Genomic DNA, 57,671 nt, shown 5'->3' on the forward strand with positions numbered 1-57,671 from the left:
CAGGTGCTGGCGAAGCCCGGGAGCATCAAGCCGCACACGAAGTTCGAGGCGAGCGTGTACATCCTGTCGAAGGAAGAGGGTGGGCGTCACAGCGCGTTCTTCGGCGGGTACCGTCCTCAGTTCTACTTCCGGACGACGGACGTGACGGGCGTGGTGGAACTTCCGGAGGGCGTGGAGATGGTGATGCCCGGGGACAACATCACGTTCACGGTGGAACTGATCAAGCCCGTGGCGATGGAGGAGGGCCTGCGCTTCGCGATCCGCGAGGGCGGCCGGACCGTCGGCGCCGGCGTCGTCGCCAAGGTCACGGTCTAAACGACAGCTGTTCAGGAAGGGGGAGCGGCCACGGCCGCTCCCCCTTCTTCGTTCTGCCCGAACCGTCGTCACAGGGGCGCGAAGGGTGAGGACTGGCGGGCACTGAAGAGCCGCTCGTGGTACTGGCTGGCCTGACTGTCGGTCATGCCGCTCACGAAGTCGCACACGAGCCGGGCGCGTTCCGCCTCGCTTGCCGCGAGGTGCAGCTGCCTGCGCGTGTCGTCGGGCAGGATCGCGGCGCGGATGTCGTCGAGGTCGTGGCTGGCGGCGTCCATCAGCACGCCGAACAGGTCCGTGACGATCCGGACGGCCTGCCGGGCGTACACGCCGGTCCGCTGATCGCGCAGGATCAGTTCCTGCGTGATGCCTTTCAGCACGGCGCACTCCAGTTGCAGGGCGGACGGGGCGAGGAGCGTGAACGCGAAGGCGCTGCCGGGATCGTGGTGTGGGGCGGGCTTGATGCGGGTGGCGGTCACGAAGTGCCGCACGTAACCGCCCATCACTTCGCGCACGCGGGCCGTGCCGGGCGTGAGGCTGTACCCGTCGTCGAGGCGGCGCGTCAGGTCGCCGAGGACGGCCTGCACGGTCGCCTCGTCGAGGCTGCTTGCGCCGGGCAGGTGGGCGGCGCTGCGGCGCACGCGCTGCGTGACGCGCCACACGACTTCCGGCGTCACGAGCGAGCGGTGGTTCAGCAGCCGTGCCGACAGGCCGTCCTCCAGGTCGTGCAGGCTGTACGCGATGTCGTCTGCCCAGTCCATCACCTGGCAGATGATGCTGCGCGGGGGCGGGGTGTCGTTGACGGGTGTCCGGTCGGGCGTGCCCGGCTGGCCGTACAGCCAGCCCGCGTCGTCGTGGGCGTCGTCGGCGTACAGGGCGGGGTGGCCGTCCTTGCCGCCGGGGTACTTCAGGATGCCCTGCAGGGTGGCGCGCGTGACGTTCACGCCGGGGTGGCGGGTGGTGAGCGGTTCGAGGCGCGTCAGGATCCGGTACGTCTGCGCGTTGCCTTCGAAGCCCACGCCGAGCTCGGCGGCGTAGGGGGCCATGCAGGTGTTCAGGGCCTCCTCGCCGTTGTGCCCGAAGGGCGGGTGGCCGAGGTCGTGCGCGAGCGCGGCCGCCTCGGCGAGACTGCCGGGCAGGCCGTGGTTGCTGGCGATGGCGCGCGCGATCTGCGCGACCTCCATGGCGTGCGTGACGCGCGTGCGCAGGTACCCGCTCCACCCGGCCGCGAAGATCTGACTCTTGCCCTGCAGCCTGCGGAACGCGCCGCTGTGGATGATGCGCGCCCGGTCGCGTTCGTAAGGGTCGCGCAGGTCCCCTTCCGCGCCGCTGCTCTCGCTGGGGTACCGCCGGGCCGTGTGCAGGGGAGAGAACCAGTCGAAGGGAACGGCGCCTGTCATGGCAGCCAGGGTAGCAGCGGCGCGGAGGGACCGGTACGCTGGCGTCATGGCGAAAAGGATGCGGAACCTCAGCCCGAACCTCCAGGCGTTCATCGCCGCGCAGCCGATCTTCTTCGTGGGGACGGCCGCAGCGGACGGTCACGTCAACGTGTCGCCCAAGGGCATGGACAGCCTGCGGGTGCTGGGGCCGGACCGGGTGGCGTGGCTCAACGTGACCGGCAGCGGCAACGAGACGGCCGCGCACCTGCTGCGCTCGCCGCGCATGACCCTGATGTTCTGCGCCTTCGAGGGACCGCCGCTGATCCTGCGGCTGTACGGCGAGGCCCGCACGGTACAGCCGGGAGCCCCCGACTGGAGTGACCTGCTCTCCCTCTTCTCGCCGCTGCCTGGGGCCAGGCAGGTGTACGTGCTGGAGGTGGAACTCGTGCAGACCTCCTGCGGCATGGCGGTGCCGCTCATGGAGCACGTGGCCGACCGCAGCGACCTGAACGACTGGGCCACGGCGAAAACACCGGCGGAACTGAGCGCCTACCGGCAGGGGAAGAACCGCGTCAGCCTGGACGGCTGGCCGACGGCCCTCCCCGAACCCTGAGCCGGTGGGCAGCCGGGGCGGCGCCGCGAGCGGCAGAAGGCCAGGGTCCTCCCGGCGCGCCGAAAGTTGACCGCAGTCACCACGACTGGCATACTGTACAAGTTGCCCGCCGGAAGGTGGGCTTTTCACCAGCCTTCACGGCGCGGCCGGGCCTACCCGGCGTGACCGCTGCGGGACTGGGAGTCCGGGGGGCCTGCTGTGCGTTGCAGCGGGCGTCTGGACGAAAGGAGAACTTATGGCGAAGGACGGCCCACGTATCATCGTGAAGATGGAAAGCACCGCTGGAACGGGCTTCTACTACACCACCACCAAGAACCGCCGCAACACCCAGGCCAAGCTGGAGCTGCGCAAGTACGACCCGGTGGCCAAGAAGCACGTCGCCTTCAAGGAAAAGAAGATCTGATCCTGCCGCTGGCGTGACCTTCGCGCTGGCCTGAGCGGACAGAACTTCACCAGAGAGGCAACCATGAACGGCTTAGTTCAGTACTTCAAAGACGCCCGCGCCGAGCTGGGACGCGTCACCTGGCCCACCCGGGAGCAGATTCTCGAAGGCACCCAGGCGGTGCTGGTCTTCGTGATCGCGCTGTCCGTGGTGGTCTACCTCTACGACCTCATCTTCGACCAGTTCGTCAAGGTGGTGCTGCCGTGAGCATCGAATGGTACGCGGTGCACACCTACGTCGGCCAGGAGAAGATGGTCGAGAAGAACCTCAAGGAGCGCGCCTCCAAGATGGGCATGTGGTACACCAAGATCTATCAGGTGCTGCAGCCCAGCGAGACCGCCACCGAGCTTCAGGACGGCGGCAAGAAGGTCACGGTGGAGCGCCTGCTGTTCCCTGGGTACGTCTTCGTGCAGATGGACATCGAGGACGACGACGCGCCCGGCGAGCTGGGCGAGTCCTGGGAAGCCGTTCGCGGCACGCCCGGCGTGACCGGCTTCGTGGGCACCAGCACCCGCCCCGTCCCGCTCTCGCAGGACGAGGTGGACCGCCTGCTGCGCTCGGTGGGCGTCATGCAGGCCGCCGAGGTCGCTCCGGTCGCGCGCGTCAGCGTGAACTTCAAGGAAGGCGACCTCGTGCGCGTCACGGCCGGTCCCTTCGCGGACTTCAGCGGCGTGGTCAGCGAGGTCAACATCCCGCAGTCGAAGGTCAAGGTGCTCGTCAGCATCTTCGGCCGTGAGACGCCCGTCGAACTGGACTTCTCGCAGGTTCAGAAAGGCTGACGCCGCTCCGGGCCTCACGGTCCGGCACGTCCGCCTGAGCGGGCCGCGGGGCCGTTCGCGCCCCCTAGCCAAACGGCCCCACGGCCCCTACAATAGAAAAGTTGCCGCGTTCGCGGCGCTTAGCGACAGCACCCCGCCCACGCACGCTGTGCCCCGCACGCTGCGGGCAGGGGGAGCTAAGGAGGATCAATGAAGAAAGTCACTGGTATCGTGAAGCTGCAGCTTCCCGCAGGCAAGGCCACCCCGGCTCCCCCGGTCGGTCCGGCGCTCGGTCAGTACGGCGCGAACATCATGGAGTTCACCAAGGCGTTCAACGCCCTGACGGCCGACAAGGGTGACGCGATCATCCCGGTCGAGATCACCATATTCGCCGACCGCAGCTTCACCTTCATCACCAAGACCCCCCCCATGAGCTACCTGATCCGCAAGGCCAGTGGCATCGCCAAGGGCAGCCCGACCCCCCACAAGGCCAAGGTCGGCAGCCTGAACTGGGACCAGGTCCTGGAAATCGCCAAGACCAAGATGCCCGACCTCAACGCGGGCAGCCTGGAGGCCGCCGCGAACACGGTGGCCGGAACTGCCCGCAGCATGGGCGTCACCGTCACCGGAGGGCCCCAGTAATGGCTAAGCACGGCAAGCGCTACACCGCCCTGGTCGGCAAGGTCGACCGCAACAAGATGTACACCATCGATGAGGCCGCGGCCCTCGTGAAGGACATCGCCACCGCCAAGTTCGACGAGACCGTCGAAGTGCACTTCCGCCTCGGCATCGACCCCCGCAAGAGCGACCAGAACGTTCGCGGGACCGTCGCGCTGCCTCACGGCACCGGCCGCACCGTGCGCGTCGCCGTGATCGCCAAGGGCGAGAAGCTGCAGGAAGCCGAAGGGGCCGGCGCTGACGTGTACGGCGCCGAGGAACTCATCGACCGCATCGCGGGCGGCTTCATGGACTTCGACACCGTCGTCGCCACGCCCGACATGATGGCGCAGGTCGGCCAGAAGCTCGCGCGTCTCCTCGGGCCGCGCGGCCTGCTCCCCAACCCCAAGAGCGGCACCGTCGGTCTGGACGTCGCGGGCATCGTGAAGGGCCTCAAGGCCGGACGCATCGAGTTCCGCAACGACAAGACCGGTGTGGTCCACGCGCCCATCGGCAAGGCCTCCTTCGACCCGGCGAACCTCTCCGCGAACTACCAGGCGCTCATCACGGCCCTCGAAGCCGCGAAGCCCGGCAGTGCCAAGGGCGTCTACCTCAGGAGCGCCTTCCTGACGAGCACCATGGGGCCGAGCATTCCCCTGACGCTCGCCACCACGGCCTGATCCACCGTCCGGGCCTCCGGGTCCGGACCTGCCCCACGGCACCCCGGTGCGCTTGTGCACCTTTTCAATCGGCGAGTAGTTCGGCAACGAAGACAGCGGGAACCTCACGGTTTAAACCACCCATCCCGCCGAGCTGTCCAGCCTGAGCGCACTGAGTACCCACTCTGCACTGACTGTTTGGACAATCCATCAAGGAGGTTCACCTCATGGCGAACCCGCGTAACAAAACCACCCTGGCTGCGCTCGACAAGGGCCTGGAGAATATCGAGACGTTCTTCGTCGTCGATTACCAGGGCCTGACGGCCGGTCAGCTCAGCGCGCTGCGCAAGCAGATCCGCGAGAAGGGCGGCCAGCTCATCGTGGCCAAGAACACCCTGATCCGGCGCGCGCTGGGCGAGGGCCGCGACTTCAGCGACGCCCTCAAGGGACCGAGCGCCCTCGTGGTGGCCCAGGGCGACCTGGCCGCCGTGGCGAAGGTCCTCTCGGACGCCGCCAAGGCCAACGACAAGGGCATCCCGGCCATGAAGGCCGGCTACGTCGAAGGCAAGCGCGTCGACCTGAGCGTCGTCGAGCGCATCAGCAGCCTCGGGACCCGCGACCAGCTGTACGCCGAACTCGTCGGCGTGCTCGGCGCGCACCAGAGCAACTTCGTGGGCATCCTGGAAGCCTACAAGGCCAAGCTCGAAGAGACCGCCGCGGCCTGAACGGCGAGCGCTCACCACGCGTGAGCGGTCCCTTCACCTGAATTTCCCGAACCTCAATTCCGGACCCGCACGGGTTCACTGACAAGGAGTCCCACCATGGCTTTCAACAAAGAGCAGTTCCTCGAAGACCTCGCCACCATCAACCTCCTCGAACTGGCCGACCTGATCGACGCCATCAAGGAGAAGTTCAACGTCACGGCCGCCGTCGCCGTCGCCGGCCCCGCCGCTGCGGGCGCTGCCGCCGTTGAAGAGAAGACCGAGTTCGACGTCGTCCTCGTCGACGCGGGCGCCAGCAAGATCAACGTCATCAAGGAGCTCCGCGCCATCACCGGCCTGGGCCTCAAGGAAGCGAAGGACCTGTCCGAGAAGGGCGGCGCCATCAAGGAAGGCGTCAGCAAGGACGAGGCCGAGAAGGTCAAGGCCCAGCTGGAAGCCGCTGGCGCCAAGGTCGAACTGAAGTAATCCTGACGGCGTGACCCGTTCACGCCTCAGAAGTTCAGTACCGGGAGTGCAACCCCCCGACGCCCACGAGGTGTCGGGGGGTTCCTGTTGCCGCGCCTGGAAGCTGCGCCTGCGTGTGCCCGGTCGCTCTTCACGTGGCCTTGACAGAACGCGGGCTGACCATCATACTTGGGAATGGTCAGCCAAGATGGGCTGGCGTGGAACAGCCAGCGTTGAGACGAGTTTTTCTTTGATCTGGAGTGTAACACATTCTGCTTGACCGCCCCACAACCTGACGTGCAGTTCATGGAAGCAGAGGCCACCGCCCTGGTTCCACCTTCGTCTTGTTCGCGACTGGCCATGATGGGCCCGGAAGCCAATCTGGACGCTGGAATACCCCGGGGAAGCCGCCGCCAGGCCGCCCGACCCCCACAGCAAGTAGAGCAGCAGAACAAGAGAGGTGTGCATGAAACCACGTATCGAACGCTTCGGAGAGATCGCCGAAGTTATCCCGCTTCCTGACCTGACCGAGATTCAGGTCACGTCCTTCGACACCTTCCTGCAGGAAGGCACGCCCATCGACCGCCGCGACAACGCGGGCCTCGAAAGCGCCTTCCGCGAGATCTTCCCGATCGACGAGACCGAGAAGGGCCGCAGCACCGGCCTCGTGCTCGACTACCTCGAGTACCGCCTCGGCGAGCCCGAATACACCCCCGAAGAGTGCCGCGAGAAGGACCTCACCTACGACGCGCCCCTCTACGCCAAACTGCAGCTGATCCACAAGGACAGCGGCCTGATCAAGGAAGACCAGGTGTTCCTGGGCGACCTGCCGCTCATGACCAAGGACGGCAGCTTCGTCATCAACGGCGCGGACCGCGTGGTCATCTCCCAGATCCACCGCAGCCCCGGCGTGTACTTCACGAGCAGCTACAAGGGCGTGCGCAAGATGTACACGGCCGCCATCATCCCCATGCCCAAGCGCGGCCCGTGGATCGAGCTGGAACTGAACTCCGGCGTGCTGGAAATGAAGGTCAACAAGCGCAAGTTCCCGGTCAGCATGCTGCTGCGCGTCCTCGGCTACGACGACGCGAGCATCCGCGCGCTCCTCACCGAGTTCGACACCGAGACGGAACTCCCCGAGGACAAGACCGCAGGCATGGGACCCGACGAGGCCCTGCTGCGCCTCTTCACGGTCCTGCGTCCCGGCGACCCGCCCAAGCGCGACAAGGCCATCCAGTACCTCTTCGGTCTGCTCGCCGACCCCAAACGCTACGACCTCGGTGAACCCGGCCGCTTCAAGATGAACACGAAGCTCGGCACGACCCGCCAGGACCGCACCCTGCTGACCTTCCAGGACGGCAAGTTCGCGGACGCGGGCCTGATCGACACCATCCGCTACCTGCTCGCGCTCATCCAGGGCCTCGACACCCTGAACGTGCAGAACGTGGACGAGGACGGCGTCATCACCGACACCTCCGTCCCCGTCGCGGAAGACGACATCGACCACCTCGGCAACCGCCGCGTGCGCACCGTGGGCGAACTGCTCGCCGACCAGCTGCGCGTGGGCCTGGGCCGCATGGCGCGCGGTGTCCGTGAACGCATGCTGCTCGGCAACCCCGACGCCGCCACCCCCACCAAGCTCGTGAACAACCGCCCCATCGTGGCGGCCATGCGCGAATTCTTCGGGCGCAGCCAGCTCTCGCAGTTCAAGGACCAGACCAACCCCCTCTCGGACCTGCGCCACAAGCGCCGCATCTCCGCGCTCGGGCCGGGCGGTCTGACCCGCGAACGCGCCGGCTTCGACGTGCGCGACGTGCACCGCACGCACTACGGCCGCATCTGCCCGATCGAGACGCCCGAAGGCGCCAACATCGGCCTGATCAGCAGTCTGTCCAGCTACGCCAAGGTCAACCCGCTCGGCTTCATCATGGCGCCCTACCGCCGGGTCGAGGGCGGCAAGGTCAGCGACGACGTCGTGTACATGACGGCCGACATCGAGGACCGCTACGCGATCGCGCAGGCGAACAGCCTCCTGAACGACGACGGCACCTTCGCCGACGAACGCGTCCTCGCCCGCCGCAAGGGCGACCCGACCTACCACGAGCCCACCGACGTGGACTACATGGACGTCTCGCCCAAGCAGATCGTCTCGATCAACACCTCCCTGATCCCCTTCCTGGAGCACGACGACGCCAACCGCGCCCTCATGGGATCCAACATGCAGTCGCAGGCCGTGCCGCTCGTGCGCGCCGAGAGCCCCGCCGTGGGCACCGGCGTCGAGGAGCGCGTCATCACCGACTCCGGCACCAGCGTCGTCAGCGACGTCACGGGCCGCGTCAGCTACGTGGACGCCCGCGCCATCCAGATCACCCTCACCGAGGACGCGCCGCACGCCGGCATGGTGACCGGCAACGTCCGCACCTTCGACCTCGTGCGCTTCACGCGCAGCAACCAGGGCACCAACCTCGACCAGCACCCCATCGTGGAGTACGGCGAGGAAGTCAAGCGCGGCCAGGTCATCGCGGACGGCCCCGCCAGCGACCTCGGACGCCTCGCGCTCGGCCAGAACATCACCATCGCGATCATGCCCTTCGACGGCTTCAACTTCGAGGACGCGATCTGCATCAGCGACGGCCTGATCCGCAAGGACTTCTACACCAGCATCCACATCGAGAAAGACGAGGTGGAGGCCCGCGATACCAAACTCGGACCGGAGAAGATCACCCGCGACATCCCCGGCCTCTCGGAAGCCGCCCTGCGCGACCTCGACGAGGACGGCATCATCCGCGTCGGCGCGGAAGTCAAACCCGGCGACATCCTCGTCGGCAAGACCAGCTTCAAGGGCGAGAGCGAACCCACTCCCGAAGAGCGGTTGCTGCGCAGCATCTTCGGTGAGAAGGCCCGCGAAGTGAAGGACACCTCGCTGCGCGTGCAGTCCGGTCAGGGCGGCATCGTCGTCAAGACCGTGCGCTTCCGCCGCGGCGACGAGGGCGTGGACCTCAAGCCCGGCGTGCGCGAGATGGTGCGCGTGTACGTCGCCCAGAAACGCCAGATGCAGGTGGGCGACAAGGTCGCGAACCGCCACGGCAATAAGGGCGTCGTCTCCAAGATCCTCCCGCCCGAAGACATGCCCTACCTGGAAGACGGCACCCCCGTCGACCTCGTGTTCAACCCGCTCGGCGTCCCGTCCCGCATGAACCTCGGCCAGATCCTCGAAACGCACCTCGGTGAAGTGGCCCGCCTGACCGGCCAGAAGTTCGTGACCCCGGTCTTCGACTCCGTCACCGAGGCGACCATCAAGGAAATGCTCGAAGTCGCCGCCGCCGAACGCCTCCAGGCGCGCAAGGACGACGGCTACGAGATCGACAAGCGCGAACAGGAAGTGCTGGAACGCGCAGGCAAGACCGGCGTCGTCGCCGACCCCAAGGGCGACTACGAGACCGCCCAGATGAGCCTCGCCCGCACCGGCAAGAGCATCCTGTACGACGGACGCAGCGGCGAACCCATCAGCGGCCCCGTCGTGGTCGGCACCATGTACGTCATGAAGCTGTACCACATGGTGGAAGACAAGCTGCACGCCCGCAGCACCGGCCCGTACAGCCTCATCACCCAGCAGCCGCTCGGTGGTAAGGCGCAGTTCGGCGGACAGCGCTTCGGCGAGATGGAAGTGTGGGCGCTCGAAGCGTACGGCGCCGCGCACGTCCTGCAGGAAATGCTGACCATCAAGTCCGACGACATCGACGGCCGCGACGCCGCCTACCAGGGCATCGTCAAGGGCGACGAGGTGGCCGCCAGCACCATCCCCGAGTCCTTCAAGGTGCTCGTCAAGGAACTCCACTCGCTGGGCCTGGACGTGGAAGTGCTCGACCAGGGCGACAAGGCCGTGGACATCTTCGAAGGCATGATGCCCAAGCGCTGACCCCGGCACGCGGGCGACGCCTCCCGGCGCCGCCCCACCCCGGTCTGAACTGATTTTTCGCCTCCCACCAAGGAGTAACCGCTTTGAAAGATTTCGCCAAAGTCCGTATCGCCATCGCCAGCCCCGCCCGCATCCGCGAGTGGAGCTACGGTGAGGTCGAGAAGCCGGAAACCATCAACTACCGCACCCTGAAGCCCGAGCGCGAGGGCCTCTTCGACGAGCGCATCTTCGGGCCGACCAAGGACTACGAGTGCGCCTGCGGCAAGTACAAGCGCCAGCGCTACGAAGGCAAGGTCTGCGAACGCTGCGGCGTCGAAGTGACGAGCAGCAAGGTCCGCCGCTACCGCATGGGTCACATCGACCTCGCGACGCCCGCCGCGCACATCTGGTACGTCAAGGACACGCCCAGCAAGATCGGTACGCTCCTCGACCTGTCGGCCGCGCAGCTGGAGAAGGTGCTGTACTTCAGCAGCTTCCTCGTCACGCAGCCCCAGAACGCCCAGAAGGAAGGCCGCCCCCTCAAGCGCGGCGAACTGCTGAGCGACGAGGAGTACCGCGAACTCCGGTACGGCCGCCAGGAAACGTACGCCCTGACCGGCGGCGTGGACGCCAGCATCCGTGACGGCGAGTACGTCACGCGCGGCCAGAACCTCGGCGGGACCACCGTCAGCAAGATGGACGGCCTCGCGCAGTACCGCTTCCCGCGCCGCGCCGAACTCGCGTACCGCGAGGAGCGCAGCGCCACCCTGCCCGTCCCCAGCGAGATGCTGGTCGAGCAGGACAGCTTCCGCGCGGGCGACATCCTCGCCGAGCTGGAAGAGAACGTCAACATCGTCTCGCCCGACAGCGGCCTCGTCTTCATCCACGAACTCGGTGAGGACAGCGTCCTGATCGAGATCCGCGAGAACGAGGACAGCGCCGTCCTCAGCAACGTGTACGTCCCGCACGGCATGGAAGTCATGGTCGCGCCCGGCGAACGCGTCGAGACCGGCACCCTGCTCGCCCAGGCGGCCAGCGGCGCGCGCCTGCGCGTCAGCCGCAGCAGCAGCCTCTCGGCCGTGACCTTCCCCAAGAAGAAGGGCAGCGTCACCCTGACCGCCCACTGGGAACGCGTCGCCGAGTACCCCATCAACCCCACCATGCACGTCCTGGTCGGCGACGGCAGCGAGGTCCGCAAGGGCCAGCGCGTCGTGGGCGCCATCGACAAGGACGAGGAGATCGTCGCGGAAGCGGACGGTGTGCTCAGCCTGCACGCGCCCGCCAGCATCATCGTCAGCAAGGCCAAGGTCTACCCGTACCAGGACGAGCCGCTCGTCGTGAACGGCGACCGCGTCGAACCCGGTGACGAACTCGCCGACAGCGGTGCGCTCCGCAGCGAGATCTCCGGCCGCATCGAACTCGACCTCGTGCGCAAGCAGGTCCGCGTCATCGAGAGCTACGACTTCGAAGCGAAGATGGGCGCCGAGGCCATCAAGGAACTGCTCGACGAGCTCGACCTGAACTCGCTCGAAGCGGAACTGAACGAGCAGATGAAGGACTCCAGCCGCCACAAGCGCGCCAAGGCCCGCAAGCGCCTCGAAGTCACGCGCAGCTTCCTGCGCAGCGGCAACGAACCCAGCTGGATGATCCTGAACACCGTGCCGGTCATGCCGCCGGACCTGCGCCCCATGGTGCAGGTGGAAGGTGGCCGCTTCGCCACCAGCGACCTGAACGACCTGTACCGCCGCCTCATCAACCGCAACAACCGCCTCAAGAAGCTGATCGGTCAGGGCGCGCCCGACATGATCATCCGCAACGAGAAGCGCATGCTGCAGGAAGCCGTCGATGCCCTCATCGACAACGGCCGCCGCGGCAGCCCCGTCACCAACCCCGGCAGCGACCGCGCTCTGCGCTCGCTCACCGACCTGCTCGGCGGCAAGCAGGGACGCTTCCGTCAGAACCTGCTCGGCAAACGCGTGGACTACTCCGGCCGCTCGGTCATCGTGGTCGGCCCGCAGCTCAAGCTGCACCAGTGCGGTGTGCCCAAGCGCATGGCGCTCGAACTCTTCAAGCCCTTCCTGTTCAAGGTGCTCGAAGAGAAGGGCGAAGTCACGAACATCAAGCAGGCCCGCAAGATGCTCGAACGCTACCGCGACACCAAGGACAGCGTCTGGGACGCCCTCGAAGAGGTCATCGAGGACAAGGTCGTGCTGCTCAACCGCGCGCCCACCCTGCACCGCCTCGGCATTCAGGCCTTCGAGCCGATCCTCGTCGAAGGTCAGAGCATCCAGCTGCACCCGCTCGTCTGTGAAGCCTTCAACGCCGACTTCGACGGCGACCAGATGGCCATCCACGTCCCGCTGAGCGCGCAGGCGCAGGCCGAGGCGCGCATCCAGATGCTCGCCGCGCACAACCTGCTGTCCCCCGCCAACGGCGAGCCGAGCGTGAAGCCCAGCCGAGACATGATCCTCGGCATCTTCACCCTCACCCAGCTCAGGCGCGACAACCTCGGCGCGGGCACCGAGTACACCAGCGCCCAGGACGTCCTCGACGCGCAGGACGCCGGCCAGCTCACCCTCAACAGCCCCGTCATGCTGAACGGCGAGGAGACCAGCCCCGGCCGCCTCCGCTACACCTTCAGCAGCCCCGACGAAGCCATCCTCGCGGTCGAGCGCGCCACCATCGACTACCAGGACCACGTCCGCATCCGCCTGAACGGCACGGTGCACGAGACCTCCGCCGGACGCGTGCTGTTCCGCCGCCTCGTGATGGAGGCCCTGAACGAGGGCCAGCAGCACCTCGTGGACAGCCTCGTGAACCTTCAGACCGCCTACGAGAAGGACACCCTCAAGGACCTGATCATGGCCTGCTTCAAGCAGCTCGGCATCGAAGCGACCGCCAAGCTCCTCGACGCCCTGAAGGACAGCGGCTTCAAGCTCTCCACCACCTCCGGCATCACCATCGGCATCGACGACATCGTGATCCCGCCCGCCAAGGCCGGCATCCTTGCCGGTGCGGACCTGAAGCTCAAGGAGATCGAGCAGAGCTTCGATTTCGGCTTCATGACCGAAGAGGAACGCTACAAGCAGGTCGTGCAGCTCTGGAACGACACCACCGACAGCGTCAAGAACGAGGTCTTCAAGAACTTCGAGAAGAACTACCCCTTCAACCCGCTGTGGATCATGAGCCAGTCCGGCGCCCGTGGTAACCCCCAGCAGATCCGTCAGCTGGCCGGCATGCGCGGCCTGATGGCCCGACCCGACGGCAGCACCATCGAAGTGCCGATCAAGGCCTCGTTCCGCGAGGGCCTGACCGTGGCCGAGTACTTCATCAGCACGCACGGCGCACGTAAGGGCGGCGCCGACACCGCGCTCCGCACCGCCGACTCCGGCTACCTCACCCGTAAGCTGGTGGACGTGGCGCACGAAGTCGTCGTCCGCGACGTGGACTGCGGCACCACCGACTACAGCATCGTGCCGCTCGGCGCGACCGACGAACGCAACGGCGAGTGGCGCACCCGCAAGGCCAGCGAGATCGAGACCAGCATCTACGGCCGGACCCTGACGGCACCCGTCGAAGTGGACGGCCACGTCATCCCCGAAGACACCATGCTGAGCCTCGAAGACGTCAAGCTCATCACCAAGCACGCCAAGACGGTCGGCGAGGTCTTCGTGCGTACCCCCTTCACCTGCAAGGTCAAGGCGGGCGTCTGCCAGAAGTGCTACGGCTACGACCTCTCGCAGGCGAAGCCCGTCAGCATGGGCGAAGCGGTCGGCGTGGTCGCCGCGGAATCCATCGGCGAGCCCGGCACGCAGCTCACCATGCGCACCTTCCACACCGGCGGTGTGGCGGGCGGCAGCGGCGGCGACATCACCATGGGTCTGCCCCGTGTGATCGAACTGTTCGAGGCCCGCAAGCCCAAGACGCAGGCCGTCGTCGCCGACCGTGACGGCGTGGTCCGCATCGAGGAAGAGGAAGAGCGTTACCTCGTCAAGATCGAGGCGGACGACGACGCCTTCAGCAGCAAGACCGCCACCAAGGTCAGCAAGGCCCTGCGCATGATCGTGCGCGACGGCGACCGCGTCGAAGCGGGCCAGCCGCTCACGCGCGGCGCCGTCAACCCGCACGACCTGCTCACCTACAAGGACACCGAAGCCGCCCAGCACTACCTGGTGGAAGAAGTGCAGCGCGTGTACCGCAGCCAGGGCGTGAAGGTCCACGACAAGCACATCGAGGTCATCGTGCGTCAGATGCTCCGCTACGTGGAGATCACCGACGGCGGCGACACCGACATGCTCGAAGGCCAGACCCTGGAACGCTGGGACGTCGAGGAAGCCAACGAGGCCCTGCAGGAAGGCCAGACGCCCGCCAGCTGGAAGCCCGTGCTGCTCGGCATCACCAAGAGCAGCCTGACCACCAAGAGCTGGCTCTCGGCCGCGTCCTTCCAGCACACCACGCACGTCCTCACGGAAGCCAGCATGAAGGGCCAGGTGGACGAACTGATCGGCCTGAAGGAAAACGTCATCCTCGGCAAGCTCATCCCCGCCGGCACCGGCCTCATCTCGGTCCGTGCCATGCAGGTCGGCGACGAGCGCACCCTGGAGAAGTACGGCGACCTGACCGGCGACACCGTCCCGAACCTCCCCCGCACCGAAACCCCCCGCCCCGTCCAGCCCGGCGCGACCGACTGAGCTGAAGCGAACCCAAGCGAGCCCCCACCCGGAAACGGGTGGGGGTTTCGTCATGCCGCTCCCTGCGGCGCTCCCGGCAAATGCTCTACCCTGTCCGCATGACCGACTGGCGTCCTCCGCTTCCCTCCGAGTCGCCACCCCCCGCCCCGGCCCCGACGGAAGGACGGCCGCGCGCGCTCGACGGGAACCGGGCGGCCCTGCTGCTGCTGGTCACGCAGAACGTGGTGACCGGCCTGCTGGTGGCCGCTGCGAAACTGCCGCTGGGCCTGTCGCTGGGCCTGTCGTTCGTGGCCACGGCGCTGCTGGCCCTGATCTTCATGCGCCCGGCCCTGACGCGGCTGGTGCAGGACTCGCGCTGGAAGACCCCGCCCGCCATCTGGACGGCGCTGGGCGCGCTGACGCTGGGCGTGATCGCGTCGCGCGGCATGCTGGTGTTCGTGCAGAGCGTCTACCCGCAGGGCCTGAGCGACATCAACCAGTTCGGCACGACCGGCTGGGACCGCTTCGCGCTGCTGCTGGCGGGCGGCCTGCTGATCCCCCTCGCGGAGGAGGTGGCCTTCCGGGGCCTGCTGATGCGCGGCTACGAGCGGGCACGCGGTCCACTGTTCGCGGCCCTGACCAGCAGCCTGCTGTTCGGGCTGGCCCACGGCGTTCCAGCGCAGATCGCGGCGATCCTGCCGATCGCGTGGGTGCTGGCGCGCGCCGTGCAGCACAGCGGCAGCTTCTGGACCGGCGTGATCATGCATGCCTGCAACAACTTCTTCTCGCTGCTGCTGGCCCTGCTGCTGAGCGGCACCAGCCTGATGGACCGGGCGCAGGAACAGCTCAGGAACCTCAAGGCCATCCCGGTCCAGCTGGGACTCGCGGGCCTGCTGGTGGCCGGCGTGTGCATGTTCGTGGCGACCGCGTGGCTGCAGCCGCGCAACGACACGCCCGCCCCGGTGGGTGGGGCGGTGGTCAGCGGCAGTCTGGTGGTGCTGCTGGTCCTGATCGTGGTGGTGATCGCAGGTCCGTTCCTGCCGCTCGCCGGGTGGGTGGCGGGCGTCCGCGCCGCCCTGGGCGGCTGAGCGGGCGAGAGGTGCCTGGGCTGGCCGGACACGCTACCCTGAACGTCATGACCCTGCTCGAACTGATCCGACGTCCTCACGCGTTCTACGAGGCGCTCAAGACCCTGCCGCCCGTCCCCTGGCGGTACGCGTGGCTGCCCGCCCTGGCCGGGCTGGCGAGCGGCGTGAGCGGCGCGCTGCTGTCCCGCGCGGTGCTGGACTCGCAGGCCGTCACGCGCAGCGCGCTCCCGGTGGCGTTCCTGTGGGGCGTCACGATCTTCAGCAGCGTCTTCCTGTCGATGCTGACGTGGCTGGTGCTGTGGGGCATGGGGCACCTCGGCGCCGGGAAGGACGCCCGCAGCGGCGAGGTGTACGGCACGTCGTTCCTCGCGCCGCTGCTGTGGTCGGTGGTGCTGGCCGTCCTCGCGCTGCTGGTGCCGCCGCAGGTGAACGTCGCTGCGCCCAACCTGACGGGCCTGACGGGGCAGGCGTTCCTGACGGCCGTGCAGAAGTACACGGGCGCCGTGATGGCGCAGTACTCGCAGTCGCCGGTCGTGAAGTTCAGCAGCGTCATGGGGTACGCCATCTACCTCGTGCAGTTCTGGCTGGCGTTCATCGGCCTGCAGGTCATGACGGGCGACCGGCGCCTCGCGTGGCGCGGCGTGCTGTACCCCGGCGTGCTGTTCCTGGCGCTGGGCGTGGCGGCGATCCTGGTGAGCAGCGTGGCCGCCACCCTGCTCGGCGGGCTCGCCTGACGGCCTGAGCGCACGGCAGAGGGGGACCGGCGCACTTGCCCGGTCCCCCTCCTGCGTTGACGGTGCAGTCCGGACGGACGCCGTTTCACTCCACCCGTGCGCGCTCCAGGGCCGCGTTCAGGCCGTCCCGGAAGCCCTGGGCGGCCTGTACGGCGGCGCTCAGGTCCAGCCCGTCGGCGTACTGAATGCCCCGGCTGGCGCTGACCACGGCGCCCGTCCCGTCCGGCAGGAACGCTCCGGCGAGGTCGTCCGGGCGGGCGCCCTGCGCGCCCAGGCCCGGCAGCAGCAGGGGCGCGTGCGGCATCCGGCGGCGCCAGTCGGCCAGTTCCTGCGGGTGGGTCGCCCCGACCACCGCGCCCACGCTGCTCAGGCCCTTGCCTTCCTCTCGTCCCAGCCGGGTCAGTTCGTCTGCGACGCGTTCGCTGACGCCGCCGCCCTGCAGGTCGGCCTGTCCGGGGTTGCTGGTCTTGACGAGCACGAAGAGCGCCCCGCCGTTCTCGTGGGCCACGTCCACGAAGGGCTGCAGCGTCTCGAAGCCCAGGAAGGGGTTGACGGTCAGGGCGCTGCCCGCGTGCCGTCCCGCCAGCCACGCCTGCGCGTACGCGGCGGCGGTGCTGCCGATGTCGCCGCGCTTGGCGTCGAGGATCACGGGCAGGCCCAGGGCGCGGGCCGCCGCGCAGACCTCTTCCAGCAGCTCCATGCCCTGCAGGCCGAGCGCCTCGTAGAAGGCCAGCTGCGGCTTGACGCAGGCCACCAGTTCCGCGCAGCGGTGCAGCACCTCCAGGGTGTGCGTCCGCAGCTCGGTGTGGCTGCCGTAGGCGTCCTGGCGTGGGTCCAGGCCCAGGCACAGGCGGGTGTTCAGGGCCAGCGTGCGGGCCGTGAGGCGTTCGGTGAAGGTGGGCACAGTCATCCCCTCAGTGTACGGTCGCGGCCGGGCCGGGCCTTCAGCCTGCCTGCACGGCGGACTGTTCTGCGGCGAGCACGTCCCAGCGCAGCCGTCCGGCCCGCCACGCGAAGACCGCCATCTTGACGCATTCCTCGATCACACGTGCCAGGAACACGCCCGTCACGCCGAGCGGCGTGTAGAGGCCCAGCAGCACGGCGAGCGGCAGGCCCACCACGAACGCGCCGATCACGTCGCCCATGATGACGCCGCCCGTGTCGTTGCCGCTCGGGAGGATGCCCGCCCCGACGATCATGTTGCGGACCTTGACGACCTGAAAGGCCGCGTTGATGAGGATGCCGATGGCCGCGAGGTGCTGCACGTCCGCGCCTGCCCTGCCGAACAGCACGCCGAGCAGGAGGGCACTCAGCGCGAACAGCAGGCCGAAGGCCGCGCCCGTCTGCAGGCCCGTCCGCAGCAGGCGCTGTACCCACGACACGGCGCCCGGCGCGTCGCCTCGCCCGAGGGCGCGGCCCACCAGCGCCGTCGTGGCGCTCATGAGGCCCAGGCTGCCCACGATGAACACGCCCTCCAGGGTGTTCACGATCTGCGCGGCGGCGAGCGCCTCGTCGCCCAGCCGCTGGAAGACCACGTTGTACAGGAAGGTCCCGCCGCTCCACGCGAGTTCCGTGATGCCGAGCGGCACGGCCAGCACGAACAGCGGCCCCAGCACCGCGCGCCACTGCGCCGCGTGACGCGGCAGCGCCCACGTGGCGAGGCGTCCCCGGCTGTACAGCTGCGCGAGCAGGATCGCGGTCTTCAGGACGGCCGTGACGAGGGTCGCCCAGCCCGCACCGGCCACGCCCAGGCGCGGGAGTGGCCCCACACCGAACACGAGCGCGTACCCGAGCAGGGTGTTCAGCACGACCGTCACGAAGGTCGCGACCATCGGGCTGCGCGCGTGCCCGAGGGAACGCATCACGCCGCTCAGGACCGCGCCCAGCACGGCCGGGACGAGCGCCAGGGACGTGAGGCGCAGGTACGTGCTTCCGGCCGCCGCGACGCCGTCCGACGCGCCCGTGAGGTGCAGCAGCTGCGGCGCGAACAGCACGAGCGGCACGGACACGATGGCCGTCAGGACCGACGCGAGCAGCAGGGCCGCGCCGACCGAGGTGTTCATGTCGCTGCGGCGTCCCGCGCCGGACGCGCGCGCGACGAGGATGCTGACGCTCGACCCGAGCGCCCCGAGCGTCACGATCACGATGAAGGTCAGGCTGCTCGCGAAGCCCACCGCCGCGATGGCGGTCGCGCCGAGCGCGCCGACCACCACCTGGTTCACGAAGTTCAGGACGAGCATCAGCGTGAACTCCAGGCTGACGGGCACGGCGATCCGGGCGATCTCACGGCCGGGCGAGGGGGGCGGCGGGGTGGGCGTGCGGGCAGGGGAGACGGCAGACATACCCCCTGACTGTAACGGTTCAGAAAGCTTGAACCGTGACCGGCACGTCACGCTAGGCCAGAGTGCCTACCCGCCCGCCGCGCCTCACTTCTCCCAGGGCCACGCGCCGGGCGCGGCCGCCAGGCCCACCGCCGACGGCCCCGTGTGCACCGCCAGCACCGGGTTCACCTCCGTGAACGCCGACCACACCACCGGGTGACGGCCGCGCAGCAGTTCCAGCACCACCTGCGCGCTGTCCTGCACCTCGCCGTACAGCATCCCCACCCGCAGGGGCGTGCCCTCCCCGAAGCGCGCCGTCACCTGATTCGCCAGGGCCTCCAGCGCCCCCTTCCACGAGCGGGCGCGGCCCACGTTGGTGTACGCGCCTGTCGCGCGGTCCACCGTCACGACCGGCTTGAGGTTCAGCAGGCCGCCCAGCGTCGCCGCGACCCGCCCGATCCGCCCGCCGCGCTTCAGGTACTCCAGCGTCTCGATCGTGAAGTACAGTTCCGTCTGCTCCGCCACCAGCCGCATCCACTCCAGCGCCGTCTGCACGTCGTGCCCCGCCGCGCGCGCCGTCATGGCCGCATGCACCTGGAAGGCCTGCGCGGCACTCAGGGTCCGACTGTCGTGAATGGTCATCGGGTGCCCCGGCTCCAGTGCCCGCGCCTGCTCGGCCGCGTTGCGGCTCCCCGAAAGCCCGCTGGAGATCGTGACGGCCAGCAGCGGCCGCACGGCCCGCTCCATCAGTTCCGCGTACGCCTGCGGGGTCGGCTGCGACGTCGTCGGGTGCGGCGCGCCCGCCCGCAGCCGCCCGAAGAACGCGGCGCGGTCCAGCTGCGACGCGAGCAGCGACTCCGTCCCGAAGTTGATGGAGAACGGCGCGACCGGCACGGCGTTCAGCAGTTCACGGTAGGCGTCCAGCCCCCCGTCCGCGATCACGTCGAATTGAGGCTCAGCAGGTTGTGACATACGGAATTCTGACACACCCGCCCACCCGCGCGCCGGGACGCCCGCCCGCTCACCTCACGGCCCGCCCCGCTGCAGCTGGCGTCAGGACAGTTCGACGCCGTTCAGGGCCTCCAGCAGCCGCACCGCCTCGGTGTGGTCCACGTCGCTGCCGATCATCTGCTGCGCGGCCCGCAGCATCATGGCCGTCTGCGCGATGAGCGGCGCGCTGCCCTGCACCTCCTGCACGTTCTCCAGCGCGATCCCGGCGTCCTTCGCGAGCAGGCCCAGCTTGAACATCGGCGAGAACTGCCGCGTGAACACCTGCTGCGCCACCTTGTTCTGACTGGAGAAACTGCTGCCGCTGCTCGCGTTCAGCACCGTCAGCGCCGGGGCGAGATCCACGCCCTGCTTCTTCAGGGACGCCAGGCCCTCCGCGACCGACAGCAGATGCAGGCCCATCAGGACGTTGTTCACGGCCTTCACCGCGAACCCGCTCCCCACCGGACCCACCCGCAGGACCGTCCCGCCGAAACTGTCCAGCAGCGCCCGCACCCGCCCGAACACCGCCTCGTCGCCGCCCACCATCACGGCCAGCGTGCCCGCCCGCGCGCCCGCCGGGCCGCCCGACACGGGCGCGTCCACGAACGCCACCCCCACCTCCGCCAGCCGCGCCGCCTGCTCACGCGCCGCCGCCGGACGACCGCTGGTGCAGTCCACCCACACCGCGCCGCGCCGCAGGAACGGCAGCATCTGCCCGATGCACGCGTCCACCTCCGCGCTCGTCGGCAGGCAGCTGAAGATCACGTCCGCGCCCGCCGCGTCCTCCAGCGCCGCCGCCGTACTCCCGAACTCCGCCGCGTGCGCCTCCGCGCGGCTGAACGTCCGGTTCCACACGCGGGTCGGCACAGTGCGTGCCACGTGCGCCGCCATCGGCACCCCCATCGCCCCCAGACCCAGGAACGCGGCAGAAGCAGGCTGACTCGGGGCGGACTGTGCAGGACTCGTCATGACGGCCAGCCTAACGCACGCGCGCCGGGACAACCGGCGGGAACGGTACACTGCCCGCATGGCCCCCAGCAGCGAAGCCTTCTCCGGCCTGAGCGTCCTCTCGGCCATGATCACGCCCGCCGTCCTCATCAGCGCGTGCGGCGCCCTGATCCTCAGCACCAGCAACCGCCTGGGCCGCACCACCGACCGCGTCCGCACCATGACGCGCCGCTTCAAGGAACTCGTCAGCACCGAAGGCCAGCAGGAAGCGCTCGCCCGCGAGGAGAAACTGATGATCCTCGCGCAGCTCCCCAAACTCACGCGCCGCGTTCGCCTCATCCAGCGCAGCCTCACCGCCTTCTACGCCTCGGTCGGCCTGTTCGTCATGACGAGCGTCGTCACGGGCGGCAGCGCCCTGATCGGCGTGGACCTGCGCGTACTGCCCGTCGTGCTCGCCATTCTCGGCGCGGCCTTCCTGCTGTACGCCAGCCTGCAGCTCACGGTCGAAGCGCAGCTCAGCTACCAGACCACCCGCGAGGAAATGCGCTTCCTGGAAGGCCTCGGGCAGCACTACGTCGGCCTGCACACCCCCGACGACAACCCCTGACGCACCGGCACGGCACCCGCCAGGCAGAGACGGAAGCGGGCCGCGCCTCCATGGGGCGCGGCCCGCTCCTGCTGCGGCCGTTACTCGATGCTGCCGACCTTGTACTTGACCTGCTTGCCGTTGTCGAGGTTCACCACGAAGGTCTCGCCGGACCTGCGCCCGATGAGCTGCAGGCCGACGGGGCTGTCGTCGCTGATGCGCGGCAGGCTGCCGCCCAGCACGCCCGCCTCGGGTGCGCTCACGACCTGCACCTTCATGTCCTTCTTGGTGGTCTCGTTGGACAGGACCACCACGGACCCCAGGCCCACGCGGCCCTCGCTCGCGCGGCCCTCGATGAGCTGCGCGCGCAGCAGGGTGTCCTCGAGTTCGTCGATGCGCGCCTCGATGTTCATCTTCTCGCGCTTGGCGTCTTCCAGGCCGGTGTCCTCGGCGTCGGTGGAGGTCTCCATCTGTTCCTGCAGGACGCGCGTGGCTTCCTCCAGACGGACTTTTTCCGTGTCGAGGGTCGCCTGAAGCCGTTCAAAACCCTCACGGGTCAGTTTGATCTCTTTTGCCATGCCGCCTCCGTTGGGGGTTCTGCCTGACTGATCTCAGAAGCTAGGGGTACCAGAAATGAACGCAGGCATTCTGTCATAAAGGCGGGGGGGCGTCTACGACAAATTCCCGCTGCGTATAGGCAGTGCTTCACGCGGCCTGCGCGGCGGTGACGCGCCGCACGCGCGACGCGAAGAACAGCAGCAGCGCCGCGATCACGAACACCGTGCCCGGCACGCTCGCCGGACCGAAGCGCGGCAGCAGCACGCCCGTCACGGCGGGCAGCACCGCGCCGCCCACGCTGCCGAGCGTCAGCATGTACGGCGCGAGGTGCGCGGGTTGACGGCGCGTGAACCACGCGAGCTGCGTGGAGAAGATCGGCGCGATGCAGAAGCCCGCCACGATCAGGCCGAGCGGCGCCAACGTCAGGCCGCGCAGCATCAGCAGGCACCCCAGCATCGCGCCGGTCGCCGCGAAGGTCAGCACCTGCATGGGGCGCACCCGGTTTCCGAGCGCGGCGGACGCGAATCGCCCGGCCGTCAGGGCCAGCCAGTAGAAGCTCGTCTGCAGCGCCGCCTGACCCGACCCGAGCCGCGTGAGGTACGTGGTCGCCCAGTTGCCGAGGCCCGCCTCAATGCCCACGTACAGGAAGAAACAGCACCCGAACAGCGCCAGCGTCGGCAGGTGCGCCACGGCCGGGCGCGCGTCCGGAGCGGCGGGCACCGGCACGTCCGGCTCCGCCACTCCCGCCTGCCCCTCCGGGCGCGGCCACAGGAGCCGCACGCCGAGCGCCAGCGCGGCCGCCATGACCGCCATCAGCAGGAACGGCGGCCGGTGCGACGCCTGCCCCAGCAGCGTCACCAGGGTCGGGGACACCACCGACCCCACCCCGAACAGGCCGTTCACGAGGTTCGACGGTCCCGGCCCCAGCTCCGCGAACGCCATGTTGAAACCCGCCGACAGCATCCCGTACCCCAGCCCGCTCACCGCCGCGCCCGCCAGCACCAGCCCCCACGCGGGCGACAGCGCCACGCCCAGCAGGCCCGCCAGCAGCAGCAGCGCCGCCACCGTCAGCCCGGAACGCAGGCTCAGGCGCGTGAGAAGCGCGCCCAGCAGCAGCGTCCCCACCGCCGACCCCGCGAAATGCAGGCTGGCGATCAGGCCGACCGCGGTGGGCGACTGCAGGAACTCCCGGCCCAGGTTCGGGTAAGCCGGACCGTAACCCGCCTGCACCAGACCGAACAGCAGGAACGACAGGAACCCCAGGGCATACAGGATCAACCGGGGACGCGTCACGGGGAGGAGGCTAGCATGCCCTCCGCACGGCCGTCCCGTCACTCCTGCACAGGCGCCGCGGCGCGCGCGTGATCAGAGGGTGCAGCGCACGTCCTGACCGAAGTACTTCAGGCTGAGCTTCCGGTACGTGCCGTCCGTCATGAGGGACTTCAGGGCCTGATCGACGCCCGCGATGACTTCCTTGTTGTCGTTCTGCGTGACGACCAGATCGATGTCCTGCGACCACAGCAGCGGCCCCACCTGAATGCGGTTCCCGCCGGTCTTCATCAGCATACGCAGCGCGTCGTAGCGGTCCGTGACGAGCGCGTCGATGTTGCCGGACAGGAACCCCACGAGCGCCTGCGTGTCGTCCGCGAACACGCTGATCTTCTTGTCGAACGGCAGGTTCCGCACATAGTAGTAGTACGCGCTGCCCGTCACGACCGCCACGCGTTTCCCTTTCAGGTCCTCCTCGTGCAGCGGACCGCCGGGCCGTGACAGGATCACGCCGCCGTCGCAGGCGAGCGGCCGACTGAGATTCACGCCGCCCAGCGGGCGCGGCAGCTGCGTGTCCACGACCGCGTCGAACTTCCCGGCCTGCAGGCCCTGCACGAGCGCGGCAGGCGTCGCCACGCGCGTCCACGAGGTGCGGTTCACCTTCAGCTGAAGGGCGATCAGGCCGAGCAGGTCGGTCACGAAGCCGCGCACGTCGCCCGGCTCTCCGGACAGCAGCGGTTCCTTCGGCGTGGCGAACCCGAAACGGAACGTGCCCGACGACTGCAGGCTGCCCAGATCGGCGGCCTGCGTGCACGGACCGGCCGTCAGTGCGGCGAGCAGCGCCGCGCAGGCCAGGGAGCGCACGCGGTGTGAAGACGGACGTGCAGGCAGAAAGGAGCGGGGGTGGGCCATCGGGAGATCCTCCAGGGGGGCGGCAGGTGCGGCGCGGGCAGGGTGGACGGGGGAGGGCGGCAGGCACGGCGTGACGGCAGGCCGGACGGGTCACGCCCACCCTCACCTTCACAGCCATGTCGATGAGGGGATTCTAAAGACCGGCCTCTGTCGCACTTCTGACACGCGGCTGCCCGCCCCGGACCGCAGCGCAGGCACGCCCTCACGCACGCTGAGTAAACCTTCATCTGCGGGCGCAGGCAGGCGTCTATCCGTCAAATGGCGCATTCCACCCCAGGCGCAACGGCGTATGCTGACACCTGTTCCGGCCGTCCCCTCAGGGACCGTCCCGCGTCCGCCCACCGCCGCAAGCCCGCTGCCCGCCCACCCGCTGCCCACGCCCGGGCCAGCCGCCGTGCGGCACCCACCGAAAGGCCCCAGAGGTCCCTGTTGAACAACTTCAAGACGCTCTCGCCCTACCTGCGCCTCCACCGCAACCAGTACATCGTCGGCACGCTCGCGGTGCTCGGCGCGAACGCCGCCGTGCTGCTGCCCGCGTACTTCATCGGTCGGGCCATCGACGGCCTGCGCCTCTTCGCGGACGGCAACCCCGCCACGCCCGGCCTGACCCTCATGCAGCTCGCGCTGCTGGCGCTCGGCGTGATCCTCGCCACCGTGCTGTCCGGCAGCCTGATGGTCGTCGTGCGGCGCAGCATCGTGTTCGCCAGCCGCCAGACCGAGTACGAGATCCGCCGCGACCTGTTCGCGCACCTCAGCGGCCTCGACAAGCACTACTTCGACCGCGCCCGCACCGGCGACCTCATGAACCGCCTGACAGGCGACCTGTCCGCCGTGCGCGAAATGATCGGCTTCGGCAGCTGGCAGGTCGCGACCGTCATCAGCAGCTTCGTGGTGTCGTTCGCGTGGTTCTTCAGCATCAACTGGCGCCTCACGCTCGCGGTCCTCGTGGTGTTCCCCGTCATCATCGGCGTACTCATGTACCTCTCGCGGCAGGTGTCGCTGCGCTACGTGCCGATGCAGGAGCAGAACAGCGCCATCTCCGCCAAGGCGCAGGAGAACTTCTCCGGCGCGCGCGTCGTGAAAGGCTACGCCATCGAGGACCGCGAGATCGCCGAGTACAAGGTCATGAACACCGAACTCATCCGCCGCGCCCTGTTCCTCAACCGCGTCGAGGGACCACTCTTCGCGTTCATGAGCCTCCTGATGGGCGTCGCGTACGTCCTCGTGCTGCTGTACGGCGGCCGCATGATCCTGGGCCTCGTGCCGGGCAGCCCCCTCACGCTCGGGCAGTTCACGCAGTTCACGCTCACCCTCGAACGCCTCGCGTGGCCCATGCTCAGCATCGGCATGATCGCCAACATGCTGCAGCGCGGCATGGGCTCCTGGGCGCGCCTGCAGGAGATCTTCGCGGCCCGCGCGCGCGTCCACGACGGCGGCCGCACCGACCCCACCATCCACACCCTGCAGGGCGACATCCGCTACGAGGACGTCAGCCTGACCTTCGAGGGCCGCCGCGTCCTCGACCACGTCACGCTGCACATCCCCGCCGGACAGACGCTCGGCATCACCGGCCCCACCGGCAGCGGCAAGACCGTCCTCAGCCAGCTGATCACGCGCCTCACGGACGTCAGCGAAGGCAGCATCAAGGTCGACGGGCACGACGTGCGCAGCATCCCCGTCCGAACCCTGCGCGAGAACATCGCCGTCGTCCCGCAGGAACCCTTCCTGTTCAGCGACACCATCGCCAGCAACGTCGCCTTCGGGCTGGACAACGACCACTACCAGCCCATCGAGACCCTGAAGAGCGTCCGGCACACCACGCCCCCCGAAGCGCGCGACGTGCCGCCCGACATGGACCGCGTGCGCCGCGCCGCCGAGATCGCCGGACTCGCCGGGGAAGTCGACCGTTTCCCGCTCGGCTACGACACCATGCTCGGCGAGCGCGGCGTCACCCTGTCCGGCGGGCAGCGCCAGCGCACCGCGCTCGCCCGCGCCGTCGCCCGCGACCCCCGCATCCTGATCCTCGACGACAGCATGAGCGCCGTCGACACCGAAACCGAAAGCCGTATCCTGCAGGGCCTGCGAACGGTGCAGGAAGGCCGCACCGTCCTCCTGATCGGGCACCGCGTCAGCACCCTGCGGCACGCCGACCACATCATCGTGATGGACGCCGGACGCATCGTCGAACAGGGCAGCCACGACGAACTGCTCGCCGCGGGCGGCCACTACGCCGACCTCGAACGCAAGCAGCGCCTCGAGAGCGACCTCGACGACACCGACGAGACCGCCATCGCCGACGCCGCCCCCACCCGCCCCACCCCAGCCCAGCCCGCACCTCAGCCCGCACCTCAGGAAGTGAAGCGATGACCCAGCCCGACGAGGCATTCCAGAAGGAGTTCGACGCCGGACTCACCCGCCGCATCCTCTCCTACCTGCGCCCCTACACCTCCCTCGTGATCATCGCCCTCGTCACCACCCTCATCTTCTCGGTCGCGCAACCCCTCTACGGCCTCATCCAGGCGTACGCCATCGACCACGCGCTCGGCCCCGCCGTCCTGAATGCCGGCACCAGCGTCGTCCGCCGGGAGGAACTCTTCAGGCTCCTCCTCACGTCCGGCCTCACGTACCTCGGCCTGAAAATCCTCGACTTCCTCATGCGGTACGCGTCCACGTACACCGTCAACTACCTCGGCCAGAAGGTCCTCTTCGACATCCGCGCCGACATCTTCACCAAACTGCAGCGCCTGCAGCTCAGCTACTTCGACCAGAACCCCGTCGGCCGCCTCATCACGCGCGTCACCAGCGACGTGGACGCCATCAACCAGTTCATCACCGCGGGCCTCGTCTCCCTCATCACCAGCACCTTCCTGATCATCGCCTTCGTCGTCATCATGCTGCAACGCTCCTGGCAGCTCGCGCTCGTCAGCTTCCTCGTGATGCCCGTCCTCTTCTGGGTCACCAGTTACTTCCGCACCCAGATCCGCCAGTCGTTCCGCAACACCCGCATCCAGCAGGCCATCGTCAACACCAAACTCAACGAGAACATCACCGGCATGATCACCGTGCAGCTGTTCGGCCGCGAGAACCGCAACGGCGTCGACTTCGACCGCTCCAACCGACTCCTGCTCGGCGCGAACCTCCGCAGCGTCAGCTGGTTCGCCCTCTTCCAGCCGAGCGTCAGCATCCTCGGCGCGGTCGCCAGCGCCCTCGTGCTGTGGTTCGCGGGCCGCGCCATCCTCGGCGAGGCCGGCATGATCGGCGCCGGCATCACCCTCGGCACGCTCGTCGCCTTCAACTCCTTCGTCGGCCAGCTCTTCCAGCCGATCCAGGACCTCGCCGACGTCCTCAACAACCTGCAGGCCGCCATGGCCAGCAGCGAACGCATCTTCGGCGTGCTCGACACCCCCGTCACCATCCAGGACAAACCCGGCGCCCGCCCCCTCCAGTCCTTTCAGGGCCGCGTCGACCTGAACGGCGTCTGGTTCGCGTACGACGACACCGTCACCGCCGACACGCCCGACACCGACGAACGCTGGACCCTGCGCGGCATCGACCTGCACATCCAGCCCGGCGAGAGCGTCGCCCTCGTCGGCGCGACCGGCGCAGGCAAAACCAGCATCACCAGCCTCGTCAGCCGCTTCTACGACGTGCAGCGCGGCAGCGTCAACGTCGACGGGCACGACGTCCGCGACCTCCAGCAGTACGACCTGCGCCGCCACATCGGCGTCGTCCTGCAGGACGTGTTCCTGTTCGCGGGCACCATCGAAAGCAACCTCACGCTCAGCAACCCCGACATCAGCCACGACCGCGTCGTCCAGGCCTGCAAATACGTCGGCGTGCACGACTTCATCCTCGGCCTGCCCGACGGCTACGACACCGAAGTCCGCGAGCGCGGCGCGACCCTCAGCACCGGCCAGAAACAACTCCTCGCCTTCGCCCGCGCCCTCATCCAGAACCCCGACATCCTCCTCGTCCTCGACGAAGCGACCGCCAGCGTCGACACCGAAACCGAACTCCGCATCCAGGAAGCCCTCACCAAAGTCATGCAGGGCCGCACCAGCATCATCATCGCGCACCGCCTCAGCACCATCGAACACTGCGACCGCATCATCGTCATGCGCAGGGGCCGCGTCGTCGAGGAAGGCAGCCACCGCGAACTGCTCGCCCACAACGGCTATTACGCCCGCCTCCACCGCCTCCAGTACGCCCAGGCCGACGCCGCCGACTGAAGCACCCCCCAGCAGCAACGGAAGCGGGCCGCCCTCCTGAACTGGAGAGCGGCCCGCCTCACGTGCAGGCACGACGGCCCTTCAGTTCACCTGAAGGTGGCCGTGCACGTCCCCACCACATCGTCCTGCACCATCAGGCTGCCGGAGAACACCGTCCCCTTCGGATCGAACGGCTGCACCCGGCACAGGTACCCGACACCGCCCCCCGGCGCGTCACGGTCCCGCCACACGAAGCGCAGCAGGTTTTCGTTGGCGTTCAGGATCACCACCGGTTCCCCCGACCCGCTCACGGCGCTCAGAAGGCCCAGGACGTCACTGCTCCCGTAGACGCCGGGATTCGGGTTGAGGACCGTCTTCACCGCGACCTGAGCCGACGTACGGACTGTCCCTGCCTCACCCGTCACGGCCCACACCTGCCCCGACACCAGTGGCAGGGAGGCGGACGACGACATGCCGGGCGCGCAACTCGCGAGGACCGCTAAGAACGGCAGACTCCAGATGAAGTGTTTCATGACCATGAATCTACCGTGCCCGGTACATCGGCCGCTCCTCAAAACCGTATATGTTGGTGCCCGCGGCCGGGCGGCGGCTTCGCGTTCCGCTCGGCTGAGCTGCAGGAGTTCAGCTCGATTTGGTATCAGTACGTGTACACCCAGCCGACCGGGAAGGTCCCGTTGCTGACCACGCTGCTCGGTCCCGCCGTGTCCTGACGCAGCAGGTTCCAGCCACGGTGGAGCGTGACGTTGCTGTACGTCTTCTGCGCGCCGTTGCAGTTGATCACGCCGTTCAGGGCCGCGCCCCGGTCCGCGTACAGGTACAGGCCCGTGGTGGCCTGCCCGGCCGCGAGGTTCAGGTGATCGGCCGGGAAGATCGTCCTGTTCCCGCCGGACGCCTTCACCGTCAGGTACTCGAAGCCCACCGTGTTCAGCGCCGCATCTGAACTCGTGACGGTGGACGTGCACGACCCGGCCTGACCCGCCCCGCCGAATCCGCCACTCAGCCCCGTCATCTCCCGGTCACTCGCGAGCTTCAGGGCCAGCTGCCCGGACGCGTCGACGCTGCCCGTCACGAGCGCGTACCCGTTCGCGTTGCCGCTCCGGTCCCCGCTCACCTCGCGCACGCTCACCGCACCGCCCGTCCAGGGCTTCAGCGTGCCGCTCGCGTCACTGCCGGACACTTCCCTCACCGTGTCCGTCACCGGAACAGGCGTGAAACTGCTGTCGTCCTCCGTCACGGTCAGCACGACGTTGAACGCATACGGTTTCCGGCTGCCGCCCACCGACGCGGCCAGATCCAGGTTGGTGCTCTGCCCGGGCTGCAGCGTCCCGGACAGCAGCCACCCGTAAGGCTTGACGGTCGCCACCTGCCCGACCGGCACTCCGGGCGTCACGCCACCCACGGCCAGCGCACTGCGGAACGGCGTGGCATCCGGATCCACCTGAACGACCGGCATCGTCACGCCCTGCGTCACCTGCACGCGCGCCTGACCGGTACTCAGGAAGGGTGCCACGCTGCTCGCGTCGCTCTGATCGAAGAAACTGACGCTCTTGAACTCCGTACTCCCGATGGTCGGCGCGCCCACCGTCACCGTGGACGGATCAGCGTCCTCGTCCGTATTGGTCGGTAGGAACGTCAGGTTCGTGAGCGGCACCGAGCCCGTATTCGTCACGCGGTACAGCGAATGCACGTACTGCTGCCCCGACGTGCTGTCGTCGATGGTCGTCACCGACACCCTCTGGAAACTCAGGGCAGGATCACTCGACACGAACGCCTGACGCCCCACCGTGACGGGACCACGCAGGGTCAGCTCGTACGTCCCGAGCGTGCGGCCCGCCCCGCTCCGGGCGGGTGTGGTCACCTGAGTACAGGCGGAAAGAGCGAGGGCGGCCGTACACAGCAGGGCAACAGGACGAAACGACATGCCTCAGTATATGAAACTGCCCCTGACCTCAGGGACGCAACAGTGACCGCGACTCAGGCTCCCCCCTCCCGCAAAGTGCCCGGGGTTCATATGGGCAGAGCGAGCACCAAAAAGTACGATTTGGAGGGGATGGAAGCTGGCAAGCGTCCCCTCCTGCGGATCTGTACCAGTCATGGGCGCTGATCTGCCCAAGAAGGGATGTCGGCGGTGTTTCCGCCATCCCTGGAATCGGATCAAAAACGTGCTTTTTGACACTCGTTCCGCTCGGCTGAACTCCAGAAGTCAGCTCAAAATCGTATCAGTCGGTATATGCGCCGACCGACGCGCTGCTGACGAGTTTGGCGTACTTGGCGAGCACGCCGCGCTTGTAGCGGGGTTCGGGCTGTACCCATGCGGCGCGGCGGCGGGCGAGTTCGGTGTCCGGGACGTGCAAGGTGAGGGTGAGGGTTTCGGCGTCGAGTTCGATGGTGTCGCCTTCCTCGACGAGGGCGATGGTGCCGCCCACGAACGCTTCGGGCGCGACGTGGCCGACGACGAGGCCGAAGGTGCCGCCCGAAAAGCGGCCGTCGGTGATGAGGCCCACCGAGTCGCCGAGGCCTTTGCCGATGATGGCGCTGGTGGGGGAGAGCATTTCGCGCATGCCGGGGCCGCCTCTGGGGCCTTCGTAGCGGATGACGAGGACGTCACCGGCGCGGATCTGGTCGCTCATGATGGCGTGCATGGATTCTTCTTCGCTGTTGAAGACGCGGGCGGGGCCGGTGATCTTGATGCTCTTGAGGCCGCTGATCTTGGCGACCGATCCTTCTTCGGCGAGGTTGCCGCGCAGGATGGCGAGGTGCCCTTCGGTGTAGAGCGGGTCGCTGAAGGCGCGGATGACGTCCTGCCCTTCGCTGGGCGTGTCCTGTTCCTGCGCGAGGTTCTCGGCGATGGTTTTGCCGGTGACGGTGAGGCAGTCGCCGTGCAGCAGGCCTTCCCTGAGGAGCATTTTCATGACGCGGGGGATGCCGCCGACTTCGTGCAGGTCGGTGGCGACGTACTGGCCGCTGGGTTTCAGGTCGCAGAAGACGGGGGTGCGTTCGCGGATGCGTTCGAAGTCGGCGAGGGTCAGGTCGATGTCGCAGGCGTGCGCGATGGCCATGAGGTGCAGGACGGCGTTGGTGCTGCCGCCGACGGCCATGATGACCGTGATGGCGTTCTCGAAGGCTTTCTTGGTGAGGATGTCGAGCGGGCGGATGTCCTGCGCCACGAGGTTCAGCAGGGCGCGGGCGCTGTCTGCGCTGGACACGGCCTTTTCGGCGTCCACGGCGCTCATGGTGCTGCTGTACGGGAGGCTCATGCCCATCGCTTCGAAGGCGCTGCTCATGGTGTTCGCGGTGTACATGCCGCCGCAGCTGCCGTTGCCGGGGCAGGCGCGCTTCTCGATCTCGGTGAAGTCCTCGCGGCTGATCTTGCCCGCGCCGAACGCGCCGACCGCCTCGAACACGCTGACGATGGTGAGGTCCTTGCCGCCGTAGTGGCCGGGTTTGATGGTGCCGCCGTACACGAAGATGGCGGGGATGTTCAGGCGCGCGATGCCGATCATGGCGCCGGGCATGTTCTTGTCGCAGCCGCCGACGACGATCACGCCGTCGTGACTCTGCCCGCGCGACACGGTCTCGATGCTGTCGGCGATCACTTCGCGGCTCACGAGGCTGCACTTCATGCCTTCGGTGCCCATGCTGATGCCGTCCGACACGGTGATGGTGCCGTACACCTGCGGCATGCCGCCGCCTTCCGTGATGGCGCCCGTGATGTGCCCTGCCAGTTCGCCCAGGCCGTTGTTGCAGGGCGTGATGTTGCTCTGCGCGTGTGCCACCCCGATGATGGGTTTCTCGAAGTCGCCGTCCTGGAAGCCCACGGCGCGCAGCATCGCGCGGTTCGGGGCGCGCTCGTCGCCCTGCGTGACGTGGTGGCTGTTCCAGTTCAGTTTCTTCCTGCTCGTGGTGTCCGTCATGTCCCGAGTCTAGACCCTCGGGGCGCGCGGTGCGGGCGGCGTTTCAGACAGGTGTGCGCGGCCCGACGGTCGCTGTAGGCTGAGCGGGGTCAGCGCAGCGGCGCTTCGATCAGGCCGCGTTGAGCCTGCACGCGCACGACCGGCCACGGGACTGCCTCGCCCGCCACGGTCACGGTGAGCGGCACGCCGGGGTCGTAGCGCAGGGGGGTGACGGCGCCGCCCTGCAGCAGCGCGTGGTCCGGCAGGCCGTCCCGCGTCACGGTGACGCGCACGGCCCGCACCTGCTCCTGCAGGGCGTCCGGGACGCTGTCTGTCGGGTCGGCGCTCAGCACGCCCGGCTGCGGGAAACGCACCTGCAGGTCCGCGTAGTACGTCATGAAGTGCGCGTCCGGGTCGAAGTGCGTCAGGGCGAGCGCGAGCGTGTCGTCCTGCACGTGCACGGTGCGGCCGTCGTTGCCGAGCGTGAACGAGCGGCACGCCACGAGGTACGGCGCGGCCTGCGTTTCGGGGCCGTCCGGCGCGTCCCACAGCAGCTCACCGCTCACCGTGACTCGGGCGTTCCCGTCGCAGATGCGCGCGAGGTCCTGCGCGAGCGGCAGGAACGTCCCTGCGGGCGCGCTCGCCTGCGTGGGCGCGCAGGCCGTGCAGAGGGGCAGCAGGGCCAGCATCAGACCCAGGACGCGCAGGCCACCGGGCCGCGCGGGGCGGGAGCGTGCATCGGTCATGACGCAGGGTACCCGCCGGGGCGTTAATGGAATGCGTATCGGCCGGAAAGCTGTGATGTGGAGTCGCTCGGTGAGAGTCCTGTCAGACCGCGCGCCCTACAGTGATGAAGACCAAATGAAGAGCGATCTTTCTGCGTTCAGGCCACGCCCTGACCGTCTGCAACTGTCCCAGAGGAGTCCCATGAAGAACCGTTCCCCACTCGCCCGCCTCGCCCTGTGCAGCCTTGCCCTCCTCGCCTCCACCGCGTCCGCCCGCACCTTCAGCGCCATCCGTGCCGAGGGCGTGCTGCGCGTCCTCGCGCCCGCCGACCTGCCGCCCTTCACCTTCGTGACGAGCGGCGTGAACGCCGGGTTCGAGATCGAACTGCTGGGCGCCATCGCGTCCGACATGGGCCTGAAACTCGACGTGCAGCACGCGCCCAGCAGCCAGCTGTTCCCGGCCCTGCAGGACGACCGGGCCGACGTGGCCGTCGCGGCCCTCGCCATCACCAGCACCCGCGAGCAGAAGGTCGACTTCACGCAGCCCACCCTGTGCGGCGGCGTGAGCGTCATCTCCGCCGACCCCAAGATCCAGCTGCACACCGACCTCGAAAACAAGACCATCGGCGTCGCGTCCGGCACCATCATGGAAAGCTACGTCGCGAAACTCCCCTTCCAGAAGACCGTCAAGGTCTTCCCGACCATCAGCGACGTGACGCTCGCCCTGTTCTCCAGGCAGATCGACGCGACCTTCGGGTACCTCATCATGAAACCCACCCTGGACCGCCTGTACCCCAAGTACCCGACCGTGTGGGGACCCGTGCTCTTCAACGTCCCGATCGGCATGGCGACCGCCGACAGCAACACCTCCACCCGCTCCGCCCTGAACATCGGCCTGATCAAGGTCATGCGGGACGGACGCTACGCGAAACTCAGCCAGAAGTACTTCGGGACGGACGTGAGCTGCAAACGCAGCTGACCGGCACTGAAGCACAGGAATGAGGCGGGCGACCGGAGAGTACCGGGTCGCCCGCCTCGTCCGTTCCCTACAGTTCCCTTCAGGCGGGGTGGAGGTCCAGCAGCACCAGTTCCGGCGGGCAGAGGTTCCGGAAGGGAATGCCGCTCAGGCCCAGGCCGCGGCTCACGTACGCACGCGCGCCCGGCCTGTCCCCGGACGGGTCGCCGCGCACCCAGCCCTGCGCGAACCGCTGCCCGTACGCGCTCGGCACGACGGGCGCGCCCAGCAGCGGGAGGCGCACCTGCCCGCCGTGCGTGTGCCCGCACACGGCCAGCCCGTCCGGCCGCCACGCGGGCGTTCCGGCCAGCGGCACGAGCGCGTCCGGCTCGTGAATCATCAGGAGTTGCGCCGCCTGCGTGGGTGCGCCGTGCAGGGCCGCCTGCGCGTCCGGCGCGCCCCACATCAGGTCGTCCAGCCCGCCCAGCCACACGTCCGGCCGCAGGGACAGCCCCTCGTTCGTCAGGACGCGCAGCCCGCCGCGTGCCAGTTCCTGCCGGAACCGTTCGCGCACGTCCTGCCAGTCGTCCCGCGGGCCGCCCGAGTACGGCTGATCGAAGCGCCCGAAGCACCCGTAATCGTGGTTGCCCCACACGCCGTACACGCCGAGCGGCGCGCGCAGCCGCGCCAGCTGCCGCGCGAGCGGGCCGGGCATGCCGGACGCGAGCGGCACGTCCGCGAAATCCCCCACCACCAGCGTCACGTCCGGCCGGACGCCGAGCGCGAGATCCACCCACGCCCGCACCTGCGCCTCCCGGATGAACGGCCCGTAATGCAGGTCCGTCAGGACCGCCACCCGCAGCGGCGACTCCAGGCCCGGCAGGGTCGCCTGCACGCGGCTCAGTTCGGGCGGCGCGTACCCCTGCGCGGCCCCCACGCCCGTCCCCGCCAGCCCCAGGCCCAGCCCCCACGCCAGCACCTGACGGCGACTGAGGTGAGGGAAGCGGTGGGCAGGCGAGGCGGGCGTCATGCCCGCCAGGGTAGCGCTCCCACATGAATGCCGCACAGGGACACCCGACACCCGCACCCCGGACGCGGCACGGGCGTCTTCGGGACGCCCGCACTGACCGTCAGCACCTGCAGAGCGGCATCACCGGAGCGGCCGCCACCCAGGGTGGACGCGAGGAAGTCAGGGCGTGCGGCTCAGTTCCGCGCCGCTCAGCGGGCCACCCACGAACTCACCCATCCCGTCCACCGTCACGCTGTTTCCGCCCCAGCGGCCCTCGCCGCGCACCGGACCCTCCCAGTACGCCACGAAGGTGCTGCGTGCCAGCAGTTCCTGCGTGTCGTTCACGGCCCGCAGCGTCAGCTCTCCCCGGTCGGACCGGACCGTCCAGTCCAGCACGTACGTCCGGCCACTCCCGGACACCCAGGTGCGTGCGGGCGTCATGCTGACGTTCCCCACGGCGCGCGCCACGCCGTCCGCGCCCACCTCCGACCCGGCCAGCTGCACCACCCGGCCGTCCGGTGTCCGCACGCGGTACAGCATCAGGTCCGACCCGTCCGACAGGTGCACCCCGAACCAGTCCCACAGGGCCGTCCGGCCCGGCTGCTGATCACCCCACTGATGATCGAGCCATGCCGTGCCCCGCGCGGCACGCCCGGCCACCGTGCCGCCCACCGAGAGTCGCGTGACGCTCTGGTAGTACAGCTGCCCCGTTTCCGGCGTCCCGGAGTACCCGGGCGGATGAACGACCGGTCCCTTCTGCGGCGTGAGCGTCACGTCCAGCGGGCCAGCCACCAGCCGGAACCCGGCGGTGTTGCCCGCGCCCTCCTGCGTGAGGGACCAGTCGCCCTGCCGCACCCGCAGGGGCGGGAACGTGAACGTCGCCCCCGGCGCGCGGTTCTCCAGGAACTGCACCTGTCCGGTGTTCAGGTCCGTCACGGCCACGTGCGCCACGTTGTACGGCACGCCCTGGTAGTTCACCTTGAACTGCGCCCAGTGGAACGCCTGACCGGTGTCCGGCAGGTACGCGGACACGTACCACCATTCCGTCGCGGCACGGTTCGGGCCGAGTGCCGACGCTTCCGGCACTCGGGCACCGTCGAACCTCTCGGCGCGTGGCAGGCACGCCGTCAGGACGGGAACGCACATCAGGGACGCCAGCAGGATCCGGGCACGCATGCGTCACTGTACGGGCCGCGCCGCGCGAACACCGCACGGCAGACTACAGGCCCCGACCATCCCCCTCCCCGGCCCTGGGCCGCAGGTGCGAGAGGCGACCCGGCACCAGCCTCCGCAGCAGCGCGACGAGTTCCGCGTCCATGAATTCATAGTCGTCCGGGATGCCCAGCGTCAGCATCCGGTCGTCCGGCAGCGCCCCACGGAACCGCTGGCGCATCAGCTCACGGTGGACCTTCTGCATGCAGACCGCCACGTCCGCCCACTCCAGCAGGTCGCGCGACACGGGCGTCGGCGCGTCACGCTCCGTCCCTGCCGACGTCACCTCCCACCCTGGCGTGTCCCGGAACACGACCTCCGCCGTCGGGGACCGCAGCCTGTTCTGCGTGCACACGAACACCACCCGCAGTGCCCGTGAACCGGCAGGCGTCTCCTCCCGGATGTCAGTACACCTGCGTGACGTGCACGATGCTGGCCGACTCCATCAGGTGTCCCCACACGGCCCGCCAGGCCGGAAAGCGGTCCGACTCCCGGAACGTCACGGTGTGTGCCTCCAGCGTCTCCCACCAGATCAGCAGCGTGAAGGTGTCGGGCGACTCCACGCCCCGGTGCAGCTCGTGCCGTACGTACCCGGGCGTGCTCTCCACGAAGGGAAAGGCGTCCGGCATGACCGAGATGAACGCGTCGGCGTTGCCGGGCTTCAGCACAATGGTGGCAATTTCGAGGACCATGCGTCCATTCTGTCAGGCCGAGGGGGTGCAGGTTACTGATGTGCCTTAACCCCGGCCATGAAGCGGTGCAACCGACGACCCGCGCCCGGAAACGTCAGTGCCGGACCTGTGCCGGATGCCCGGCCGCACGGCCAGTGCCGCGCACGGCACGAGAAAGGGCCAGCCCGGCCAGGACCCATGGTCTCAGGGTTGATGCTGATCGTAGGCCTGCCGCAGCCAGCCGTACACCTCGTCGTCCACCTCCGCCGGGTCGGCAATCCGTACCCGGTGCGTGACCATGCGGTTCCAGCTGCCCGCCGCCTCCAGTCGCCCGGCGGGTTCCGCGCCCTTCAGGTTCAGCCCGATGTCGAAGCGGTCCGCGCTGGCCGGGTGCAGGCTGGCGAAGCGTCTGGGCCGGAACAGCGACACGTAGGCCTTGCTGTAGGTCGTCTCCACGTCCGGCCCGAACGCCTGCACGTGCCCCATGAGGGCGTCGTAGAGCGGCCGCCAGTGGGCCTTCTTCCCGGCGAACAGTGGCGTCAGATGGTCGTCGGCGGTCTTCTGACTGTGGTCCGGGTTCAGGATGGTGGCGATGACCGCCTGCGCGTGCCCGTGCCCCAGCCCGAGATCGGTCTTGAGCCACGCCAGCAGCTCCCTGTGGGTGGTCAGTCCCTTCTGGGCGGCCTGGGCGCGGAAGTCGGCCACGGTCAGGCCCGTTCTGGCCTGGACGTTCTCCAGATAGGCCTGGAACGCTCTCGCGTTCTTCTCGGCCACCTGCCCCGGCACGGCCTACACCGTGCCCTGCGTGACGGCGCGGGACTTGCCCTGCCCGGCGACCACCTGGTTGATGATGCGCAGCCACGCGCGGCCGGACGCGGCGACCACGTCGGTGTCGACGCCGGTGCCGTGCAGGCTGGTCTCGCCGTGACGGGCGGTGATGCTGACCTCGCCGAGCGCCTCGGAACCCTTGGTGACGGCCTGCACGCGGTAGATCTCCAGGCTGGGGGCGATGCCGGTGGCGGCGTTGATGGCACCGAACACCGCTTCGACGGAGCCGTTGCCGCTGGCGGTCGCTTCGTGCACGCCGTCCGGGGTGGCGATCCGCACGAAGGCGAGCGGCTGCAGGTCGCTGCCGGACGTGATCTGGAAGCGTTCGAGCGTGAAGGTCTGCGGGATGTCGGTGCGGGCCTCGACGAGGGCGCGCAGGTCGTCGGCGTAGATCTGGCCCTTGCGGTCGGCGAGGTCCTTGAAGCCCGCGAACAGGCCCTTGATGCGCTCCTCCTCGATCTCGTAGCCCAGGTCGCTGAGCGCCTTGCGGAACGCGGCGCGGCCACTGTGCTTGCCCATCACGAGGACGCCCGCCTCACGGCCGACCAGTTCGGCGTTCATGATCTCGTACGTCTCGCGGGCCTTCAGGACGCCGTCCTGGTGGATGCCGGACTCGTGCGCGAAGGCGTTGTCGCCCACGACGGCCTTGTTCGGCTGGACCGGCATGCCGCTCAGGCGGCTGACCATGCGGGAGCTGCGGTACAGTTCGCGCGTGGCGATGCCGGTCGTGTAGGCGTACACGTCCTGGCGCGTGTGGAACGCCATCACGATCTCTTCGAGGCTGGCGTTCCCGGCGCGCTCACCGATGCCGTTGATGGTGCACTCGATCTGGCGTGCACCGCCCTCGGCCGCCGCGATGCTGTTCGCGACGGCGAGGCCCAGGTCGTCGTGGCAGTGGCTGCTCAGGATGACGTGGCCGGGCAGGTTCTCGCGGACGTGCGCGAACAGGGCGCGCATCTCGTCGGGGGTGGTGTAGCCGACCGTGTCGGGAATGTTGACGGTGGTGGCGCCCGCCTCCACGACCGCCTGGAAGATCCGCACGAGGAACGGCCACTCGCTGCGGGTGGCGTCCTCGGCACTGAATTCCACGTCGTCCACGAAGCCTCGGGCGAGACGCACGGCCTGCACGGCGCGTTCCACGACGGCGTCCGGCTCCAGGTTCAGTTTCTTCTTCATGTGGATGGGGCTGGTCGCGATGAAGGTGTGGATGCGGGGCCTGTCGGCGCCGTCCACGCCGCGCGCGGCCGCTTCGATGTCGGCCTGCCCGGCCCGCGCGAGGCCCGCGATGATCGGGCCGCGCACCTCGCGCGCGATGCGTTGCACGCCCTCCAGGTCGCCGGGACTGGCGATGGGGAAGCCCGCCTCGATCACGTCCACGCCCAGCCGCGCGAGCTGGTGCGCGATCTCCAGCTTCTGCTGGTGGTTGAGGGCCACGCCGGGGCTCTGTTCACCGTCGCGCAGGGTGGTGTCGAAGATGCGGATGCGTTCGGGCTGGCTGCTGGACTGGGTCATGGTTGTCCTCCTGCGGGTGGGGGCTTCGGGCGGCGGTGCATAAAAAACCCCGGAGCGCGGGGGCTCCGGGGGAAGGTCTGGCAACGCGAACTTACGCCTGACTCCACCGGAGGCGCGTAAGAAGAAGCGAAGCGACGATCTGCATGGCTCCACAGTACGCGGGCGGGCGGGCGGGGTCAAGGGCAGTCGTCTACACCGTGGGTGGAGCGCGGCGGCCCTTCACGGGCCGGGCCGGACCCCGGTTCAGTTCACGCTCACCTGGAAGCACACGCGGCCGCTCTGGTTCTGCAGGAGCGTGCCGTGCGTGTACGTGAGGCGCGTGCCGATCAGGGACGCGGCGTCCGTGTCGGCGGCGCTGCTGAGCGTGCTGACGGCGCTGCCCAGCGTGAGCTGCACGCCCAGGCCCGCCCCGTACGCGCCGGTGAGGGCGGAGGTGTTGGCGGGCGCGTCGTCTTTCAGCTGGAAGTTCGGCGCGTCGCCGCCCGTGTTCTGGAACGCGATGCAGTACTCGAGCGTCTGGCCGGGGCTGGCATTCACGCTCGTGCCTGCCGCCGCGCCCGTCGTGACGTTGCGGACGGACTTGGTGAGTTTCACGTTCGGGCGGGGCTGCACGGTCAGGGTGTCGCTCGCGCCGTTGTTGCCGGTGTTGACGCTGCCCTCGCTGGCGCTGGAGACGCTGGCCGTGTTGGTGACGTTGCCGTTCGTGCCGGTGTTGGCGCGCACGGTGAGCGTCACGTCCGCGTAGCTGCCGCCCGGGGCGAGCGCGTCGCTGCGCGTGCACTGCAGCGGTGAGAGCGTGCACGTCCACCCGCTTCCCGTGACGCTCAGGGCGGTGAGGCTGGCGGGCAGCGTGTCCGTGAGGGTCACCGTCCCGAAACTGGGGGCCAGTCCGGCGTTGCTCACGCGCAGCGTGAAGGTGGCCGTCCCGCCTTCCGGTGCGGTGCCGGTGTGCGACTTGCTGACGGTCAGGTCCGGTCCGGCGACCGTGACGCGGGCGGGCTGGTCCCCGGCGGCGTTCGGGTCGCTGTCGCTGGTGTCGGATACGGCCGTGCCGAGCGTCTGCTGGTTGTAGTTCACGGTGCCGGTGTTGTCGATGTTCGTGCCGCCCGGCACGGCCGCGTTCACGGTCACGCGGAAGCGCGCGCGCGTCTCCTCGCTCGGGAGGACCAGTCCGCCCGCGCTGGCGGTCGCGCCACCCCCCAGCCGGAACGTGACGGTGCGCGTCCCGCCCGCGTACTCGGCCTGGTCGTCGCCGGCCGCGTCGGTTTTCGTGCCGGCGTTCGAGCCGGTGATCACGAGGCTGCCCGGCACGTACGTCACGTTGCCGGGCAGGGGGTCGGTGAGGATCACGTTCTTTGCGCCGTCGTTGCCGCTGTTCCTGACGACCAGTTCGTACTCCAGCGTGTCGCCCGGCACGGTCGCGCCGCCGTTCAGGTCGGTCACGCTCTTGGTCAGGCTGTCCTTGATGTTCGGCACGAAGATCTCGGTCGCGAGCGTGATGACGCCCGGATAGATGACGTCGCCGCTCGTGCCGATCACGCGCACCACGGCGGACGTGCTGCCGTTCGGGAGGGGCGTGTTGGGCGTCAGCGTGTCGATATCGAGTCCGAGCGTGTTCGTGTACGCGGGCGTGCGGCCGAACGTCACGTCCGCGCCGAGGGCCGTGATGGTGCTGTTGAACACGTCGTTCACGGGGTTCGTGGCGTTCGACACGGCCGACAGGCTCGACGTGCTCGGCCCGAACTGCAGGCTGCCGCCCGCGCCGCTGCCTTCCAGGCTGCCGCGGTCCCCGTCGTAGGCGACCACGCCGATGGTGCTCCTGACCGTCCCGACGCTCGGCGTGATGAACCCGCTCACGCCGATATCGACCGGCGTGGCCGCGTTGCTGGCCTGCTGAAGCCCGTCGAACACCGCGAGGTTCCGCGTGGCGAGCGACGTGTTGCGGTACGCGACGACCATCGTCCACCCGCCCCAGTTGCCCGCCCCGGCGGTGGACGCGACGTTGCCGACCGTGTACACGCCGTTGCCGCCCGCCTGAACGAGCGTCGTCACGTCGATGAACGACTGGTAGTTGCTGCCGACGGCAGCGACGTTCGCGGCGAGTGCCGTGACCGGCGCGCCGCCCGCCAGTGGCGTGGCGAACGTGGCCGCCGCGCGGTTCGTGGCGCTGGCCGAGATGCCGTTCAGGTACAGTCCGGCGAACAGCACGTTGCTGCCCGCCGGGAGGTTCAGGCCCGCGCTGCTGGAGTTGCTGGTGGCGGGATCGCTGTCCGTGTCGACGGGCACCATGTACGTGTTGTTGTTGGTGATGCTGCCGCCCGTCCTGGCATTGTTGCACGCTGTGATCTGCGCGGCCGTGGCGGGCGCGGCGGTCGTGCAGTGGTAATTGACGTTCCCGATCAGGACGATGTCGCCTGCGACGGCCGTGTTCGTGTACCGGGCCGCGAAGGTCTTCTGCGCCGCCGCGTCCTGGCCCGCCAGTGTGAGCAGCAGGTACAGCAGCGTCAGCAGGCTGCCGGGGGAGCGCCAGCGCAGCCCGCGAGGAGGCTGCGGGGTTGTCCGGACAGGCATGGAGGGGATCATGGCTGTCCTCATCTTATGAGGAATAGTTCACATGATTCTGACAACGGTCGTCACAGCCGTCCCCCCGAACGGGGGAACACACCAAAGCCGTGCGGCCCGCCCCCATCTCGGGGGCGGGCCGCGCTGCTTGCAGCCGTCCGGGGTCCATTCAGGCCGTCAGGCTGTCAGGGACGCACCGGACGCCGGATCAGACCTCCAGTTCCTTCTTGGTGATGAACGGCATCTGGTCACGCAGTTCCTTGCCGACCACTTCGAGAGTGTGGGTGCGCATCTTGCCGCGCTGCTCGTTCATGTACGGGAAGCCGCTCTCGGCGTCCTCGATGAAGCGCTTCGCGAACGCGCCGCTCTGAATGTCGCCCAGCACGCGGCCCATCTCGGCCTTCGTGTCGGCCGTGATGATGCGCGGCCCCGTCACGTAATCACCGAACTCGGCGGTGTTGCTGATGCTGTGACGCATGCCCTCGAAGCCCTTCTCGTAGATCAGGTCCACGATCAGCTTCACCTCGTGCAGCGTCTCGAAGTACGCGATCTCCGGCTGGTACCCCGCCTCGACCAGCGTCTCGAAGCCCGCCTGGATCAGGTGCGTCACGCCGCCGCACAGCACGCTCTGCTCACCGAAGAGGTCCGTCTCGGTCTCTTCCTTGAAGGTGGTTTCCAGCACGCCCGCACGCGTGCCGCCGATCCCGCGGGCGTACGCCAGCGCGATGTCCTTGGCCTTGCCGGTCGCGTCCTGCTGCACCGCGAAGATGCTCGGCATGCCCGCACCGTCCGCGTACACGCGGCGAAGCATGTGACCGGGACCCTTGGGGGCCACCAGGAACACGTCCACGTCGGCGGGCGGCGTGATGCGCCCGAAGTGCACGTTGAAGCCGTGCCCGAAGGCCAGCGCCTTCCCGGCCGTCAGGTGAGGCGCGATGCTCTCCTCGTACGTCTTGGGCTGGTTCTCGTCCGGGATCAGGATCATGATCACGTCGGCCGTCTTGGTGGCGTCCTCGATGCTGACGACCTTCAGGCCCGCCTGCTCGGCCTTGGCCTTGCTGGGGCTGCCGTCACGCAGGCCCACGACCACGTTCAGGCCGCTGTCACGCAGGTTCTGCGCGTGCGCGTGCGCCTGCGAACCGTAACCGATGATGGCGATCAGCTTGTTCTCGATGGGGTCGAGCTGGACGTCCTTGTCGTAGTACATTTTTGCGGCCATGTGCGTGCTCCTTTGAAATGAAGGCTGATGAAGTGAAGGCTGAAGTGGGGGCGGGTGGGGGTCCTGAGCTCCGCGTGCAGCCGGGAGCGACGGAAGGAACTATAGAGCGTGCGTGCAGGCGGGCGCGGGTCCTTCTCTAGCCTGATTTCCCGGCCCGCGCTGCCCGTGCCGTCGCCCGGACGGCGGCAAGCGGGACTCAGAACAGGTTCTCGACCGTCTGCGCTTCCTGTTCGCGCGGGGCGACAGAGGTGCTCGTGGCGGTCAGGCCGGTGCTCTCGCCGTCGTGGTACACGTGGCTGGGAATGTCGGCGTTGCTGCCTCGCGTGAGGGCCACGCGGCCCGTCCGCATGGTCTCCAGGATCCCGAAGGGCCGCATCTGCTCGATGAACGCCGTGATCTTGCCCTCGTCGCCCGTCACCTCGAAGGTCAGGGCGTGACGGCCCACGTCCACGATGCGCGCGCGGAAGTCCTCGGCGATGTGCCGCACCTCGACGCGCGTGTCGTTGGTGATGTGGACCTTCACGAGCACCAGTTCGCGGTCCACGAACTTCTCCAGGCTGTGGTCGATGACGTGCACCACGTCGATCAGCTTCTCCAGCTGCTTCATGGCCTGCTCCACGATGCCCCGGTTGCCGGTCACCACGAAGGTCATGCGGCTCAGGCCGGGGTTCTCGGTGCTGCCCACGGAGAGGCTCTTGATGTTGTACGCGCGCCGCCCGAACAGCGCCGTGATGCGCGTCAGCACCTTCGGTTCGTCCCGCACGATCACGCTCACCAGATGGTCCTGCTCCACGCCGACACTGTGCCCCGTCATTATTTCTCCACCTTTGCGCCGCCGTCCCGGCTGCTGGGGTCCTTCTCGATCATCTCGTACAGGGCCGCGCCCGCGGGCACCATCGGGAACACGCCGTGCTCCTGCGGCACGACCACTTCCAGCAGCGCGGAGCGCGGGTGCGCGAGCCACGCGTCGATGGCGGCCGGGAGTTCCTCGGCGCTCGACGCGCGGAACCCGGAGATGTTGTACGCGTCCGCGAGCTTCAGGAAGTCCGGGTTGCTGTCCCCCAGGTACACCTCCGAGTACCGCCGCCCGTGGAACAGTTCCTGCCACTGGCGCACCATGCCCAGGAAGGAGTTGTTGATGATGCAGATCTTGACGTTGTGCACGCTGTACTTCGTGAGGGTCGCGAACTCCTGCGCCGTCATCTGGAAGCCGCCGTCTCCGGCGATCACGATGCTCGTCACACCCGGCTCCGCCATGGCCGCGCCGATCGCGGCAGGGAACCCGAAGCCCATGGTGCCCAGCCCGCCCGAGGTCAGCCAGCGGCGCGGCTTCTCGAAGCGGGCGAGCTGCGCGGCCAGCATCTGGTGCTGCCCCACGTCCGTCGTGAGGATGTCGTCCGGACGCAGGCGGTCCACGACCTGCTTCACGGCGTACCCGGCGCCCCACGCGGTCGGCAGTTCCTCGCGGGACTTCCACTCGGCGATCTGCGCCGTCCACTCCGGGTGCAGGTACGGCACGGCGTCCACCGTCAGGGCCTGCGCGGCGGCGGCGGCGTCCGCGCGGACGGCCACCTGCGTGTGCACGATCTTGCCGATCTCGGCCGCGTCGAGGTCCACGTGAATGATCTGCGCGTGACGCGCGAAGTCCTTCACGCGGCCCGTCACGCGGTCATCGAAACGCAGCCCGATCCCGATCAGGACGTCCGCCTCACTGATGGCGCGGTTCGCGGCGACACTGCCGTGCATGCCCGGCATGCCCAGCCACAGCGGGTCGCTGGCCGGGAAGCCGCCCAGGCCCATCAGGGTCGTGATGGTCGGAATCTGCCACGCGCGAGCGAACGCCGTCACTTCCGGCGTGGCGCCCTGCGCGCCGCCGCCCACCATCAGCACCGGCCGTTTCGCGCCGCGCAGCAGCTCCACTGCCGCCGCGACCGCTTCCCGGCGGGGCTCCAGGCGCGGCACTTCCGTCTGCGGGCCGACGATCACGCCGCCGAATGCCGCCATCTGCACGTCCTTGGGGATGTCCACCAGCACCGGACCGGGACGGCCCGTCGTGGCGATCCGGATCGCTTCGGCCACGATGCGCGGCAGGTCGTCCGGGTCCTGCACCACGTAGTTGTGCTTCGTGACGGGCAGCGTGATCCCCGTGATGTCCGCCTCCTGGAAGGCGTCCGTCCCGATCAGGTGCCGCGCGACGTTGCCGGTGATGGCGAGCAGCGGCACGCTGTCCATCATGGCGTCCGCGAGGCCCGTCACGAGGTTCGTGGCGCCCGGACCGCTGGTCGCCATGCACACCCCGAGCCGCCCGGTCGCCTTCGCGTACCCTTCGGCCGCGTGGATGGCGCCCTGCTCGTGCCGCGTGAGCACGTGCCGCACCTCCGGGTAGTACGTCAGCGCGTCGTACACCGGCATGATCGCCCCGCCCGGGTAGCCGAACACGGTGTCCACGCCGTGCGCGGCGAGCGTCGCCCAGAGCGATTTCGCTCCGGTCATGGGTTCCTGGGTGGGGTGGTGCGGTCCGGCGTGTTCTGTGTCGCTCATGGCCTGCCTCTGGTGGTTGCCCCTACAAGAAAACCCCCGCCCTGGGTGTGGGGCGGGGGTTTGAACGTCACGCGAACCTCTAGCGCCGTGAAACCCCGGAGCTAAGAAGTACCACCACGATGGAGGTGTAAAGCGCGTACATACCGCAAGCTTACGCGCCCGGCCGGGGAGGGTCAAGCCGCGCCGCGCGCCCCGTCTAGATGTGCGCGGCGCACGCACGCAGCCCGCACGGGCGTCCCTTCAGCCGACGTCCGCGCGCCCCAGCGCCTGCAGCACGGCGGCCGTGAACTCCTGCGTGCCTGCCGTCCCGCCGATGTCGCGGGTGGGCGCCGTCTTGAGCGCCTGCGACACCGCCCCGTCGATCTTCGCGGCGGCGTGCGGCTGGTCCAGCCCGTGGCGCAGCAGCATCGCGGCACTCATGATGGCAGCGGCCGGGTTCGCGACGCCCTGCCCGGCAATGTCCGGCGCGGACCCGTGAATCGGTTCGAACAGTCCCGGACCGTCCCCCAGGCTCGCGGACGGCATCAGGCCCAGGCTGCCGGGAATCACGGCCGCGAGGTCCGACAGGATGTCCCCGAACAGGTTCTCCGTCACGATCACGTCGTAACGGGCGGGATCCGACACGATCAGCATCGCCACGCTGTCCACGTACTCGTGGTTCAGGTGCAGCCTCGGGTACTCCCGGTCCCGCAGGGCCGTCACGTCCCGCCGCCACAGCTCCGACACCTCCAGCACGTTCGCCTTGTCCACGCTCGTCACGCGGCCCTTGCGCTGCTCCGCCGCCCAGAACGCGATGCGCGCGATGCGCTCCACCTCCGGCGTCGTGTACCGCATGGTGTTGTACGCGGTGTCCCCGTCGATCTTGCGGTCCTGGTCGAAGTAGATGCCGCCCAGCAGTTCCCGCACGATCAGGATGTCCACCCCGCGGCTCAGTTCCGGCTTCAACGGCGACAGGTGCTCCAGGCCCGGCTGGACCCGCACGGGCCGCAGGTTCGCGTACACGCCGAGCGCCTTGCGCAGCGCCAGCAGGCCCGACTCGGGGCGCAGGTGGCGCGGCAGCTGGTTCCACGGGCTGTTCTGCGCGCCGCCCACCGTGCCGAGCAGCACGGCGTCCGCCGTCTTCAGCGCGTCCCGCGTCGCCTGCGGGAACGGCTCGCCCGTCGCCTCGATGGCCGCGCCGCCCAGCAGGTGCTCCTCGAACGTCAGGTCGGGCGCCACCTCGCGCAGCACGGCCACGGCGGCAGCGGTGACTTCAGGGCCGATCCCGTCACCGGGCAGCGTCACGACCTTAGGCATGGTGGCCGCCCTCGGTGCTCACGGCGTCCAGCGTCTCCGCTTCCAGCTCGGCCTGCGTGTGGCTCTTCATGTACTCCAGCCAGCCGCCCGCCGCCTGCACGTCCAGCGCGAACTGCGCGACCGGCACGAAGGTCACGACCTGCCCGGTGCGCTTGTTGGTGATGACGCCCGCCTTCAGGTCCAGGTCGGCCTCGTCGCCGTCCTGGAAGGCCTCCACGATGCCCTCGCACTCCAGCGCCAGGAAACCGTTGTTGATGCTGTTGCGGTAATAGATGCGCGCGAAGTTCGGCGCGATCACGGCCGCGATGCCCGCCCCGCGGATCGCCCACACGGCATGCTCGCGGCTGCTGCCGCACCCGAAGTCCGGGCCGGCCACGATGATGTCGCCCTTCTGGACGCGCTTCACGAAGTCCTTGTCGTAATCCTCCATCGCGAACTTCGCCAGTTCGCTCTCCACGTCGCTCGTGAGGTGACGGGCGGGAATGATCTCGTCGGTGTTGATGTGCGCACGGTCAAAGACATGAACTTTCGGCATGAACGCCTCCTGTCGAAACTGAAAAGAAGAGGGAAGAGCCCGCCCGGCACGCGGCCCGGCAGGCAGGAAGGCCGGTCAGTCGCGCTCCAGCAGCAGCAGCGTCCCGAAGCCCGCCATGACGCTGCCCGCCACGCGGTCAATGCCGCGCCGCGCCCGCAGGTACGCGGACTGCAGACGCACGGTGGACATCCCGAACGCCACCAGCGCGAACCACAGCACGCTGAGCGTCACGATGACCGCGAAGGCCCCCAGCTTGACGCCCGTCCCGCTGTGCGCGGGCAGCACGCTGGAGAACACGCTCCCGAAAAAGATCGCCGCCTTCGGGTTCGCGATGTTCGTCAGGAAGCCGCTCCGGAACGCCTGCGCGTCACTGCGCGCCGGGAGGACAGGCGCCGCCTCGCCCTCCGCACGCCGGAAGCTGGAGCGCCACAGCGTGAACGCCATGAACAGCAGGTACGCGCCGCCCGCCACGCGGATGACGCCGTGCACCCACGCGAACTGCTCGAACAGCACGTTGATGCCCAGCAGCGCCAGCGCCGCCCAGCACGCGATACCGCTCACGACGCCCGCCCCGGCCAGCAGCGCCGCGCGGCGCGACCGGGCGACGGCCGTCTGACTCACCAGCAGCACGTCCGGTCCCGGCACGACCAGCACCAGGGTGTGCAGGGCCGCCACGGTCAGCAGGGTGCTCAGCACGCTCCACCCCTCACGCGGGACCGTCCCGCTGACCGCCGTCCGGCTCCACGACTTCCGCGTCGATGGTCCGCCCGTCCTCCAGCTCGCCGTCCTCGCCTTCCGCGTCCAGCGGCGCGCCCAGCAGGTCCTCGAGATTCATGCCGTCCAGACCCATCTGCGCCAGCAGCGCCTGCAGCTGCGCGTCACGGTCCACCTGCTCCGGGTACGCGCGCCACGACTCGCCGTCCATGCTGTACGCCTCGGCGCCCGGCCAAAACACCACGTCCATGTCACCGCTGCGCTCCAGCACCTGCACGGTCGGCGACAGCACCAGCGGCACCGGCGTCAACCGCAGCGTGAACCGCCGCGCGGCAGGCGAACCCTCGTTCTCCTCGCTCAGGTCCTCGTCCAGCAGGGCGTGATGGTCCTCCAGCCACGCCTCGTCCCCCTCGCCCAGCAGCGTCAGGGCCGCGCGCTCCAGCGCCTCCCGGTGCTCCGCGGGCGCTTCCGGCTCCAGCGTCACCTGCACGTCCCCGCCGGACCGGCGCAGCGTCGCCACGAAATCCTCGCCCTCCGCATCCGCCGTGACCGCCGGGTGCTGCATCAGGTACCGCAGCGTCGAGTCCGGCTCGAACTCCGGCAGGGCCGCCCAGCTCCCGTTGTAGTCGTACTCCGTCGCGCGGATGTTCAGCTGCCGACGCGTCTCCCCGTCCTCCTCGAAGAACGCGTCCGGGTTCTCCTCCAGCTCCCGCGCGAGCCACGCCGCCGACCCGCTCAGCAGCCCCAGCCGCAGCCGCATGCGGTCCGGCACGGGAATGTCCATCAGTTCCGCCTCGGTCTTCAGCAGCTCCCGCGGAATGCCCGTCCCGATGAACGTCGTCCGGTACCGCGCGTCCCAGCGCACGCCCGTCTCCGCCCACGCCGCCAGACGCGACCGTACCGCCTCCGGCAGCGCGTCCCCCTCCATGCGCCCGTCCCTGTAGAGGATCACCTCGCGGTTCTCCACCTCCGGCATCAGGCCCAGCTGCTTCCTGCGCTTCGCCTCACCCATCAGTCGGCCGCTCCCGCCTGCGTGTTGTGCTCACGCGGGTCCGAGATGAAGCCCGTGATGGCACTCGCCGCCACGGTCGCCGGAGACGCCAGATAGATCTCCGCCGTCGGATCACCCATCCGACCCACGAAATTCCGGTTGGTGGACGAGATGCACACGTCGCCCGGCCCCAGCACGCCCGTATGCATGCCCAGGCACGCCCCGCAGCTCGGGTAGCTCACGGTCGCGCCCGCATCCACGAAGATCTCCATCAGACCCTCCTGCGCCGCCTGCTTCCACACCTGCTGCGTGGCCGGCACGATCAGCATCTGCACGCCGTCCGCCACCGTGTGCCCCTTCAGGATGCGCGCCACCTCACGCAGGTCGCTGATGCGGCCGTTCGTGCAGCTGCCCACGTACGCGTGCGACACCTTCACGCGGTCCGCGCCCGCCACCCGACCGTTGCTCGGAATGTGCGGGAACGCCACCGTCGGCTCCAGCGTCGACACGTCAATGTCCAGCACCACCTTGTAGTGCGCGTCCGGGTCGGACGTGTACTCCGTGTACTGGTCCGGCGTCACGCCACGCGCCGCCATGTACGCCCGCGTCGTGTCGTCCACCGCGATGATGCCGGTCTTGCCGCCCGCCTCGATCGCCATGTTCGTCAGCGTGAACCGCCCCTCCATGTCCAGACGGTCGATGGTGTCACCCACCCACTCCATCACCATGTAGTTCGCGCCGTCCGCGTCGATCTGCCGGATCACCTCCAGCGCCAGGTCCTTCGCGCTCACGCCCTCACGGAACTCGCCCGTCACGCGGATCAGCATCGTCTCCGGCACCTTGAACCACACCTTCCCGGCGTAGATGGCGCCCGCCAGGTCCGTGCTCCCCACCCCGGTCGCGAACATGCCCAGCGCGCCCGCGTTGCAGGTGTGACTGTCGCCGCTCACCAGCGTTTGCCCCGGCTTCGCGAGCCCGGTGTTCTCCAGCACCACGTGCGCGATCCCACCACGACCCACGTCGTAGAAGTGCTTGATGCCCTTCTCGTGCACCCAGCTCTTCAGCTTCTGGTACATCGTGGCCGCCTTGATGTTCATGGCCGGCACACTGTGATCCGGAATCGCCACGATCTGATCCGGGTTGAACACGGAATCCATCCCGCGCTCCTCCAGCATCCGCAGGGCCGCCGGCGTCGTGATCTCATGACACAGCACCCAGTCCGTCGCGCACTCGATCAACTGACCAGGAACCAGGGACTCATGCCCGGAATGGGCCGCCAGAATCTTCTCCGCAATCGTCATTCCCATACGTGCCTCCCGCACCCGCGCTGCCCGCCCCGCAACAGGAACCCCCCGAAACCACGTGGGCGTCGGGGGGCAGACGGACGAACGCTCGGGTGCGCTCACTGCCCCCAGCAAAGAAGAAGGACCCCACCGAAGCGGCCCCCGATCCGTGCAGTCACAGTGAACATCGCCCCGCAGTGTACGCGCCGCACCCCACCGGAGCAAGACGGGTTGCTTAGGCAGACAGTCATGCAGGGCACGGCATCCAGCCGTTGTGGCAGTTGCTCTGACGCCCCATGAACAGCGCTGCTAAGATGTGTGAGCAACATGAAAACATTTCCTCTTTCCTTAACATCGGCTGCACTCGCCGCAGCACTGACAGCCTGCGGCGGCTCCACGCCATCACCCGCCGTCGTCAACACCTCCGACCTGAACATCACCGTCACTGGAGTCAACAGTGCCCCTGTAAAGGTGACCAACGCTGCCGGTGACGTGAAATTCAACGACACGGTGACCGGCAGCAAAACCATCACTGCCCTGCCAAAAGACAAGTACACCGTGACTGGTGCAGCCATAGCCAACTTTGTCGCACCTGCCCCGGTGACGGCAGACCTGAGCAGCGGCAACGGTTCGGCAACACTAACGTACACCCCCCTTACCGGGCAGGTTCTGGCGCTGGACAAGGTGCAGGGAACCTTCGGCGACCCGCTGGCAAAAGGTGGCGTCCTCGGGGTCTTCCTCTCCCAGAGCATCCTGACCTCCGCCAACGTGAGTGCCGACGGCAGCGTCACCCTGCCGCTCACCACACCTCCAGCTTCCGAGCTGTATTCCTTCCTGCCTCCCGCCGGATCCAACTGCAGCTACACCGGAACCGGCGCAGGAAATACCGGAAAGATTTACGACGCCGACCTCGGGCTTTTCAGCAGCCAGGGCGACTATCTCGGAGACGTTCTCGAGGTCCCCCAGGGCAGCAGCACAGCTGTACTTCTGCATACCTACGCCAACAGCGCACAGACTTACCAGGGCACCATCAGCTGCGCCAACCCCAGCGTCAGATACGTACTCAACGTGCAGATGGCGACCGGGTGGAACGCCCTGATTCTCGACGGGGACAGCAACGGCAACTACACCATGACGTCAGCCCCAGCGGATACGCGGGTGCAGCTGGAGCTGAAAAAAGCGACTGCCGCAGTGAGCATGAGTCTCGACACTCCTTCGCTGACCATCAAGGCGGGTGAAAGTGTCACCGCGAACGCGACGTTCTACCAGGACGGCGGCATCAGCGGGAAAATCGATCTGAGTACGGACGTTCCCGGCCTGACCATAGAGCCCGCGAGTGTGACGCTTCCGGCCCTCGGCACCCAGAACGTCAAGACCCGCAGCCTCATGGACAGGGTGGCAATCACCGCGCAGGGTCCCCGCCCCCTGAAGGTCGGAACTCAGAAGCTGACGACCGTCCTGACGTTCAAAGCCGCAGCAGAAGCGAGCAGCTTCAATGGCTCAATGAACCTGATTGCCAAACAGGGAAATTCAACAGTCGGCAAGCTGCCAGTCGCGCTCTCGCTGATCGTGCCCAGTATCTCTGCTGCGCTGCCTTCCGGGTCAAGTGTGACTGTGGAACGATACCAGTCGGTGCCATTGACGATTCAGATCACCGGGCAGGGCTTTTATAAAGGTGCGGTGCAGCTCGCCTTGACGGGACTGCCTACTGGGATGACGGCTACCACGGCCACTGTGACGTTCGCCGGGAATACCTACACGGAACAGCAGAGTGCGCAGATTGTATTGACGGCCTCAGGCAACGCAGCGGTCGGCTCTCAGAACGCTCAGCTGACCGTTACTGGTGGCGGCAAAACCACCACTTCAGCCCTGACGGTCCAGGTACCGACTCCGGCTTACGTCATCTCCTTTCCCACTTCAAACAGCGGATATCTCTACCAGGGTCAGTCGAAATCTATCGACTTTACGCTCCAGAGCGTTCGTGGCTTTAGCGGGCCGGTCACGTTGAAAGTGCAGGGAATCCCGCAGGGTGTGCTTGCAGAGCCGGTAACTGTTCAGACCACACCCAACCAGAAGATAAACGGGACGTTCACACTCCAGGCCAATTCAGCTTCAACACTGGGTAGGACGGTGATCAGCCTGTCTGGTGTTGACATGATCGAGCCGTCTTCCAGCACACCGATTGAAATCCGTCCTGCAGTACTTTCAACCCTGAATAACGAGCCAGTCAAAGTAACGCCAGCACACGACGGCTTCTGGATGATTGGTGATGCCCAGGCTGGCATTGCGCAAGGTCAGTATGTCCTGCCTGTTAAGCGTATCAACGCGTCTGGAACAATCCTGAATACGAAGTTGAACATCGATTCAAGTTCTGTCAATGTCTTGAGCAGCCCAGAAGGCAATCTCATTCTCGTTGGTAATTCAAAAGTGTTCAGGATGAATGACGACGGCACGACGGTTTCTTTCTCGCCGTTCTCCCAAGTGCTTTTCTCCCTTTCCAGTAGTTCGGCAGTCGTTGACTCTCAGAACAAGCTCTGGTTCTACTATTTTGCAAATGGGTATCAGCTATTCACTCTGAATCTGAATTCTGGAGAGCTCCTCAGCGTTCGTAGCGAAAATACGAATAACGGCATCACGCAGCTGTACCGTAATCCTGTGGGCGATACCATCTATGTCACGGGCCTGGACAACGGTCTGCAAAGACAGGTGAGGCAGTTCAAGACTCTAAGTGGCGAGAACAGACTCCTCAGCATTGGTGGCGCCAATACGTTTCCGTCTGCCTATGCTGTTGCGGCGGATGGTGGACTGTGGATTAAGAACGATACATCACTGATCAATCTCTCCGCTGCCGGTACCTTGAGTGCTGTCGATAACTCCAGTAAAGCGGATCATATGGTCTTTGACGGCAACCAGATCCTCTGGATGACCAAGAAAGGCGGAGATACGATATGGAGATTCGATCCGCGAACAAACCAGACAATGGACGTACCAGTCGGTTCCTACGTTGATAGTACGCCAGTCCCGTCAGGTGGTCTCTGGGTCATCTCACTCGAGAACAGTAGTTCCAGCAATGCCTATCTCAGTCTGCTGAAATAAAGTTGGATGAACGACGGGCGGCCACCGTACGTGGGTGGCCGCCCGTCGTCCTTGGCTGTTCAGGTGCGGGCGAGGGTTTCGTATTCGGTGATGCTTTCGCGGATCACGTCGAGGCTGCTCGTCCAGAAGGCCTCGTCGCGCGTGTCGATGCCGAAGTCGCGGGCGAGGGTGGCGGCGTCGCTCATGCCGGTGCGGCTGAGCAGGTCGTCGTACTGCGCGCGGAAGCTGTCCGGGTCGGTGCGGTAGCGGGCGTAGAGGCCCAGTCCGAACAGCAGGCCGAAGGTGTACGGGTAGTTGTAGAAGCTGCTGCCGTAGTAGTGGGGTTTCACGGCCCACATGTAGGAGTGCTGCGTGGCGAGCGCGTCGCCGTACGTGTCGTGTTGCGCCTGGAGCATCAGGGCGTTCAGTTCGGCGGGGGACAGGTCGCGTTTCTGGCGGGCTTCGAAGACGGCGTTCTCGAAGAGGTAGCGGGAGTGGATGTCGACCACGACCTGTGCCTGGCCCATCAGGGCCGTCTCGAGGATGTACAGGCGTTCCTGGCCGTGGGCGCTGGCGAGGGCGTTCTGCTGCACGATGGTCTCGCAGAAGATGCTGGCGGTCTCGGCGAGCGTCATGGGGGTGGATTTCTGGAGGGGCGTGCGGTCCTTGAGGCAGAGGTTGTGGTAGCCGTGCCCGAGTTCGTGTGCGAGGGTGCTGGTGCTGTCGAGGCTGGGCGCGTGGTTCAGGAGGATGCGGCTCTCGCCGTTCTTCCAGCCCATGCAGAAGGCCCCGCCGCGTTTCCCGGCGCGGGCGGGCACGTCGAGCCAGTCCTCGTGGAAGGCGCGGGCGGCGAAGTCCGCGAGGCGGTCGGAGTACGTGCGGAAGCTCTGTTCCACGAACTGTTTCGCTTCCGGGTACGTCCAGGTGCGGCTGGAGGTGCCGACCGGCGCGAACAGGTCGCTCCAGGGGAGGCGGCCGTCCTGGTGGCCGAGCAGGCGGGCCTTGGCGCGGAAGTACCGGCGGAAGTCGGGGAAGCTGGCCGTGACGGCGCGCTGCATGGCGTTCAGGGTGTCGCGGTCGATGCTGTTGCCGTGCAGGGTGGGTTCCACGGCGTCCGCGTAGCCGCGCCGGGCGTTGAGGACGTTGACGCGGCCCTTGATGCCGTTCATGGCGGCCGCGAGCGGCACTTCGGCCGTCTGCCAGAGGCGCAGTTCGGCGTCGTAGCTTTCGGCGCGCACGCGGGCGTCCGGGTGGCTGGCGAGGTTGCGGATGGCGGTGACGGGGAGCGTCTCGCCGTTCACGGTGGCGTTCAGGAGGCTGCAGACGTTGCCGTGCAGTTTGCTCCAGCCTTCGCTGCTGCTGCTGCTCAGCTGGGACGCGAGGGCTTCCTCGTCGGGGCTCATCTGGTGCTGCGCGGCGTACCGGGCCCGCTGGACAGTGTACGTGTGTGCGGCGGCCACGGCGGACTGCGCGGTGAGGTGTTCGGGGTCGAGGCCGCCCACCCACGCCTCGTAGCGCGTGCCGAGGTTCGAGAGCGGCTGCGCGAGGGTGCTGAGTTCGCTGGCCCTGGCCTGCGCGAGGTCGTTGCGGCTGTCGGTCGTCACGAACGCCTGCGCGTACGCGCGGACGGGCGTCATGGCGCTCAGCAGGGCGTTCAGGGCGGTGGTGGCCTCGTCGAAGGCGGCGGCCGGGTCCTTCGGCTGGCCGTCCTTGCGGATGTCGAGCCGGTCGAAGAGCGCGCCGAGGGCCGTCACCCGGTCCGCGACGTCCTGCACGGCGGCCGCGTACTCGGCGCTGTCCAGGGCGGGGTAGAGGTCGTCGGTGCGCCAGTGGGGTTCCTGGGTCAGCGGAGCCTGCGTGTTCGCCGTCATGCCGCAGTCTAGAACGCCGGGCGCGGGGTTTGGGCGCAGTCTGGGGCGGGAGCGGCCTGTCCGGGCACTCCGGACGGCGGGCCGGTTCTGCCCGCGTCCTGCCCGGTCAGCTGCGGGCGGGCGTGGGGTCGGTCACGTCCGGCTGGCGGTCCTTGCCGTTCTCGCGCGGCGCGTCCTTGGATTGCGGTTCGGCCCGCGCGAAGATCATGCGGCCCATGTTCGTCTGCACGTTGTTCAGCACGACGACGCGCACGCTGCGGTTCTTGTGCTTCGCGCCTTCCTCCACCACCAGCATCGTGCCGTCCTCCAGGTACCCGATGCCCTGCCCGGCCTGCTGGCCGTTCTTGGTGATGGTGACGGTCAGCGCGTCCCCCACCTGCAGTTGCGGGCGCAGCGCGACGGCCGCCTCGTTGAGGTTCACGACCGTCACGCCGTACAGCCGCGCGACCTTGGCGAGGTTGGTGTCGTTGCTGATGAGTTTGCTGCACGTCTCGCGGGCGAGGCGCACGAGTTTGTCGTCGGTCATGCTGAGTTCCGGCGCGTCCCAGTCGTCCACGCGCAGCGTCACCACCTGCCGCAGTTCCTCCAGCACGCTCAGGCCGCGCTTGCCGCGCATGCGCTTCTGCGGGTCGCCGTGGTCGGAGAGCAGCTGCACCTCGCGCAGCACGAAGGCCGGGACGATCAGTTCACCTTCCAGCAGGCCCGTCCGGGCGAGTTCCACGATGCGTCCGTCGATGACGACGTTGCTGTCGAGGATCTTGCCGCCCGACCTGCGGCGCACGGGCGTGGGCGCGATCACGCCGAAGGTGTCGGCGTTCCGCACCGCGAACGGCACGAAGAACCCGGCCAGCACGAGCGTGATGAGCGGGTTCCACCACCAGCGGTAGTACGGGACGCCGCCCAGCAGGTTGCCGAGCAGCACGCTCACCACGAGCGACACGACCAGCGCGAGCGTCGCGGCCGTCACGGTGCGGGGAGACAGCTGCTCGTACCAGTGTTCGAGCGTCTCGATGAAGCGAGCACCGAGGCGTTCGGCGCGGGGTGCGAGCAGGACAGCCAGCATGACGCCGGCCAGCATGAGCGAGATGATGTTCAGGAAGGATGACGGGGCCTCGACGTGCTGGGCGACCGAGATCCAGCGACCCGCGCCGTAGCCCAGCAGCAGGCCCAGCAGCAGAGTCAGGAGACGGATGGCAGGCACGAACACAGTCTACATGCCGTCCCGCTGGGACGCGGCGCGCCTGCACGGCACGCCACGCGCGGCCTTCAGCGGGACAGGTCGTCCTGCGTGGTGCGGGCGGGCTTCTGGCCCTGCCACACGACGCCGAGGGCGTCCTCGACGCTCCTGACGCCCTGCTCGCCGTCCAGGCCGGGCGGCACGACGAGCCGCGTGTACCCGGCACGCCTCGCCTCCTCGGCCCGCCGGATGGCGCCCTGCACGGTCCGCACCTCGCCCGCGAGGCCCACCTCGCCGAACACGGCGACGTTGCCGGGCATGGCCTTGCCGACCACGGCCGAGTACACCGCGAGCGCCACCGCGAGGTCCAGGCCGGGGTCCGGGACCTTCAGGCCGCCCGCGAGGTTCACGTAGATGTCGAGGTTCCCCAGCGCGAGGTTCAGGCGGCGCTCCAGCACGGCCAGCACCACGTCCACGCGCCGCGCGTCCAGGCCCACCACCACGCGGCGCGGGTTGGGGTACGGGGTGCGTGCTGCGAGCGCCTGCACTTCCAGCAGCATGGGCCGGTGCCCGTCCTGCGTGGCGGCCACGACGCTGCCCGGCACCCCGACGGGCCGTTCGGCCAGGAAGGCGGCACTGGGGTTCTCGACGGCCACGAGGCCCGACTCGCGCATCTCGAACACGCCCAGCTCGCCCGCCTGCCCGAAGCGGTTCTTGACGCTGCGCAGCAGCCGGAACGCGCCCACCGACTCCAGGAACACGGTGGTGTCCACGATGTGCTCCATCACCTTCGGGCCGGCGACGTTGCCGTCCTTGGTGACGTGCCCGACCAGCACGGTCGCGGTGCCGGTCTCCTTGGCGGCGCGCGTCAGGGTGGCGGTCGCGTCCCGCACCTGCGACACGCCGCCCGCCACGCCCGCCGAGTCCTCCAGCGTCACGGTCTGGATGCTGTCCACGATGCACAGCGCGGGGCGTTCCTGCTCCATGTGCGCGGCGATCATCTCGGCGCGCGTGTCGCGCGTCAGGTCGATCTCGCCCGTCACGCCGAGCCGGTCGGCGCGCAGGCGGATCTGTTCGAGACTTTCCTCGCCCGCCACGTACAGCACGCGGCCGCCCGCGCGCGCGACGAGGTCCGCGACCTGCAGCAGCAGCGTGCTCTTGCCGATGCCCGGCTCACCGCCGATCAGGGTCACGCCGCCCGCCACGAGTCCGCCGCCCAGCACCCGGTCGAGTTCCGGAAGGCCGGTCGGCGTGCGCGGCTCCTCGCGCCGCCCGACGGTGCTGAGCGCCGTGAGCTTGCCGCCGCGCACGCCGCCGTACCCGCCGCCCCTGCCGGTCGCGGCGACGCTCGGCGTTTCCTCCTCGAAGCTGTTCCACGCCTGACAGTTCGGGCAGCGGCCGAGCGGTTTCGCG

At 68.4% G+C, this 57,671-nt stretch carries 48 protein-coding genes (1 of these 48 running past the window's edge); 18 read left to right on the top strand and 30 right to left on the bottom strand.

Translation table 11 applies throughout. The features are described 5' to 3' along the window. Nucleotides 1-315: EF-Tu C-terminal domain-related protein (locus IEY33_RS08740; protein WP_505691149.1), on the top strand; the 315-nt coding region annotated here is incomplete at its 5' end. Between the two features lie 68 nt (nt 316-383). On the opposite strand, the gene IEY33_RS08745 is transcribed toward IEY33_RS08740, so the two are convergent. Then, on the bottom strand, nt 384-1,712 hold the full coding sequence (locus tag IEY33_RS08745; RefSeq protein WP_188962445.1) for a deoxyguanosinetriphosphate triphosphohydrolase family protein: 1,329 nt from the start codon (nt 1,710-1,712) through the stop codon (nt 384-386). A gap of 46 nt (nt 1,713-1,758) precedes the next feature. Between IEY33_RS08745 and IEY33_RS08750 the strand changes: the two genes are divergently transcribed. The 12 genes from IEY33_RS08750 to IEY33_RS08805 all read left to right on the top strand — a co-directional run bounded on the left by IEY33_RS08750 (nt 1,759) and on the right by IEY33_RS08805 (nt 16,376). Then, nucleotides 1,759-2,304 (top strand): pyridoxamine 5'-phosphate oxidase family protein, encoded by a 546-nt coding sequence (locus IEY33_RS08750; protein ID WP_188962446.1) that lies wholly within the window; start codon nt 1,759-1,761, stop codon nt 2,302-2,304. 235 nt (nt 2,305-2,539) lie between these two features. Beyond that, entirely contained in the window at nt 2,540-2,707 is a 168-nt protein-coding gene (rpmG, locus tag IEY33_RS08755; protein WP_188962447.1) for a 50S ribosomal protein L33, read from the top strand. A gap of 63 nt (nt 2,708-2,770) precedes the next feature. Beyond that, nucleotides 2,771-2,953, top strand: coding sequence for a preprotein translocase subunit SecE (gene secE, locus IEY33_RS08760; protein WP_188962449.1), 183 nt, complete (start codon nt 2,771-2,773; stop codon nt 2,951-2,953). Next, nucleotides 2,950-3,525: a transcription termination/antitermination protein NusG gene (nusG, locus tag IEY33_RS08765; RefSeq protein ID WP_188962452.1), complete on the top strand. Its 576-nt coding sequence runs from the start codon at nt 2,950-2,952 to the stop codon at nt 3,523-3,525. The genes secE and nusG overlap by 4 nt, the downstream gene beginning before the upstream one ends. A 189-nt stretch (nt 3,526-3,714) precedes the next feature. Then, nucleotides 3,715-4,146 (top strand): 50S ribosomal protein L11, encoded by a 432-nt coding sequence (rplK, locus tag IEY33_RS08770; RefSeq protein ID WP_188962455.1) that lies wholly within the window; start codon nt 3,715-3,717, stop codon nt 4,144-4,146. Further along, entirely contained in the window at nt 4,146-4,841 is a 696-nt protein-coding gene (gene rplA / locus IEY33_RS08775; protein ID WP_188962458.1) for a 50S ribosomal protein L1, read from the top strand. Before rplK ends, rplA begins: the two co-directional genes overlap by 1 nt. Before the next feature lie 206 nt (nt 4,842-5,047). Further along, the gene (gene rplJ, locus IEY33_RS08780) at nt 5,048-5,545 is read left to right on the top strand and encodes a 50S ribosomal protein L10 (RefSeq protein WP_188962460.1); all 498 of its coding nucleotides are present in this window, start codon (nt 5,048-5,050) and stop codon (nt 5,543-5,545) included. A gap of 96 nt (nt 5,546-5,641) precedes the next feature. Then, nucleotides 5,642-6,007, top strand: coding sequence for a 50S ribosomal protein L7/L12 (gene rplL / locus IEY33_RS08785; protein WP_188962463.1), 366 nt, complete (start codon nt 5,642-5,644; stop codon nt 6,005-6,007). 445 nt (nt 6,008-6,452) lie between these two features. Then, complete coding sequence (gene rpoB / locus IEY33_RS08790; protein ID WP_188962465.1) at nt 6,453-9,905, top strand: DNA-directed RNA polymerase subunit beta; 3,453 nt, start codon at nt 6,453-6,455, stop codon at nt 9,903-9,905. A gap of 83 nt (nt 9,906-9,988) precedes the next feature. Then, entirely contained in the window at nt 9,989-14,575 is a 4,587-nt protein-coding gene (gene rpoC / locus IEY33_RS08795; protein WP_188962468.1) for a DNA-directed RNA polymerase subunit beta', read from the top strand. A gap of 98 nt (nt 14,576-14,673) precedes the next feature. Next, the gene (locus tag IEY33_RS08800; RefSeq protein ID WP_188962471.1) at nt 14,674-15,642 is read left to right on the top strand and encodes a CPBP family intramembrane glutamic endopeptidase; all 969 of its coding nucleotides are present in this window, start codon (nt 14,674-14,676) and stop codon (nt 15,640-15,642) included. Nucleotides 15,643-15,689: 47 nt separating this feature from the next. Beyond that, nucleotides 15,690-16,376 (top strand): hypothetical protein, encoded by a 687-nt coding sequence (locus tag IEY33_RS08805; protein WP_188962474.1) that lies wholly within the window; start codon nt 15,690-15,692, stop codon nt 16,374-16,376. A gap of 85 nt (nt 16,377-16,461) precedes the next feature. On the opposite strand, the gene pyrF is transcribed toward IEY33_RS08805, so the two are convergent. The 4 genes from pyrF to IEY33_RS08825 all read right to left on the bottom strand — a co-directional run bounded on the left by pyrF (nt 16,462) and on the right by IEY33_RS08825 (nt 20,656). After that, the gene (gene pyrF / locus IEY33_RS08810) at nt 16,462-17,286 is read right to left on the bottom strand and encodes an orotidine-5'-phosphate decarboxylase (protein ID WP_188962476.1); all 825 of its coding nucleotides are present in this window, start codon (nt 17,284-17,286) and stop codon (nt 16,462-16,464) included. Nucleotides 17,287-17,320: 34 nt separating this feature from the next. Further along, nucleotides 17,321-18,718 carry an MATE family efflux transporter gene (locus IEY33_RS08815; protein WP_188962479.1) on the bottom strand — a complete coding sequence of 466 codons (1,398 nt, stop codon included), beginning with the start codon at nt 18,716-18,718 and terminating at the stop codon, nt 17,321-17,323. A gap of 84 nt (nt 18,719-18,802) precedes the next feature. Then, a complete protein-coding gene (locus IEY33_RS08820) occupies nt 18,803-19,669 on the bottom strand; it encodes a DegV family protein (RefSeq protein ID WP_188962481.1) in 867 nt (288 codons plus the stop codon). An 81-nt stretch (nt 19,670-19,750) separates the two neighbouring features. Further along, nucleotides 19,751-20,656 carry an NAD(P)-dependent oxidoreductase gene (locus tag IEY33_RS08825; RefSeq protein WP_188962483.1) on the bottom strand — a complete coding sequence of 302 codons (906 nt, stop codon included), beginning with the start codon at nt 20,654-20,656 and terminating at the stop codon, nt 19,751-19,753. Between IEY33_RS08825 and IEY33_RS08830 the strand changes: the two genes are divergently transcribed. Next, nucleotides 20,655-21,242 carry a DUF2721 domain-containing protein gene (locus tag IEY33_RS08830; protein ID WP_229670887.1) on the top strand — a complete coding sequence of 196 codons (588 nt, stop codon included), beginning with the start codon at nt 20,655-20,657 and terminating at the stop codon, nt 21,240-21,242. The two genes, IEY33_RS08825 and IEY33_RS08830, sit on opposite strands and share 2 nt — an antisense overlap. Nucleotides 21,243-21,322: 80 nt before the next feature. Here IEY33_RS08830 and IEY33_RS08835 read toward each other — a convergent pair whose 3' ends face one another. The 3 genes from IEY33_RS08835 to IEY33_RS08845 form a co-directional block, all read right to left on the bottom strand. Further along, nucleotides 21,323-21,799: a GreA/GreB family elongation factor gene (locus IEY33_RS08835; RefSeq protein WP_188962486.1), complete on the bottom strand. Its 477-nt coding sequence runs from the start codon at nt 21,797-21,799 to the stop codon at nt 21,323-21,325. Nucleotides 21,800-21,926: 127 nt separating this feature from the next. After that, the gene (locus IEY33_RS08840) at nt 21,927-23,072 is read right to left on the bottom strand and encodes an MFS transporter (protein ID WP_188962488.1); all 1,146 of its coding nucleotides are present in this window, start codon (nt 23,070-23,072) and stop codon (nt 21,927-21,929) included. A 72-nt stretch (nt 23,073-23,144) separates the two neighbouring features. Continuing rightward, nucleotides 23,145-23,912 (bottom strand): substrate-binding periplasmic protein, encoded by a 768-nt coding sequence (locus tag IEY33_RS08845; protein WP_188962491.1) that lies wholly within the window; start codon nt 23,910-23,912, stop codon nt 23,145-23,147. 477 nt (nt 23,913-24,389) lie between these two features. Between IEY33_RS08845 and IEY33_RS08850 the strand changes: the two genes are divergently transcribed. Beyond that, a complete protein-coding gene (locus IEY33_RS08850; RefSeq protein ID WP_188962492.1) occupies nt 24,390-26,327 on the top strand; it encodes an ABC transporter ATP-binding protein in 1,938 nt (645 codons plus the stop codon). Continuing rightward, a complete protein-coding gene (locus tag IEY33_RS08855) occupies nt 26,324-28,189 on the top strand; it encodes an ABC transporter ATP-binding protein (RefSeq protein WP_188962495.1) in 1,866 nt (621 codons plus the stop codon). Before IEY33_RS08850 ends, IEY33_RS08855 begins: the two co-directional genes overlap by 4 nt. 86 nt (nt 28,190-28,275) lie before the next feature. On the opposite strand, the gene IEY33_RS08860 is transcribed toward IEY33_RS08855, so the two are convergent. The 4 genes from IEY33_RS08860 to IEY33_RS08875 form a co-directional block, all read right to left on the bottom strand. Next, nucleotides 28,276-28,701, bottom strand: a complete 426-nt coding sequence (locus IEY33_RS08860) for a hypothetical protein (RefSeq protein WP_188962498.1) — start codon at nt 28,699-28,701, stop codon at nt 28,276-28,278. A gap of 125 nt (nt 28,702-28,826) precedes the next feature. Beyond that, entirely contained in the window at nt 28,827-30,047 is a 1,221-nt protein-coding gene (locus IEY33_RS08865; protein WP_188962500.1) for a hypothetical protein, read from the bottom strand. A gap of 361 nt (nt 30,048-30,408) precedes the next feature. Then, nucleotides 30,409-32,103: a dihydroxy-acid dehydratase gene (gene ilvD, locus IEY33_RS08870; protein WP_188962503.1), complete on the bottom strand. Its 1,695-nt coding sequence runs from the start codon at nt 32,101-32,103 to the stop codon at nt 30,409-30,411. Between the two features lie 89 nt (nt 32,104-32,192). Further along, nucleotides 32,193-32,828, bottom strand: a complete 636-nt coding sequence (locus IEY33_RS08875; protein ID WP_188962506.1) for a hypothetical protein — start codon at nt 32,826-32,828, stop codon at nt 32,193-32,195. 181 nt (nt 32,829-33,009) lie between these two features. Here IEY33_RS08875 and IEY33_RS08880 point away from each other — a divergent pair, with 181 nt between their 5' ends. Continuing rightward, complete coding sequence (locus IEY33_RS08880) at nt 33,010-33,786, top strand: substrate-binding periplasmic protein (protein ID WP_188962508.1); 777 nt, start codon at nt 33,010-33,012, stop codon at nt 33,784-33,786. Between the two features lie 79 nt (nt 33,787-33,865). Here the strand turns inward: IEY33_RS08880 and IEY33_RS08885 are convergent, their stop codons facing one another. The 15 genes from IEY33_RS08885 to IEY33_RS08955 all read right to left on the bottom strand — a co-directional run bounded on the left by IEY33_RS08885 (nt 33,866) and on the right by IEY33_RS08955 (nt 50,159). Further along, on the bottom strand, nt 33,866-34,792 hold the full coding sequence (locus tag IEY33_RS08885) for a metallophosphoesterase (RefSeq protein WP_188962511.1): 927 nt from the start codon (nt 34,790-34,792) through the stop codon (nt 33,866-33,868). Between the two features lie 159 nt (nt 34,793-34,951). Continuing rightward, nucleotides 34,952-35,947: a lipocalin-like domain-containing protein gene (locus IEY33_RS08890; RefSeq protein ID WP_188962514.1), complete on the bottom strand. Its 996-nt coding sequence runs from the start codon at nt 35,945-35,947 to the stop codon at nt 34,952-34,954. Between the two features lie 43 nt (nt 35,948-35,990). Continuing rightward, entirely contained in the window at nt 35,991-36,347 is a 357-nt protein-coding gene (locus IEY33_RS08895) for a low molecular weight protein tyrosine phosphatase family protein (protein ID WP_306415607.1), read from the bottom strand. A 40-nt stretch (nt 36,348-36,387) separates the two neighbouring features. Further along, entirely contained in the window at nt 36,388-36,675 is a 288-nt protein-coding gene (locus IEY33_RS08900; RefSeq protein ID WP_188962517.1) for an antibiotic biosynthesis monooxygenase family protein, read from the bottom strand. Between the two features lie 183 nt (nt 36,676-36,858). Continuing rightward, nucleotides 36,859-37,440: a DUF5655 domain-containing protein gene (locus IEY33_RS08905; RefSeq protein ID WP_188962520.1), complete on the bottom strand. Its 582-nt coding sequence runs from the start codon at nt 37,438-37,440 to the stop codon at nt 36,859-36,861. Between the two features lie 3 nt (nt 37,441-37,443). Beyond that, nucleotides 37,444-38,994 carry a 2-isopropylmalate synthase gene (locus tag IEY33_RS08910; protein ID WP_188962523.1) on the bottom strand — a complete coding sequence of 517 codons (1,551 nt, stop codon included), beginning with the start codon at nt 38,992-38,994 and terminating at the stop codon, nt 37,444-37,446. Nucleotides 38,995-39,237: 243 nt separating this feature from the next. Continuing rightward, the gene (locus IEY33_RS08915; protein WP_188962526.1) at nt 39,238-41,565 is read right to left on the bottom strand and encodes a DUF11 domain-containing protein; all 2,328 of its coding nucleotides are present in this window, start codon (nt 41,563-41,565) and stop codon (nt 39,238-39,240) included. Between the two features lie 199 nt (nt 41,566-41,764). Beyond that, nucleotides 41,765-42,775, bottom strand: coding sequence for a ketol-acid reductoisomerase (ilvC, locus tag IEY33_RS08920; RefSeq protein WP_188962528.1), 1,011 nt, complete (start codon nt 42,773-42,775; stop codon nt 41,765-41,767). A gap of 196 nt (nt 42,776-42,971) precedes the next feature. Beyond that, nucleotides 42,972-43,589, bottom strand: coding sequence for an acetolactate synthase small subunit (gene ilvN, locus IEY33_RS08925; protein WP_188962530.1), 618 nt, complete (start codon nt 43,587-43,589; stop codon nt 42,972-42,974). Next, nucleotides 43,589-45,316 (bottom strand): biosynthetic-type acetolactate synthase large subunit, encoded by a 1,728-nt coding sequence (ilvB, locus tag IEY33_RS08930; protein WP_229670889.1) that lies wholly within the window; start codon nt 45,314-45,316, stop codon nt 43,589-43,591. Before ilvB ends, ilvN begins: the two co-directional genes overlap by 1 nt. Before the next feature lie 240 nt (nt 45,317-45,556). Continuing rightward, complete coding sequence (gene leuB, locus IEY33_RS08935) at nt 45,557-46,612, bottom strand: 3-isopropylmalate dehydrogenase (protein ID WP_188962533.1); 1,056 nt, start codon at nt 46,610-46,612, stop codon at nt 45,557-45,559. Then, nucleotides 46,605-47,147: a 3-isopropylmalate dehydratase small subunit gene (locus IEY33_RS08940; protein WP_188962535.1), complete on the bottom strand. Its 543-nt coding sequence runs from the start codon at nt 47,145-47,147 to the stop codon at nt 46,605-46,607. The genes leuB and IEY33_RS08940 overlap by 8 nt, the downstream gene beginning before the upstream one ends. Before the next feature lie 75 nt (nt 47,148-47,222). After that, nucleotides 47,223-47,843: a LysE family transporter gene (locus IEY33_RS08945; RefSeq protein ID WP_229670890.1), complete on the bottom strand. Its 621-nt coding sequence runs from the start codon at nt 47,841-47,843 to the stop codon at nt 47,223-47,225. Between the two features lie 10 nt (nt 47,844-47,853). Beyond that, nucleotides 47,854-48,873, bottom strand: coding sequence for a hypothetical protein (locus IEY33_RS08950; RefSeq protein ID WP_188962538.1), 1,020 nt, complete (start codon nt 48,871-48,873; stop codon nt 47,854-47,856). Further along, on the bottom strand, nt 48,873-50,159 hold the full coding sequence (locus IEY33_RS08955) for a 3-isopropylmalate dehydratase large subunit (protein ID WP_188962540.1): 1,287 nt from the start codon (nt 50,157-50,159) through the stop codon (nt 48,873-48,875). Before IEY33_RS08955 ends, IEY33_RS08950 begins: the two co-directional genes overlap by 1 nt. A 294-nt stretch (nt 50,160-50,453) precedes the next feature. Here IEY33_RS08955 and IEY33_RS08960 point away from each other — a divergent pair, with 294 nt between their 5' ends. Further along, a complete protein-coding gene (locus tag IEY33_RS08960) occupies nt 50,454-53,231 on the top strand; it encodes an NHL repeat-containing protein (RefSeq protein WP_188962542.1) in 2,778 nt (925 codons plus the stop codon). A gap of 59 nt (nt 53,232-53,290) precedes the next feature. On the opposite strand, the gene IEY33_RS08965 is transcribed toward IEY33_RS08960, so the two are convergent. From IEY33_RS08965 to radA, 3 genes are all read right to left on the bottom strand, one after another. Then, a complete protein-coding gene (locus IEY33_RS08965; RefSeq protein WP_188962545.1) occupies nt 53,291-55,081 on the bottom strand; it encodes a M3 family oligoendopeptidase in 1,791 nt (596 codons plus the stop codon). A 106-nt stretch (nt 55,082-55,187) separates the two neighbouring features. Then, nucleotides 55,188-56,282 carry a PIN/TRAM domain-containing protein gene (locus tag IEY33_RS08970; RefSeq protein WP_188962548.1) on the bottom strand — a complete coding sequence of 365 codons (1,095 nt, stop codon included), beginning with the start codon at nt 56,280-56,282 and terminating at the stop codon, nt 55,188-55,190. 65 nt (nt 56,283-56,347) lie between these two features. Then, a protein-coding gene (gene radA, locus IEY33_RS08975) for a DNA repair protein RadA (protein WP_188962550.1) crosses the window boundary here: on the bottom strand, nt 56,348-57,671 show its 3' portion. The gene runs 50 nt beyond the window's last position; 1,324 of the gene's 1,374 nt are visible here — the last part of the coding sequence; its start codon lies beyond the right edge, outside the window — the gene reads right to left on this strand; the stop codon is at nt 56,348-56,350.

Source organism: Deinococcus aquiradiocola (assembly GCF_014646915.1).
Lineage (GTDB): Bacteria > Deinococcota > Deinococci > Deinococcales > Deinococcaceae > Deinococcus > Deinococcus aquiradiocola.

Excerpts from the sequence above, each read along its gene's own strand:
- IEY33_RS08900 (WP_188962517.1), bottom strand. The coding sequence starts at position 36,675 with ATGGTCCTCGAAATTGCCACCATTGTGCTGAAGCCCGGCAACGCCGAC.
- rplL (WP_188962463.1), top strand. The coding sequence starts at position 5,642 with ATGGCTTTCAACAAAGAGCAGTTCCTCGAAGACCTCGCCACCATCAAC.
- IEY33_RS08890 (WP_188962514.1), bottom strand. The coding sequence starts at position 35,947 with ATGCGTGCCCGGATCCTGCTGGCGTCCCTGATGTGCGTTCCCGTCCTG.
- pyrF (WP_188962476.1), bottom strand. The coding sequence starts at position 17,286 with ATGACTGTGCCCACCTTCACCGAACGCCTCACGGCCCGCACGCTGGCC.
- IEY33_RS08830 (WP_229670887.1), top strand. The coding sequence starts at position 20,655 with ATGACGGCCAGCCTAACGCACGCGCGCCGGGACAACCGGCGGGAACGG.
- IEY33_RS08750 (WP_188962446.1), top strand. The coding sequence starts at position 1,759 with ATGGCGAAAAGGATGCGGAACCTCAGCCCGAACCTCCAGGCGTTCATC.
- secE (WP_188962449.1), top strand. The coding sequence starts at position 2,771 with ATGAACGGCTTAGTTCAGTACTTCAAAGACGCCCGCGCCGAGCTGGGA.
- IEY33_RS08800 (WP_188962471.1), top strand. The coding sequence starts at position 14,674 with ATGACCGACTGGCGTCCTCCGCTTCCCTCCGAGTCGCCACCCCCCGCC.
- IEY33_RS08950 (WP_188962538.1), bottom strand. The coding sequence starts at position 48,873 with ATGGGTGAGGCGAAGCGCAGGAAGCAGCTGGGCCTGATGCCGGAGGTG.
- IEY33_RS08820 (WP_188962481.1), bottom strand. The coding sequence starts at position 19,669 with ATGTCACAACCTGCTGAGCCTCAATTCGACGTGATCGCGGACGGGGGG.
- rpoB (WP_188962465.1), top strand. The coding sequence starts at position 6,453 with ATGAAACCACGTATCGAACGCTTCGGAGAGATCGCCGAAGTTATCCCG.
- IEY33_RS08880 (WP_188962508.1), top strand. The coding sequence starts at position 33,010 with ATGAAGAACCGTTCCCCACTCGCCCGCCTCGCCCTGTGCAGCCTTGCC.
- IEY33_RS08860 (WP_188962498.1), bottom strand. The coding sequence starts at position 28,701 with ATGAAACACTTCATCTGGAGTCTGCCGTTCTTAGCGGTCCTCGCGAGT.
- rplA (WP_188962458.1), top strand. The coding sequence starts at position 4,146 with ATGGCTAAGCACGGCAAGCGCTACACCGCCCTGGTCGGCAAGGTCGAC.
- rpmG (WP_188962447.1), top strand. The coding sequence starts at position 2,540 with ATGGCGAAGGACGGCCCACGTATCATCGTGAAGATGGAAAGCACCGCT.
- ilvC (WP_188962528.1), bottom strand. The coding sequence starts at position 42,775 with ATGGCCGCAAAAATGTACTACGACAAGGACGTCCAGCTCGACCCCATC.
- rplK (WP_188962455.1), top strand. The coding sequence starts at position 3,715 with ATGAAGAAAGTCACTGGTATCGTGAAGCTGCAGCTTCCCGCAGGCAAG.
- leuB (WP_188962533.1), bottom strand. The coding sequence starts at position 46,612 with ATGCCTAAGGTCGTGACGCTGCCCGGTGACGGGATCGGCCCTGAAGTC.
- IEY33_RS08745 (WP_188962445.1), bottom strand. The coding sequence starts at position 1,712 with ATGACAGGCGCCGTTCCCTTCGACTGGTTCTCTCCCCTGCACACGGCC.
- IEY33_RS08805 (WP_188962474.1), top strand. The coding sequence starts at position 15,690 with ATGACCCTGCTCGAACTGATCCGACGTCCTCACGCGTTCTACGAGGCG.
- IEY33_RS08965 (WP_188962545.1), bottom strand. The coding sequence starts at position 55,081 with ATGACGGCGAACACGCAGGCTCCGCTGACCCAGGAACCCCACTGGCGC.
- IEY33_RS08875 (WP_188962506.1), bottom strand. The coding sequence starts at position 32,828 with ATGACCGATGCACGCTCCCGCCCCGCGCGGCCCGGTGGCCTGCGCGTC.
- IEY33_RS08910 (WP_188962523.1), bottom strand. The coding sequence starts at position 38,994 with ATGACCCAGTCCAGCAGCCAGCCCGAACGCATCCGCATCTTCGACACC.
- IEY33_RS08855 (WP_188962495.1), top strand. The coding sequence starts at position 26,324 with ATGACCCAGCCCGACGAGGCATTCCAGAAGGAGTTCGACGCCGGACTC.
- IEY33_RS08915 (WP_188962526.1), bottom strand. The coding sequence starts at position 41,565 with ATGCCTGTCCGGACAACCCCGCAGCCTCCTCGCGGGCTGCGCTGGCGC.
- rplJ (WP_188962460.1), top strand. The coding sequence starts at position 5,048 with ATGGCGAACCCGCGTAACAAAACCACCCTGGCTGCGCTCGACAAGGGC.
- IEY33_RS08955 (WP_188962540.1), bottom strand. The coding sequence starts at position 50,159 with ATGGGAATGACGATTGCGGAGAAGATTCTGGCGGCCCATTCCGGGCAT.
- ilvD (WP_188962503.1), bottom strand. The coding sequence starts at position 32,103 with ATGACGGACACCACGAGCAGGAAGAAACTGAACTGGAACAGCCACCAC.
- IEY33_RS08815 (WP_188962479.1), bottom strand. The coding sequence starts at position 18,718 with ATGTCTGCCGTCTCCCCTGCCCGCACGCCCACCCCGCCGCCCCCCTCG.
- IEY33_RS08940 (WP_188962535.1), bottom strand. The coding sequence starts at position 47,147 with ATGCCGAAAGTTCATGTCTTTGACCGTGCGCACATCAACACCGACGAG.
- IEY33_RS08885 (WP_188962511.1), bottom strand. The coding sequence starts at position 34,792 with ATGACGCCCGCCTCGCCTGCCCACCGCTTCCCTCACCTCAGTCGCCGT.
- ilvB (WP_229670889.1), bottom strand. The coding sequence starts at position 45,316 with ATGAGCGACACAGAACACGCCGGACCGCACCACCCCACCCAGGAACCC.
- IEY33_RS08835 (WP_188962486.1), bottom strand. The coding sequence starts at position 21,799 with ATGGCAAAAGAGATCAAACTGACCCGTGAGGGTTTTGAACGGCTTCAG.
- ilvN (WP_188962530.1), bottom strand. The coding sequence starts at position 43,589 with ATGACGGGGCACAGTGTCGGCGTGGAGCAGGACCATCTGGTGAGCGTG.
- IEY33_RS08825 (WP_188962483.1), bottom strand. The coding sequence starts at position 20,656 with ATGACGAGTCCTGCACAGTCCGCCCCGAGTCAGCCTGCTTCTGCCGCG.